Genomic DNA, 57671 nt, shown 5'->3' with positions numbered 1-57671 from the left:
TGCTGTTCTCGATCGCCTATCGGATTCTGGGCAGTGTGAGCGAGGCCGAGGACGCGGTGCAGGAGACCTGGCTGCGCTTCGACGGCTCGGCGACCCGGCCCACGTCGACGAAGGCGTTTCTGTCGGCCGCGGTGACGCGGATCTCCATCGATGTGCTGCGCTCCGCCCGGGTGCGACGGGAGGAGTACATGGGCCCGTGGTTCCCCGAGCCACTGCTCAGGGACCCGTATCAGGATCCGGCCCGCGCGGTGGAGCTGGCCGACTCGGTGTCGATGGCGGCGTTGCTGCTGCTGGAGCGGCTCAGCCCGCTGGAGCGGGCGGTGTTCGTGCTGCGGGAGGTGTTCGCCTTCGGGTTCGACGAGATCGCCACGGCGGTGGGGCGCTCGGAGGCGGCATGCCGGCAGCTGCTGGTGCGGGCGCGGCGGCATATGGAGGCCGGGCGGCCGCGGTTCGAGGCGGACCGGCGGGAGCGGCAGGAGCTGGCCACGCGGTTCTTCGACGCGCTGACGGACGGCGATGTGGGCGGGCTGCGGAATCTGCTGGCCGCCGATGTGCGGCTGGTCGGGGACGGTGGCGGCAAGGCCCCGCAGCTGGCGAAGGCCGTCGTGGGCGCGGAGAAGGTGGCCCGGTTGCTGGGCACGGCCTTCCCCTGGCTGTTCCGGGTGGATGTGTCGTTCGAGCCGCATGAGGTCAACGGCCAGCCCGGGGCGATCTTCCACGACCGGGACGGCAAGGTGCTCCACACCCTGGCCCTCGATGTGCTCGACGGGCGTATCCAGACCGTCCGCACGGTGTCCAACCCCGACAAGCTCGGCCACCTCGGCCCTGTCGGCGATGTCTGGGCCGTCGACCGCGAGGTGCGACAGGCCCGCCGACGGCCGAACTGACCTGCTCGGCCCACGATTCCACCTGCTTCCACGACCGGCCCTTGCGACCGACCCCTCTTGATAGGCTCGGGGAGCCAGTCGTGCCACATCCGAGGCCAGGGAATCCGGTGTGAATCCGGAGCTGACGCGCAGCGGTGAGGGGGACGGGCGGGGCATGTGATGCCACTGGGAGGAGTCCGTGACGGCCGCGAGGCCGCCGCGGACGAGCACCGGGAAGGCGCCCCGTCCGGACGAACCCGAGTCCGAAGACCTGCTGGCACCTCCGTGCCCCTGTGCGCGGAGGGACGTCCGTAGGCCAGGCTCCGCGTACGAGCCCCGACCCCGAGGCATGCCCGTGCTCAGCTCCGCCCGCCGCACCGCGGCCCTCCTGCTCGCCCCTGCCCTGCTGCTCACCGCATGCGGTGGCTCCGGCCGTGACACCGCCGACGCCGGAAAGCCCGCCGGTTCGGGCTATCCGCGCACGATCGACAACTGCGGCCACAGAACCACGTTGACGTCCGCCCCGAAGCGGGCCGTCTCGCTCAATCAGGGCACCACGGAGATCCTGCTCTCCCTCGGCCTCGCCGACCGCCTGGCGGGGACGGCCATGTGGACCGACCCGGTGCTGAAGGGCCTGGAGAAGGCCAACGCGACGGTGGAGCGGCTGGCGGACAACGCGCCGTCCTTCGAGAAGGCCCTGGACGCCGAACCCGACTTCGTCACCGCCTCGTTCGTCTCCACCCTCGGCAAGGGCGGTGTGGCCACCCGTGAGCAGTTCGAGAAGCTGGGTGTGCCCACCTATGTCTCGCCGTCCGACTGCTCGGCGGGCAGGGACCCCGACAGTGGTGGCGACGGCTCCCGCGGCAGGCCACTCACCTTGGGCGTGGTCTACGGCGAAATACGCGACTTGGCCCACGCCTTCGGTGTCGACGAGCGCGGCGAGAAGCTGGTCGCCGAGTTGAAGCGGCGTGTTCGTACGGCCACCGAGGGCCTGGACGCCTCCGGTGTCTCTCTCATGTACTGGTTCGCCAACTCCCAGTCGCCGTACCTCGCCGGCTGCTGCGGCGCGCCGGGCGCCATCACCCGGGCCGTCGGGGCGGAGAACGCCTTCTCCGACACCCACGACGAGTGGCCGCAGATCAACTGGGAGACCGTGGCCGACCGCGACCCGGACGTCATCGTCCTCGGCGATCTCACGCGCAAGCAGCAGACCGCGGAGACCGCCGAGGCCAAGATGCGTTTCCTGCGGACCCACCCCGCCACCCGCAACCTCACCGCGGTGAAGAAGAAGCGGTACATCCTGCTGAGCGGGCAGGCCATGAACCCGTCCCTGCGCACGGTCGAGGGGGTCGAGCAGGTCGCCGCGGGACTGCGCGACTTCGGTCTCGCCAGGTGAGCGCCCGCCTCCTGCCGCTGCTCGCGGGAGGCGTGGCCGCGCTGCTCGCGTCGGTCGCCTTCGCCGTGACCATCGGCCCCGCCGACATCTCCACGGCCGACGTATGGGCGGCGGTCAGCGCCCATCTCGGCCTGGGCGAGAGCACGTTGCCGCCACTGCGCGACGGCATCGTGTGGAACCTGCGCATGCCCCGCACACTGCTCGCCGCGGTGTGCGGGGCGGGCCTGGCCCTCTGCGGGGCCGTGATGCAGTCGCTGCTGCGCAATCCGCTGGCCGACCCGTTCGTCCTCGGGGTGTCCTCCGGCGCCTCCACCGGAGCCGTCGCCGTGGTCGTCCTCGGGGTGGGCGGCGGGGCCGTATCGCTGTCGGCGGGCGCGTTCACCGGTGCGCTGCTCTCCTTCGGCCTGGTCCTGGCGCTCAGCCACAGCCTCGGCGGCAGCACCGACCGCGTGGTGCTGTCCGGGGTGGCCGCCATGCAGCTGTTCTCCGCGCTGACCTCGTTCACCGTGCTCACCTCCGCGGACGCCGAGACCACCCGGGGCGTGCTGTTCTGGCTGCTCGGCTCGCTCACCGGCGCCGGGTGGGGCGATGTGCTGCTGTGCGCCGCCGTCCTGGCCGCCGTGCTCGCGGTCTGTCTCGGGCACGCCCGCACCCTGGACGCGTTCGCCTTCGGGGAGGAGGCCGCGGCAGCGCTCGGCGTACGGGTGGCCCGTACCCGTCTCGTCCTGCTGTGCGCGGTCGCGCTGCTCACCGCGACCCTGGTCAGCTGCGCCGGGGCCATCGGCTTCGTCGGCCTGGTCCTCCCGCACGCCACCCGCGCCCTCACCGGCCCCGGCCATGTCCGGCTGCTCCCGGTCACCGCACTGGCCGGAGCCATCTTCCTGGTGTGGGTGGACACCGCAGCCCGTACCGTCATCGACCCCCAGGAGGTCCCGGTGGGCGTGGTGACGTCCCTCATCGGCGTACCGGCCTTCGTGGCCGTGCTCCACCGCGGCCGGAGGAAGACGTGAACGACTCCACGGCGGGACGCCCCGCCACCGCCGAATCCCCCGCCACCGCCGAAGCGGCGCCCGGACTCCGCGCCGACCACGTCGGCCGCCGCACCCACGACCGGCTCATCCTCGACGGTGTCACCCTCACCCTGCGCCCCGGCGAGACGGTGGGCCTGCTCGGCCCCAACGGCTCGGGGAAGTCGACCCTGTTGCGGCTGCTCGCCGGGCTCCTCGCCCCCTCCGCCGGAGTCGTCACCCTGGACGGCCGCACACTGCCACAGGTCGGCCGCCGCGCCACGGCCCGCCGTATCGCCACCGTCGAACAGCACGCCCACACCCAGACCGAGCTGACCGTGCGCGAGGTCGTGGCCCTCGGCCGTATTCCGCACCGGCGCGCCTGGTCCGCTGCCTCCGCCGTGGACACCCGGGCCGTCGACGCGGCTTTGGAGCGCACCGGCCTGACCGACCGGGCCGGTCAGTCGTGGCACACCCTCTCCGGTGGCGAACGCCAGCGTGCCCAGATCGCCCGTGCCCTCGCCCAGGAACCGCGTGAACTCCTGCTCGACGAGCCGACCAACCACCTCGACATCCAGCACCAACTCGACCTGCTCGACCTCGTCGTGGGTCTGCCCATAGCCACCCTGATCGCCCTCCACGACCTCAACCTCGCCGCGATGTACTGCGATCGCCTGCTCGTGCTGCGCGAGGGACATGTCGTGGCCGAGGGCACCCCCGCCGATGTGCTGACCCCGTCCCTGATCAAGCGGGTCTACGGTGTCCGGGCCGATGTCACCCATGATCCGGGCCACCCGGTCATCCGCTTTCTGCGACGGCCGCCGAAACCGTGAAGCGGTGGGCGGCATGCGGCTCTCGAACCGCCGGACGCCGAGCCGTCGCGTTCACAGCCGCCCGCCGGGCCGTGTGCGGTGGGCGTAACCCCGGGTGATCGGCCGGAGAGACATGCGTGTAATCAGAGGTGTGTACGGTCCCGGAGGGTGGGACCAGGCCGAACACACGAACAGGCCGAGCACACGAAAAGGAGGCGCCCGTGGTCGCGCCGGGCTCGCGGAGCGAGGGCATGACGAGGGTCCGGACGGTCTGCTCGTACTGCGGGGTGGGCTGCGGCATGGTCCTCGACGTCGGCATGGGACCGGACGGGCGGCGTACCGTCCTGAAGGCATCCGGGGACAGGGAACACCCCGCGAACTACGGCCGGCTGTGCACCAAGGGCGCCACCACCGCCGATATGCTCGCCGCCCCCGGGCGCCTGACGGGGGCGCTGCGGCGTCCGCGGCGCGAGGAGGCGCCGGTGCCGGTGCCCGTGGACGAGGCGATCGCCCGGACGGCGCACCGGCTGCGGGCGATCGTCGACGAGCACGGGCCGGACGCGATCGCCCTCTATGTCTCCGGCCAGATGAGCCTGGAGGCGCAGTACCTCGCGAACAAGCTGGCCAAGGGGTTCATCCGGACCAATCAGATCGAGTCGAACTCCCGGCTGTGCATGGCCGGCGCCGGCACCGGCTACAAGCTCTCGCTCGGCGCCGATGGACCACCCGGTTCGTATCAGGACTTCGACAAGGCCGATGTCTTCTTCGTCATCGGCTCCAACATGGCCGACTGCCATCCGATCCTGTACCTGCGCATGAGGGACCGGATGAAGTCGGCGGGCGCGAAGCTGATCGTCGTCGATCCGCGCCGCACCGCCACCGCGGCGAAGGCCGATCTGTTCTTGCAGATCAAGCCGGGTACGGATCTGGCGTTGCTGAACGGTCTGCTGCATCTGCTGCACACCGACGGACATACGGACCCGGAGTTCATCGCCACGCACACCGTCGCGGCAGAAGCTGGAGACGTTCATCCGCGACTACCTCGTCTTCAACGCCGCCGACATACCGGACTCCGCCATCGACGAGCGGTACCGGGCCAGCATCGACCCCGAAGTGGTCGCCTCGCCACCGCTGCGCCGCCCCTCCGGGCCGCACGCCCTGCGCACGCTGGTGCGGATGGACTTCACCCGTGACCGGCGGCTGAACCGGCTGCCCGTGCCCACCCTCGTCCTGTGGGGTGCGCAGGACAAGGTCAACCGGCCCAGCGGCGGACGCATGCTCGCCGAGCGCATGCCCAACTGCGATCTGTACCTGGTGGCCAACACCGGCCACTGGGTGCAGTTCGAACGCGCCGAACTCTTCAACCGGCTCTGCGCCGACTTCCTGGCGGGCCGCCGATGACCGCCACCGCTTCCGAATCCGGCTCCGTGTTCGGCGCCGTCCACCTCGGCTACATCGTCATCGAGACAGGCCGCTTCGCCGACTGGCGCCGATTCGGCACCGACGCCATCGGCATGCACCACGACGCCCTCTCCCGCGATCTGATGCGCTTCCGCATCGACGACCAGGAGTGCCGCTTCCTCATCCGGCGCGGCCCGGCCGAGGACGTCGTCGCCACCGGCTGGCATATCGTCGACCACACCGCCTTCGAGCGGATCGAGGCCCGTATCCGCGCCCACGGTGTCCCCCTCGCCGTCGGAACCGACGAGGAAGCCGCCCTGCGCGGTGTCGAACGGCTGCTGCGCTTCCCCGGCCCCAAGGGCATCGCGCAGGAGATCTACACCACCCCCGTGACCTCGGCGGCACCCCTGCACATGCTCGCCTCGGGCTTTGTCACCGGCGACCTCGGCATGGGCCATATCGCGCTGACCTCCACCAGGCCGACGCGGGTCCGCGGCTACTTCAACGCCGTCTTCGACGCCCGTCCGACCGACTACGTCGAGGAGACGATCAGCGGCGTCAAGCTGAGGATCCGCTTTCTGCGCGTCAACGAACGCCATCACTCCGTCGCCGTCGCGGCGGTGCGCGGCCTGCCGCTCGACCCGATCCCCACCCGCGTCCAGCACCTCAACATCCAGGCGGCCACGCTGGACGACGTCGCCCGGAGCTATCAGCGCGTCCATGAACTCGGCTTCGACATGTCCCTCTCGATCGGCCGGCACACCAACGACAAGGAGCTGTCCTACTACGCCCGCACCCCCTCGGGCTTCGAATGGGAGGTCGGCTGGAACCCCATCGTCATCGACGAGACCACCTGGGAGCCCACCACCTACCGGAGCATCAGCGACTGGGGCCATCTCCCGGTCGGCCGGACCATCCTCGACCAGCTCGAACAGTTCCGCATCGGCGCCCGCTCCCTGGCCCGGCCGGAGAGGACCGTGCCCGCCCTCGGCGGCTCCGGCATCCCCGACGACTGACACGGGGCGCTCGGCACACCGGCGGAGCAGCGGGGCGGCGCAGCGGGGCGGAGGGGCGCGGCTTGTAGGGTACGTGCCATGCCGGACGCCCCGCCCCGCCCCGAGCCGTTCACCCCGCGAACCGCCCCCGTGGCGCTCGAGGACCTCCGCACACGGCTGCGCGCGACCCGCTGGCCGGACACGCCCGAGGACGCCGGGTGGTCGCTCGGAACCGACCTGGACTACCTCCGCGAACTCGTCGCCTACTGGGCGGACGGCTTCGACTGGGCGGCGGAGGAGGCGGCGCTCGCCCGGCTGCCCCGCTTCCGTGTCCGGCTCGGCGGCCTCGGGATCCACTTCGCACACGTCCGGGCCGCCGCCCCGGCCGGGTCCGCCCTGCCGCTGGTCCTCAGCCACGGCTGGCCGGACTCGTTCTGGCGCTATACGAAGGTCATCCCGCTCCTCACCGACCCCGGCGCGCACGGCGCCGACCCCGCCGACGCGTTCGACGTGGTGGTGCCCGACATGCCGGGCTACGGCTACTCCGACCGCCCCACCGGCCCGCCCCTCGACTCCATCGCCGTCGCCGGGCTGTGGGCCGAGCTGATGGACGTCCTCGGCTACGGGCGGTTCGGCGCGGCGGGCGGCGACGTCGGCAGCCATGTGAGCCGCTACCTCGGGCTCGACCACCCCGACCGGGTGGTGGCCGTGCACCGTATGGACGGCGGCCTGCCCGTCCACACCGGCGACCCGGCGGACCTCGCGCCCGAGGAGCGCGCCTGGTTCGAGACCGTCACGGCCTGGGGCCGGGCCGAGGGCGCCTACGCCGCCATGCACCGCACCAAGCCCCAGACCGCCGCCTTCGGGCTCACCGACTCACCGGTGGGGCTCGCCGCGTGGATCGTCGAGAAGCTCCGGGCGTGGAGCGACTGCGACGGCGATATCGAGCGGAGCTTCACCAAGGACGAGATCCTCACCAATGTGATGCTCTACTGGCTCACGGGCACGATCGGCTCCTCGATGCGCATGTACCACGCCAACGCCGCGATCCCGCCCGCGCAGCACGCCCGCCGGGTCGAGGTGCCGTCCGGCTTCTCGCTCTTCCGCGGCGACATCGTCCGCCCGCCGCGGGCCTGGCTGGAGCGCACGACCAACCTCGTACGGGTGACCGAGCCGGCGCGCGGCGGACACTTCGCGCCGTTCGAGGAGCCCGAGCTCTACGCGGAGGAGCTGCGCGCCTTCTTCCGCCCCTACCGGGCGACGGCGACGGGCTGAGCCGGAAGACGCGTAGCGGCCACGGCCCCGTCAGGAGACCGGGGCCGGTTCCCGGGCCGGGGTCCAGCGCTGGTGGACGGCCTGGTCGGCGGGGTCGGGCCGGAGCAGGGACAGACGGGGCCGTACGGCGTCGGTGCGCGAGGCGGGCGGTTTGCGCCCGCCCGCGCGGAACTGCACCGGCCACTCGGCGCCCGGACCCCGGTACTCCTGCTCGGCCGCCGCGTGCAGGGTCCAGTGCGGGTCGTAGAGGTGGGTGCGTCCCACGGCGCACAGATCGGCGCGGCCCGCCAGCAGCAGGGAGTTGACGTCGTCGTACGAGGCGATCGCGCCCACCGCGATGACCGCGGCGCCGGTGGCGGCGGCCACCTCGTGGCGGATGCGGTCGGCGAACGGGGTCTGGTAGGAGCGGCCGAAGGCGGGCCGCTCGTCCTTGGTGACCTGGCCGGAGGAGACGTCGATGGCGTCCGCCCCGTGTGCGATGAACGCGCGGGCGATCTCGACGGCGTCATGCTCGGTGTTGCCGTCCGGCACCCAGTCGGTGGCGGAGACGCGCACGATCAGCGGCCGCTCGGCGGGCCACGCCTCGCGCACGGCGTCGAAGACCTCCAGCGGGAACCGCAGCCGTTTCTCCAGCGGGCCGCCGTACTCGTCGGTGCGGTGGTTGGCGATCGGGGAGAGGAACGAGGACAGCAAGTAGCCGTGCGCGCAGTGCAGTTCGAGCAGGTCGAACCCGGCCTCGGCGCCCCGGCGGGCGGCGGCGGTGAAGTCCGCCGCGATCCGGTCCAGATCGGCGCGGGTGAGTTCGCGCGGCACCGCGGAGCCGGGGCCGTACGGCAGCGGGGACGGGCCGACGACCTCCCAGTTGCCCTCCGGCAGCGGGTCGTCCATGCCCTCCCACATCAGCCGGGTCGAGCCCTTGCGGCCCGAGTGGCCGAGCTGGAGGCCGATACGGGCGGTGCCGCGCTCGTGGACGAAGGAGACGATGCGCTGCCAGGACTCGCGCTGCTCGTCGTTCCACAGCCCCGTACAGCCGGGGGTGATGCGGCCCTCGGGCGAGACGCAGACCATCTCGGTCATCACCAGCCCGGCCCCGCCCATGGCCTTGGAGCCGAGGTGGACGAGGTGGAAGTCGCCGGGCACGCCGTCCACCGCGGAGTACATGTCCATCGGCGAGACGATCACCCGGTTCCTCAGCTCCAGCCCGCCCAGCCGGTACGGCTGGAACATCGCCGGTGCCACGCCGTCCAGGCCCTGTGCGGCGGCGAAGGCCATATCGACCCGGTCGGCGAACTCCGGGTCGCGGGTGCGCAGATTGTCGTAGGTGATCCGGCGTGAGCGGGTCAGCAGGTTGAAGCAGAACTGGGTCGGCTCCTGGTGGACGTACATGCCGATGTTCTCGAACCACTCCAGTGAGCCCTGCGCCGCCCGCTGGGTGGACTCCACGACCGGCCGCCGCTCGGTCTCGTACGCGGCCAACGCCCCCTCGGTGTCCGGGTGTTCATGCAGACAGGCGGCCAGGGCGAGCGCGTCCTCCATCGCCAGCTTGGTGCCCGAGCCGATGGAGAAGTGCGCGGTGTGGGCGGCATCGCCGATGAGCACGAGATTGCCGTGGTGCCAGCGCTCGTTGCGCACGGTCGTGAAGTTCAGCCACTTGGAGTTGTTGGCGAACACCTGGTGGCCGCCGAGCTCATCGGCGAAGAGCTCACGGACACGGGCCACGGCCTGCTCGTCGGAGGCGCCCGGCGGGAAACCGGCTCCCTCGGTGGCGTCGAAACCGGCCCGCCGCCACACGTCCTCGTGCATCTCGACGATGAAGGTGGAGCCGGTGTCGGAGTAGGGGTAGCCGTGCACCTGCACCACCCCCCATTCGGTCTGCTTGATGAAGAACTGGAACGCCTCGAAGACCCGGTCCGTGCCGAGCCACATGTACTTGCTGTGCCGACGGTCCAGAGAGGGGCGGAAAACGTCCGCGTGGGCCGCCCGTACGGCGGAGTTGACTCCATCGGCCCCCACCACCAGGTCGTACGACGCGCACAGCCGCGCGGTGTCCGGGGCGAGGGTCGAGAAGCGCAGGGTGACACCGAGGTCGCGGCAGCGCTCCTGGAGCAGCCGGAGCAGTTCCTCGCGGCTCATGGCGGCGAAGCCCTGACCGCCGACGGTGTGGCTCTCGCCCCGGTAGTGGATGTCGATATCGGTCCAGCGGGCGAAGCGCCTGGCCATGGCGCGGGCGACGGTGGTGTCGGCGTTCTCGATCCCACCGAGCGTCTCGTCGGAGAAGACCACGCCGAAGCCGAAGGTGTCGTCGGGGGCGTTCCGCTCCCAGACGGTGATCTCATGGGCCGGGTCGAGCTGTTTCATCAGGGCCGCGAGGTACAGTCCGCCGGGACCGCCGCCGATGATCGCGATGTTCACGGGGGTTCCTCTCAACTCTCGGCGACGGCCTTGGCCTCGGCGGCCCGCTCGTCCGCACTGACCTGCTGCACCTGTTGCACCTGGCGAAGCAGCTTGAAGCGCTGCAACTTGCCGCTGGTGTTGCGCGGCAGGGCGTCCTGGAATCGCACATCGCGCGGGTACTTATAGGGCGCCAGGACCCGTTTGACGTGGTCCTGGATCTCCTTCGCCTTGGCCTCGTCGCCCGGCACACCGTCCCGCAGCACCACGAAGGCGCAGACGATCGAGCCGCGTTCGGGGTCGGGCCGGGCGACGACGGCGGATTCCACGACGTCCGGGTGGGTGTCGATGGCGGCCTCGACCTCGGGGCCGCCGATGTTGTACCCGGAGGAGACGATCATGCTGTCGCTGCGGGCGTGGTAGTGGAAGTAGCCGTCCTCGTCCCGGTGGAAGATGTCACCGGTGATGTTCCAGCCCGCCAGGACGTAGTCCCGCTGTCGTTCGCCGTCCAGGTAGCGGCAGCCGACCGGGCCGATGACCCCGAGTCTGCCCGGTTCCCCTGGGCCGAGTTCCGCGCCGTCGGGGCCGAGAACGGTGGCGCGGTAGCCGGGGACCGCCTTCCCCGTGGCGCCTGGCCGGATGTCCGCACCGGCGGCGGAGATGAAGATGTGCAACAGCTCGGTGGCGCCGATGCCGTCGACCACCTTCAGGCCGATGTGTGTCCGCAGCTGCTCCCAGGTGGCGCGGGGTATGTGCTCGCCCGCCGAGACCCCGATCCGCAGCCCGGCCAGCCACTGTTCCTTCCCCTCGCGCAGGATCGCCCGGTAGGCGGTGGGCGCGGTGGCCAGGACGGTGACGCCGTCGCGCCGCACGATCTCCGCGAGCTGCGGGGGAGTGGCGGACTCCGTCAGCAGGGCGCAGGCCCCGGCCCGCAGCGGGAAGACGACCAGCATGCCGAGGCCGAAGGTGAAGGCCAGGGGTGCGGTGCAGGCCACCAGGTCATGCGGGACCAGACCGAGGGTGTGGCGGCCGAAGGTGTTGTCGATGGACAGGATGTCCCGGTGGAAGTGCATGGTGATCTTCGGGGCGCCGGTGGATCCGGAGGTGGGGCCGAGGAGCGCCACATCGTCGGCGGCGGTGTGTACGTCGGTGAACTCGCCGGACTTGGCCACGGCCCTGGCCACCAGGTCCTCCGGGCCGGCCCCGCCGTACTCCACCACCGCCAGGCCGGGCAGCACGGTGTCCCGGACGGTGTGCACATCGTCGGCGAACCGGTGGTCCACCAGGGCGATCGACGGCCGGGTGCGCTCGGCCACGGGGACGAGCTCCCGGGTGCGCAGCGCGGCCATCGTGGTCACCACGACACCACCGGCCTTGAGGACGCCGAGCCAGGCCGCCACGGTCCAGGGGTTGTTGGGCGAGCGCAGCAGGACGCGCTGCCCCGGCACCAGGCCCAGGTCCTCGGTGAGCACCTGGGCGATCTGCTGGGCGCGGATGCGGAGCTCGCCGTAGGACCACAGTTCGCCGGACGGGGTGCGCAGGGCGGGACGGTCGGGACCGAACAGCGAAATGGGCGTGTCGATGAGCTCGGTGGCCGCGTTGAGCCGGTCCGGGTAGCGCAGCTCCGGTGTGCTGAACTCGATCGTCGGCCACAGGTCCGCCGGGGGCAGACGGTCGCGGGTGAAGGTGTCGATATGCGCCGAGGGGGAGAGGCGGTGCGGAAGCGTCACGGAAGAGTCCTTCCGGGAGCCCGCCGGGAAGAACGGCGGGTCAGGTGGGGCGGATCAGGCCCTCTTGGACGACGGTGGCCAGGTGGCGGTGGTCGCGGGTGAAGAAGCGGCCGGTACCCAGACCGCGGCCCGCGTCGGCGGCCACGGCCTCCTGGACGTAGAGGAGCCAGCCGTCCACCGGCCCCGGACGGTGGAACCACATCGCGTGGTCCAGGCTCGCGGTGACCAGCCCGGGTTCGGCCCAGGCCAGGTCGAGCACCCGCAGGACGGGTTCGAGGATCGTGTAGTCGCAGACGTACGCGAGGGCGGCCAGGTCCCGCTGGGCGTCGGTGAGCCCGTCGACCGGGCGGAGCGGGTCGAAGGGCCTGAGCCAGACCGCCTGGTGCGGAAGGCGTTCCCCCTCCACGGTGAGGTAGACCGGGCCGGGAACGTGCCGCATGTCGAAGCCGCGACCGCCGGACCAGTACGCCCTGGACTCCTCGGTCATGGATCCGCCCGCGCGCCCCGCGAGGTAATCGGCCGAGGTGGACAGGTCCTCGGGACCGGGTACGTCTTCGTCGAACGCGGTGTGGAAGGCGGCACCGGCCTCGCCCGCCGCGAAACCGGCCAGGCAGACGTACAGCGGCTTGCCGTTCTGGTAGCCGCGCACCTGCCGGGTGCTGTAGCCGCGGCCGTCGCGCACCACCTCGACCTCGTAGCGGACCTCGGCGCCGATGTCGGCGGGGCGCAGGAAGTAGCTGTGCATCGAGTGCAGCGACTTGCCGTCGGTCACCGACCGCATGGCCGCCGCCGCGGCCTGGGCGACCAGATCGCCGCCGTACGCCTTGGGCCAGGGGCAGGGCTGGGTGGTGGCGGTGAAGGCGAGGTCGAAGTGGTCGGGCCGGGCGGGCTTCAGGGTGATGGCGTCGGTGAGGACGGCGGAGGTCGGGGGCGTCCGGGTCATCGGCGGTCCAGCCAGTCGCGCAGATCGGCGTCGGCGATATCGGGGAGGTTGACCACGATGTTCTCCGGTGTCCGGGTGGTCATCCAGGTCAGCGGTTTGCTGCGGGAGAGGTTGCACTCCACATGCGGCAGATACGGCGGTACGAAGACCCAGTCGCCCTCCTCCATGTCGACGTAGTCCTCGAGCTCCTCGCCGAAGTAGATACGGGCCCGGCCGGAGAGGACATAGCCGCCGGTCTCGGCCTCGCCGTGGTGGTGGGTCACCGAGCGATAGCCGGGTTCATTGCTGACCTTGCCGAACCAGAGGCGGGTGGCCGGGGTGTGCTGGGCGCTCACCCCCGAGACGCGGACGGCTCCGCCCGAGTCGGTGGTGTCGCCGCTCTCGAGGCCGCCGCGCGTCACCACGGGGGCGACGATGCCGCTGGGCAGCCGGTACATCGAATTGTCGCCTTCCAGGCGGTACTTGCTCAGGTCGGGCTCCATGGGGACGGCTCCCTTCGGTCGGGACCAGGATCCGATGTCTCGTGTTTCTCACGGTCGTCATTTAAAGTCAATACACCTGAGCGCTCCTGCCCGGCCTGGGCAGGACGGAACGCGACCGAGCCGGAGGCCCCATGCCCCCCGTCCCCGTGAACCCGCCCGCGCTGCCGAAGCCCAACGGCTACTCGCACGGAACACTCGCCGGAAACACGCTCCACCTGGGCGGACAGACCGCCCTCGACGCCGATATGAAGATCGTTCCGGGCGGTGTGGTCGAGCAGTTCCGGCAGGCGTTCACCAATCTGCTCCTCACGCTTCGGGAGGCCGGCGGCCGGCCCGAAGACCTGGTGAGCGTGACCCTCTACCTCACCGACATCCCCGACTACCAGGCGCACGGCAAGGAGATCGGCAGGGCCTGGCGCGAACTCGCCGGGCCCGTCTACCCGGCCATGGCGGGCATCGGCTGCACCGCGCTGTGGCAGCCCGAGGCGGTGATCGAGATCCTGGGCGTGGCCGTGATACCGGAGGAACGGCTCGTGGTGCCGAGCCCGTAGGCAGGGGTGGGACGACCGGCGCGCTCCCAGTATCCCTCCGCGCGGCCCGGCGGGAGCGGGTGATCACCTTCGCCGCGCCAGACGTTAGGGTGGCCAGGACATGACGGCGCAGACGACGACACGGGCCACCAGCGCGGCGGGCGAACGGGAATCCCGTCATGCCCCGCTCATCCTCACGGTCTTCGGCCTCTACGCACGGGGCGAGCACAACTGGCTCTCGGTCGCCTCGGTGATCAGCCTCATGGCGGACCTCGGCGTGGAGAGCCGGGCCGTGCGGTCCTCGGTCTCCCGGATGAAGCGCCGTGAGGTGCTGCGCGGTGAGCGCCATGAAGGCGTCGCCGGGTACTCGCTCGCCGACTCCACCCTCCAGACCCTCGCCGAGGGGGACGTCCGTATCTTCCGGCAGGCCAGGGCGTCCCGCGAGGACGGCTGGGTGCTCGTGGTGTTCTCCGTGCCCGAGTCCGAGCGCGAGAAGCGGCACGCGCTGCGGACGGCCCTGACCCGGCTCGGCTTCGGCACTGCCGCGTCAGGCGTCTGGATCGCCCCCGGACATCTGGCGGCCGAGACCCGGCGGACCCTGGAGCGCCGGGGACTGTCCGCGTACGTCGACATCTTCACCGGTGGCCACGTGGCCTTCGGGGAGCTGCGGGAGAAGGTCCGCTCCTGGTGGGACCTCGATGAACTCACCGCCATGTACGCGGACTTCCTGGACCGGTACCGCCCCGTCCTGGACGCGGTGACCCGGCGCGAGCCACGGCCGCTGGAGGCGTTCCGGACCTATGTGCCGATGCTCACCCAGTGGCGGCGCATGCCCTACCGCGACCCGGGGCTCCCCCTGGAGCTGCTTCCGCCGGAGTGGAACGGGGTGGCCGCCGCCGAGCTGTTCGACCGGCTCAACACCCTGCTGCGCGCCCCCGCGGAAGCGCACGCGGCGGAGCTCTTCCGCACACGGCGCTGACACCCCGGCGGGCCCGCGTGCCCGGCCGCGCCGCATCGCCTGACAGGCGGCGCGGATGCCCGCGCCGCCTGCGCGACGTTTCCTACGTTCCGTCACCCGACCGCGGGGAGGGCCGTCAGGAACGCTTCTCGATGGTGATGAACGGGTCCCACTGGAAGTACCCCACCAGCTCCTGGCCACTGTCCAGGAGCTGGAAGTAGAAGTGGTAGGTGACCTGGCCGACCTTGTTACTCAGCGCAGAGGCGATCAACAGGCTCAGCGCCCGCTGCTCAGCTCCTTACAGGCTTCGGCACTCGTGGGTCGGTCGGCCGGATCGGGGCTGAGCATGGCTTCGATGAGCTTGCCGAGTACGCCCGGCACGGTCACCGGGCGGTGTGGTCCGTCGACGATGGCTCGCCGCTGATCCCTACGGCTGGCGTCGTTGGGATACGCGACGTGGCGCAATCCGGTTGCGCTGATGAAGAGCGAGGCACCGAGGGCATAGACGTCCGCCTCCATGGTCGGCGTGGCCGTACCGGTGTGCAGCACGCTCCGGGAGATTTCCGGGCTCTCGTAGTGGACGAGACAGCCCCGATAGCTGAAGTCGTACGCGGCGGGGATGTCGCCGCCGTGAGCCAGGGCGAGATCAATGAGCGCCGTTCCCTCGGGGCTGATGATCAAGTGCGCGGGTTGGACGTCCCCGTGTGCCCACCCGGTGGCGTGCAAGGCGGCTACGGCTTCCGCGCAGGACAGCGCTTCTCCTGGGTCGGGTTCTGACGAGACCCCTTCGGCGCGGTGCGGGTGCCACAGGTCGTACAGGCTGTCGCCCTGGTGCCAGGGCTGGATGTTCCAGGTGCCGTGTTCCCATTCGCCGTAGCTGACGTTGGCCCTGTCGAGCTGTTGCAAGATCGCACCCTCGCGGGCGGGGGCCAGGGCCGTCCATTCCTGAGCCTCCCATTCGCTTGTTGCCTTGATTGGGTAGCCAAGCTTCACGGCATACCGGCCCTGCTGCGTCTCGACCTCCCAGACAGTTGACCCGCGCCGGTCGAGTACCAGCCGCCTTCCTGAAGCCACCAGCGTCTCCAAGACGCTGGTGGGGATCTCGTACGACGCTGCTTCGGCCATGGATTCTGTTCCTCTCCAGAAGAGCGGACCGCCCCTCAGCCTGTGCCGAGGGGCGGCCCTGTCTCACATCACCGGCCGGAGATTACTCCGACTGTCCGTACGGTCGTCCGCAGTCGGAATCGCACTGCGCGGCGTTCTCGCCGTTCACGGTCCACAGGTCGTCGAAGACCATGAAGCCCGCTGCCTTCATGGCGTGTGTGCTGGCTGTGACGGCTTCCAGAGTGCGCCCGCCCCACCGGGGGCGGGGTTGTGGTGCAGGAAGCGCCCGGCGTGTTCGTGGCAGAACTGCGCGTACTCCTCGGTGTGCAGGATGAAGGCGTGTAAGCCCAAGTCGACGTCATCCGACGGCACCATGGCCACGCTCGCCGTTGCCGCTGTCGCAACGAACGCAAGCGCCTGGTCGGCGATGCGCTCGGCCCGCTCCGGGGTCTGCCCGTTGTGGGTGACCACGAAGTGAGTGAGGCTGTCGAACAGCCCTCCGCTGACCAATGCCCGGCCGGTCCGATGGTCGTTCACTACTGCTGTCATCGCTGTGATCCCTTCCTGGTTGGAGTGGTGCACGGCACCTGCTACCCGCCCCGACCGCTAGCCCTTCCTGTTGCGAACGATCGGGGCGGGGGCTTGCCCACCCGACAGACGGGAATCAACACCGTCCGGCGGGTGGAGTCGTGGGATGCGTCAGGGCAACTCGTTGCCGGAGTCAGGGCGCGGCCGTGCCTCCTGAGGGAACTGGAGGTTCCTGGAGTCAGTTATCCACTCCTGCCCGCCCCTCTGGGGGCGGAGGAACGCGACAAGCGGGCCCGGCATCTGGTGATCGAAGAAAAGTTCATCGACGTCACAGATGGCTTGAAGAACTCCCACACACCCCGTGGCGGCGTCGTAAGCCTCCTCGCCCGGCTGGGGCCCGTTGTACGGCGTCGGCTCGTTCACGCGATCCACCCCCAACGGGGTCCGAACGGAGGCACCTTGTGACCGTCCGGGTGGTGCCGGACCTTCAGTTCGAGATCGGCGGCCAGCCGGTAGTCACCGGCTTCCATGGCCTTGGCCTTGTCCTGCTTCAGGCGGTTACAGGTGGCGCACAAGGTCATCGGGTCCGCCCTCCGCGCCCAAGGTGCTTGTCGATCTTCTTCTTCAGAGTCTCCGCGCGCTGGTCCAACTCCTTCTGAGTTGGGGCCTTGCGCGCCTCTTGCTGCGCTTCCTGTGGATGGTCCGGAGGCTCGATCGCGCTCACCGCGAGGCTCCCAACACTCGCTGCCGCTCGTGCCGAAGCACGTACAACGGCACGGGATCGGTGTCCCAAGCGATCGGGAAGCGGTCTTCAGCCGGGATACGCGGGAGCTGAAGCGTGGGCGGGTCCTCGTGACAAACAGGGACAGGTGTGCAGACGGGCGTGGGTACGGGCACAGCGAAGCGTGCCGGTGTGGGCTTTGAGGCATTGTTTGTCCGATGGCGCCCGGGGGCGGGGAATAACCTTCGTCCCCACCGTTCCATGGATCGGGCGATACGCTTTCTCACGTTGACGCTCCTCTTCAGCATTGACCACGCCCCCGGACCGGTCGCACGGTCGCGGGGGTCCTTCTCGCTCTAGGCAACCGCTCCGCTACGCATCGCGGTACCGTGGCAAGAGCGGCAGTTTTTAAGAGCTTTAAGCGCCTGCTTTAGCTGAGGAGTTGATCGCCGAGTGAGTGAGCGGGAGCCGAACGAGGGTCTGGAACGGCTGTTCCGAGAGACCGGGTGGACGCTGCGGCAGCTCGCACAGGAGGTCAACCGCATCGGCACGGAACGCGGAACGCCGCAGAAGTACCGGGAACCATCCGCTCATCAGTGGCTTCGGGGACACATGCCGAAGGAGGCTGCCCGACTGCTGATCTTGGAGGCGTTCGCCCGGAAGCTGGGCCGCCCGATCACGCACGTTGAGGCAGGGTTCCCCCTGCCTGCCGACGAGTCGAACGCATGCCTGGGTACCTTGAGGCGTTGATCGACTTGGGGAGGCAGGACATGGACCCCTCGCGCCGCAGTGTCCTTGGCGTGAGCCTCTTCTCTGTCGCGTTGACCGTGCCCAACTGGCCAGACGTTGTAGGCCGTCTGGAAGCCATTCAGTCAGGGCAGATGCAGCGAATTGGGTTGCCTGACGTCCATACGGTCGTGGCCATGACCGAACGGATCTCAGAGCTTGATGACCAGTTCGGTGGCCGACACGCACGCCCCATGGCCGCAGCATTCCTTGTCAATACGGTGGCTCCATACCTTCGGGCCGACGCCACAGAAGAAGTCCGTAAAGCGATGATGTCGGCTGCGTCGGATCTGTGTTACCTCACCGGATACATGGCCGTGGACGAAGGGGTTCACGGATTGGCTCAGCAGTATTACTTGAAGGCTTTGGAATTGGCTGGCACCTCAGAGGATCACCTAACTTTTTGCACCACGCTGCGAGGGATGAGCGTTCAGGCAGTTGATCTAGGGCATGGCAGGGGCGCGATGCGGCTTGCCGATGCCGCTGCTGCCGCGTCCCCCAAGGCCGGTCCCAGGATGCGGGCGTTTCTTGCTGGCCAACAGGCGCATGCTGCGGCGCAGATTGGCGAAAAGGCCAAGGCTCTCATGTACCTTCGGGAAGCAGAAATTGCTATGGACAAGGCCGAGTCTCAACAGAGAGCATTTGGATCATACGATCCGGCGGCCTTGAACTATCACACCAGCCAGGTTCGCTATGAGCTTGGTGACGTGACTGGTGCAGTCGAAGCAATGAAGCAGTCGGACCGATTGAGGTATGACGTTTATCGGCGCACCCGTGTCAAGGAGCGGGCCATTCTGGCCGAACGGCAAATCGCTATAGGGCATGTGGAAGCAGCATGTGCCACTTGGCACAGCGCACTTGATGACTATCCACTAGTCCAATCAGGGCGGGCTGATCAGCGAATGCAAAGCATGCTGAAACTGATCAAGCCACACCTGAAGAATCATTCTGCCCGCGACCTGAATGACCGCGCACGAATGGTTATTCCTGCCTCGCTGCTGGTCTGAGAAATGCGCGTGCCCCGGCTGGACAACTCCGGTCGGGCGGTCAGCCGGAGACGATGTGGAGGATCGCGGTGCCGTCCTCCCCGGCCGTCATCTGGATCACCACGGCGTTCGGCTGGGCGGCCGGTTGGTCCTTCCCCAGCCTGCCGCACGAGTTGGCGCTGCCATGGTCGCGCAGAACGGTGATGCATCCCTGGCCCGGCCCGCTCGCCTCGCCCTGGGAGCGGCCGCCCGACGACTTCACTGTGTACTCGACCTTGTTCGGGCCGACCTCGGTCACGGACAGCGTGGCCGGACCGGCCGGGCCCTTGAAGCGGACCGTCACCGGTTCGGACACCGCGATCTCGCAATTGCCGTCCGCGCAGGCGCCGACATCCCGCCCGTCCGCCGCCGACACCGAGGGTTTCGCCGAGGCCGAGGCCGAGGCGGAGGCGGAGGCGGGGGCGTCGCCGGAGGAGCCTCCCGAGGGCTGCGCGGAACGGGACGCCGACGCGGGCCCGCTGTGGGAGGGCGCCCCGTCCTCCTTGTCCGACCCACCACAACCGGCCACGGCCAGCGCGGCCAGCACCGCCAGCGCAAGCCCTGACCCGGCCTGACGCGCTCGTGCCCGTCGAGTTCCGCGTACCGATGTCGTCGTGGCCATGATGTCCCCCGTGTTCCGGCGTGCCCGGGTTCGACGTTTCAGCCGCCAGTCTTCCCCAGCGCCTCCGTCGCCGCCCCCTCGCGACACGCGCCAAACGGCGGGTACCGCCGGGCACCCGTCCATCCCGCGCTCCCACCTTCCGGCGGGGCCGGTCAGTGGGCGAGCTGACGGCTGATGATCAGCCGCTGGATCTGGTTGGTGCCTTCGAAGATCTGGCGACGCTGGCCTGACGGGTGTACGGGCTCGCGGCGCGCTGCGTCCGTACCGCCTACGCGGTGCCCGAGGTGCAGGCCGTCTTCACCATCGCCGGTGACCCCGACGCCCTGGTGAACGTCCGTGTACGGGACATCGAACATCTGCAACAGGTCATCGACGCCCTGCGCCGCGCCGGGCAGGTCACCGGCACCAAGACGCTGACGGTGCTGGGCTCGTGGACGCGTGATGCCTGACCGCCCCGGCGGGGCCGGTCCCCGGGTGGGCGGATCCCGTGCCCCGGCTCATGCGCCCGTGCCGGAGGCGAGGTTCTTCTCGACCTTCGCCAGGATGGTGGCGAAGGCGTCGCGCTCCGCGTCGTCGAGCCCGTCCAGGATGCGCTCCTCCAACCGCGCCCAGATGTGCGCGACCTCGGGCCGCAGGGTGTAGCTCTCCTCCGAGGCCCGGACGAGCATGACGCGCCGGTCCTGCGGATCGCGTGAGCGGACGACATGGCCGCCCTGCTCCAGCCGCCGCAGCATCAGGGTCACGGTCGACGGGTCCAGGTCGAGCGCCTTCGCCAGGTCCGACTGGCGGACCGATCCGGCGTCCCACAGGGTCATCATCAGGAATTCCTGGCCGGAGCAGAGGCCGGTCGGGCGCAGCAGCTTGCCCCCGGCGAGGCGGTGCAGTCGGGAAACCCGCGCCAGGGTCCGGCTGACGGGGCCGCCGTATCCGGCCTCCGTCGTATCGGCGGGCGGGAGCTGCTCTGAGGTCATGGCCGCAAGGCTATCGTGGCCGACCAATCATTGGCCAACCAATGAATCGGTTATGGTGGCTCTCCGATGAGATCGTTGGCCGCCCAATGATCTCGTTGTCGACTGTTGTGCCCCATCGACCTCGGGAGCCGTTGTGACCTCACCCTTCGATCCGATCGACCTGGCCGGGCTGCGGCTGCGCAACCGGCTGGTGATGCCCGCCATGGGGCGCGCCCGCGCCTTCGGGCCCGGCAATACGGCCACCGACTCCATGGCGACGTACTACGCGCAGCGGGCCACGGCCGGCCTGATCATCACCGAGGGGTCGCAGCCGTCAGTGGTCGGCCAGGGTTTCCCCAACACCCCGGGGTTGCACAGCGCCGAGCAGATCGCCGCCTGGCGCCGTGTCACCGACGCGGTGCACGCCGAGGGCGGCACGGTCTTCGCCCAGATCTCGCACGTCGGCCGGGTCGGCGACCCCGCGCTGCTGCCCGACGGGCTGATCCAGGTCGCCCCCTCGGCCGTCGCTGCGCCCGGGCGGCTGTTCACCCTCGACGGGATGAAGGACTTCGGCACCCCGCATGAGCTGACCTCCCAGGAGGTGCGGGAGACGATCGCGGACTTCGGCCGTGCCGCGCACAACGCCATCGAGGCGGGGTTCGACGGGGTCGAACTGCACGCCGCCTACGGTTACTTGATCCACCAGTTCCTGGCGCCCAGCGCCAATCTGCGCACCGATGAGTGGGGTGGCTCCGTGGAAGGCCGGGTCCGGTTCGCGGCCGAGGTGGTCGCGGCCGTCTCGGCGGCCATCGGCGCCCGGCGCACCGGGATCCGCATCTCGCCCGGGATCCGCTACAACGGAATCGAGGAGCCCGACCTCGAGCCCACCTACGTCCAGCTCGTCCGACGGCTGAACGAGACCGGCCCCGCCTATCTCCACCTCGTCGAGGACTCCCGCGATCTGACCGGCATCCTCCGCAAGGAGTTCTCCGGAACCCTCATCCTCAACCCGGCGACAGACGGTTTCACCGGCGCGGAGGACCTGGCGCTCATCGAGGACGGCACGGCCGACATGCTGTCCTTCGGCGCGCTGTTCCTCGCCAACCCCGATCTGCCGGCCCGGCTGCGGGCGGGCGGGCCGTACAACACACCCGATGAGACGACCTACTACGGCGGCACCGACAGGGGGTACATCGACTACCCCTCCCTGAACGCCTGAACGCGCCCGAACCTCGTATCCTGGGCACGGTGTGTGACGTTCCGGATTTCGACCTCGAACCGTATGCCGGATTCGACGCGAATCCGTATGTCGAGCGGACGTTCAGCAGCTGGGACAGGCTTGGCTGGCGGTCGCTGCTGCTCCAGCGGTTCCAGCACACCGCGCGCGTGGAGAGCGTGGCCTTGCCCGCCACCGAGGATCTGCATCTGATGCTCACCGTCGCGGGCGACGCGTCCATGGAGACCCGTACCGATGGGTGCTGGCGGCCGCGGCGGTGGATCCCCGGGCAGCTCGAGATGGCGGTTCCGGGCGTGGCCTCGGTGCGCCGCTACCGGTCGGTGGTCCCGCTGCGGACCCTTCAGGTGCACATTCCGTATGTCACCGTCGCCCGTACGGCGGAGCAGCTGGGCGGGGCGCGGATCGACTACGAGCGGATGGCCGCCGCGGTGGCCTCGGGGGATCCGCTCGTGGAACACACCCTGCGGTCGTTGGGCGCGGCCGGTGAGGGCGGCGATCTGTACGCGGAGTCCGCGGCCACGTTCCTCGCCGTGCATGTGCTGACCTGCGGCCTCCGGCCGCCGCAGGAGAGCCGGCTGGGCGCCGAGGGGCCCTGGGTGCACAAGGCCGTGGCGATGATGCGGGACCGGCTGGGCGGCCCTCTGACGGTGGCGGACGTGGCCGCCGAGGTCGGCTTCAGCGTCTACCACTTCATCCGGGTCTTCAAGGACGCCACCGGCCAGACTCCCCACCGCTACCTCACCCGGCTGCGCGTCGAGGAGGCGCAGCGGCTCCTCCGGGCGGATGGGCTGTCCGTCGCGCAGATCGCCACGCGGTGCGGATTCGGCAGCCCCGGCTCACTGTCCACGGCGTTCCTGCGGCATGCCGGCGTACGGCCGTCGGCCTACCGCAATCAGTGAGCCGTACCCCACGGGCGGAGCGGCGCCCGAGATCGAGCCCTTTGCCATCTCCGTTCCCGATGCCGCGCCACTTCCGTACGGTCTCCGCGGTCGTGGCACAAAATGGATAAAAGCAGCTATTTCTCCGGACTGGAGCAGCCCGCGTCGCTGGTGGGGGAAGTGCGGGACGCCTTCCGCGGTCCGCGGTGACGCACCGCACCCGGGGACCGACGACATAAGGGAACGACGATGTCCACTCCACCTACCCCATTGCTGTTTCTGCACGGCAATTGGCATGGCTCCTGGTGCACGGTGATCGCCCACAGCATGGGCGGCACCGTGCTGACGCGGGCCGCGCAGCAGGCACCCGAGCTGGTGGCCCGCGCGGTGTATCTCAGCGCGGCCATGCCCGCCTCGGACATCCCGGCCATCGCCTACCTCCGGATGCCGGAGAGCGCGGGCAGCCTTGTCCGGCCCTGCATGCGGGCCGATCCCGCCGCGATCGGGGCACTGAGGCTGGACCCCGGCTCGGACGACGCGGAGTATCGGCAGCGGTTGCGGAACGCGTTCTACGGCGATGTCGACCGGACCCTCGCGGACGCCGCCCTCGGACTGCTGACGCCCGACGCCCCGGCCGGTATCGCGTTCGGCACCACCACCCTCACCCGCGACGGCTGGGGATCGGTCCCCCGTACCTACATCACCTGCGCACGCGACATGGCGGTACGCCCGGCTCTCCAGCGGAAGTTCATCGCCGAGGCCGACGCGGCCTTCCCGGACGAGCCCACCGCGGTCGTGGCGCTCGACTCCTCCCACTCACCGTTCCTGTCCATGCCGGGTCGGCTGGCGGACGTGATCGCGGAGCTGGGCTGATCCGGACCCACGGGCCCGGACCGCACGCCCGGGGGACGTCCGGACCTCCGGAGCTCAGGCGGCGCGCGCCACGGCGAACCGTTCCACGGCGTCCCAGAGCTCCCGCTCGCGCCGCGGATCGTAGGACTCCCGCGACGACCGCGCCACCTCCGCGCGGTCGACATAGGAGCCGGTCGGCGCCGCGGTCGTGCCCAGGACGACATCGGCGAGGTAGCGGCCCGCGGCGCCGCGGCCGGTGGCGAACGGCGTGAGGGCCATCACCGGCAGGACGCGCCGCATGGCGAACCGGGAGAGGGGCCCGGCGTTGCGGGCGAGGCCGGTGCCGGGGACGAAACCGGGGTTGTAGGCGATGGCGTCGACCCCGGCCGGAAGCCGGCGCGCGTACTCGTGCACGAGGTAGATGGCGGCCAGCTTGCTCGTCGAGTACGCGGTGCGCCCGCCCGCCGTGCTGCCCGGCGCGGGAAAGGCGCCCGTACGGGCGAGGACGTCGGGGGCGTTCCAGACCGGGCCGGGCACCATGCCCAGGTTGTGCTTGAAGTCGCCGAAGTGGGTGTCGCTGACGGTGATCACGATCCGGGCGGGGGCGGCGAAGTGGTCCTGGAGCACGCGGACGAAGAGGTGGTTGGCCAGGACGTTGACGGCGAAGGTGGCCTCGAATCCGTCGGGGGACTCGGTCAGCGCATTGGTGTACTGCATGCCCGCGTTGCCCACGAAGCCGCGCACCGGTGGCAGGTCACCGCGGTCCAGCCGGTCACGGATCTCGACGGCGGCGGAGCGGACGCTCTCGAGCGAGCCGAGGTCCGCCGGGATATGCGAGACCGTATGCCCGCCGGTGGCGAGTTCCGCGGCGAGCCGGGCGCCGGACGAGGCGTGTGCGCCGGGGGATTCGCGGGCGACCACGAGCAGGTGCGCATCGGGCGACCGGCGCAGGATGTGCTCCGCGGCGACACGGCCGATTCCGCGGCTCGCGCCCGTCATCACGATGGTGTGCTTCGTAGCGGACATGGAAGGCTCCTTCACGGTCGGCCGTTGGCGCCCTGCTCGGGCCCGGCGGCTCCACGTTCGCCGCCTCCACGGGCGCCGGCCAGTGCCGTCCCCGTCACCAGGACTGGCAGTACCCAGGCTGATCCGGCGCCGGGCGGCGAGAATGGGCCCATGGCTTCCTCCCGCTCCGGCTTCGCCGCGCTGCTGCGCGCCTGGCGCGACCGCCTGGCCCCGGCGGACGCGGGCTTCGCCACGACGGCGGGCCGTCGGGCCCCGGGGCTGCGCCGCGAGGAGCCGGCCCAGCTGGCCGGGCTCTCCGTCGACTACATCCTGCGCCTGGAGCAGGGGCGTGCGAAGCACCCCTCCGACCAGGTCGTCGGCGCCCTCGCCCGCGCACTCCAGCTCTCCCGCGAGGAGCGTGACCAGCTGTACCGGAGCGCCGGGCTGCTGCCGCCGCGGGACGGGACGGTCAGCGCCCATGTGCCCCCGGGCATCCAGCGGCTCGCCGCGCGCCTTGGCGACGTCCCGATCGGGGTGTTCACCGCCGACTGGACCCTGGTGTGGTGGAACGCGATGTGGAGCGCCCTGCACGGCGACCCCGCGGTCCTCCCGGCCGCCGAACGCAACCTCGCCCGCGCCCTGTTCGGCGGCGGCGGTGGCGTCGGCGCCTCGATGCCGCGCATCCGCTTCGAGCACGGACAGGGCGCCTTCGAAGCCTCGATCGTCGCCGACCTCAAGGACGCCACCTCCCGCTATCCGGCCGATGGCCGGCTCGAACGCCTGGTACGGGACTTGCGGGCGGAGTCCGACGCCTTCGCACGGCACTGGGCCACCCGGCCGACCGCCGCGCAGCACACGGCCGACCGCAAGACGATCCGGCATCCGGAGGTCGGCGACATCCTGCTCGACTGCGATGTGCTCATCGTGCCCGGCGCGGATCTGCGCATGGTCACCTACACGGCGGCGACCGGAAGCAGCGACGCGGGCAAGCTGGACCTCCTCCGCGTCACCGGCGCCGGCACCGCCGCACCGCGCCCGTGACGTCCGCGTCCATGCCCGCGTCGACCGGCCGGGGCCGGAGGCGCCATGCGCTCCGGCCCCGGCCGGTCGTCCGCGTCAGGACGCGGGCAGCTCACCGCGGACGGTGCGGGCCGCGGCGACCAGGTTGCGCAGTGCGGAGCGCGTCTCCGGCCAGCCGCGGGTCTTCAGACCGCAGTCGGGGTTGACCCACAGCCGTTCGGCGGGGATGGCCTTCAAGCCGGTGCGGAGCAGTTCGGCCGCCTCCCGCACGCTGGGCACCCGAGGGGAGTGGATGTCGTACACACCGGGCCCGGCCTCGCGCGGATAGCCGTGGGTGGCGAGCTCACGGGCCACTTGCATATGGGAGCGGGCGGCCTCCAGGCTGATGACATCGGCGTCGAGGTCGTCGATCGCCCGGACGATGTCGCCGAACTCGGCGTAGCACATATGGGTGTGGATCTGGGTGCCGGGACGTACACCGCCGGTGGTGAGACGGAAGGCTTCGGTCGCCCAGGCCAGATAGGCGGGCCGGTCCCCGGCCCGCAGGGGGAGGGTCTCGCGCAGCGCGGGTTCGTCCACCTGGATGACCGAGGTCCCGGCCGCCTCCAGGTCGTTCACCTCGTCGCGCAGGGCGAGGGCGACCTGGCGTGCGGTGTCGCCGAGGGGCTGGTCGTCGCGGACGAAGGACCAGGCGAGCATGGTGACGGGGCCGGTGAGCATGCCCTTGACCGGGCGCTCGGTGAGGGACTGGGCGTAGGCCGTCCAGCGCACCGTCATCGGCTCGGGGCGTGTGATGTCACCGGCCAGGATCGGCGGGCGGACATAGCGGGTGCCGTAGGACTGGACCCAGCCGTGCCGGGTGGCGAGATAGCCGGTGAGCTGTTCGGCGAAGTACTGGACCATGTCGTTGCGCTCGGCCTCGCCGTGTACCAGCACATCCAGGCCGGTGCGCTCCTGGAAGGAGATCACCTCCCGGATCTCGGCCCTGACCCGCTCCTCGTACCCGGCCCTGTCGATCCGGCCCTCGCGCAGATCGGCGCGGGCGGTGCGCAGTTCGCCGGTCTGCGGGAAGGAGCCGATGGTGGTGGTCGGCAGCAGCGGGAGGCGGAGGTGTGCGCGCTGGACCGTGACGCGTTCGGCGTACGGCTGGGAGCGGTGGGCGTCGGCGTCGGTGACCGCGCCGGCGCGGGCGCGGACGGCCGGGTCGCGGGTGATGGGGGAGGTGGCGCGGGAGGCGAGGGCGGCCCGGTTGGCGGCGAGCTCGGCGGTGATCGCTCCGGTGCCGCGGGTCAGGCCCCTGGCGAGGGTGACGATCTCCGCGGTCTTCTGCCGGGCGAAGGCCAGCCAGCGCAGAATGGGCGGTTCGATGTCCCGCTCGGCGGCGGTGTCGAGGGGGACGTGCAGCAGTGAGCAGGAGGCGGCCACATCGACCCGGCCGGCCAGGCCCAGCAGGGTGCCGAGCGTGGCCAGGGACGTCTCCAGGTCGTTGACCCAGATGTTGCGGCCGTTGACGACACCGGCGATCAGCCGCTTACGGGGCAGGCCGCCGACGGCGGCCAGCTCCTCCAGATGGGCGGCCGCGGCCTCCGTGAAGTCCAGCGCGAGCCCCTCGACCGGGGCCTTGGCCAGTACGGGCAGGGCCTCGCCGAGACGGTCGAAGTACGAGGCGACCAGCAGCTTCGGACGGTCGGCGAGGGCGCCGAGATCGCGGTAGGCGCGGCCGGTGGCGCTCAGCTCGGCCGGTGTGCGGTCCTGGACCAGGGCGGGCTCATCGAGCTGCACCCATTCGGCACCTGCCGCCCGCAGGTCGGCCAGGACCTCGGCGTACACCGGGAGCAGCCGGTCCAGGAGGGTCAGCGGCTCGAAGTCCGCGGGGGCGCCGGGGGCGGGTTTGGCGAGGAGGAGGTAGGTGACGGGCCCGACCAGGACCGGCCGCGCCGCGAGGCCCAGGCCGAGGGCTTCCCGCAGCTCCGTGACCTGCCGGGCGGAGTCGGCCGTGAAGACCGTGTCCGGACCCAGTTCGGGTACCAGGTAGTGGTAGTTGGTGTCGAACCACTTGGTCATCTCCAGCGGTGCGACGTCCTGTGTTCCCCGCGCCATCGCGAAGTACCCGTCGAGCGGGTCGGCGGCGACGGCGTCGCGGTGGCGGTCGGGGATCGCGCCGACCATCACGGTGGTGTCCAGCACATGGTCGTAGTACGAGAAGTCCCCGGTGGGGACCTCGTCGATGCCCGCCCCGGCCAGTTGGAGCCAGTTGGCGCGGCGCAGTTCTGCGGCGGTGGCCCTCAGCGCGCCGGCGGTGACACGGCCCTTCCAGTAGCCCTCGATGGCCTTCTTCAGTTCCCGGTTCGGCCCCTGACGGGGGTAGCCGTACACGGTGGCCCGTGCTGCCGCGGCAGCGGACTCGGTGGTCACGGAGATCTCCTTCGCGAGATGAATCCCTGAGATCCCGGCGGCGGGACGAGGACGCGAAGGGTGACGGACCTGACGCCACGACCTCGCGCGGCAAACGCGCGGTCGTCCCGCCTGGTGTGTACGCCGACCCGCCCTCGAGGTCACCGGGATGTCCGCGCACGAGTCGTCCGTACGCGGGCAGATGGCAGGTCTTCGGACTCGCGGGCACATCCTCCTCGGAGGACATCTACTGGCCGTCGCTTCCCAGGTCCTCTCACCGGACCCAGTGCGTTATGACGGCGGTCGTTCCCGCTCACCGCTGCGGGGCAGTCCCGGATTCCCACCGGGTTCCCTCTTGCGACGCGTCCCGCCTGGCGGACGGGGCGAACCAGCTGCACCCGCCAGCCTACGGTGCCGTCCGGCGGTGTGCGGGTCCCGTCCGGAATACGGAAGGTGAGGTGGGACACGCGGTGCCCCGGCCGGTCCGGCCGGGGCACCGCCGCGTACGGCTCGTGCGGGCGGCGCCTCCGGGCCGGTCCGCGTCCGTCGCGCGTGATCGGTCGCGCGTGGTCAGCCGCGCGTCATCGGGGGGTCAGCACGCGCCGGAGTCCGACGCACCCACCAGATTGACCGGGACGGTGACGAAGGAGAACTGATTGCCGGCGCACACGTTGGGGCTGGGGATGGACGTGCTGCTGGAGTTGGTGACGGAGACATCGGGCGCGTCGTCCGCCATGGCGCCGGCCGCGCCGACGGCGAGGGACGCGGCGGCGAGGGTGACCGTGGAGAGGGCGGTGAGAGCGGTCCGCATACGCATGGGAACTCCTTGCTGAGGATGAGCGGCCGGATATGACCGGCTTCGCATGCATGGTGCCCTTTCGTCGGGCGGATCGCGGCTCAACGTCCCCCCAATGGGCGAAGACGATCCCGTCGGCTCGTCCGCCGACGCGCCGTCCGTCCTCCGCCGGTGGGCAGGGCGTGCGCGGTGCCGCCGGAGGTGTGGGGAACCGTCGGGTAATCGCGCGGTGACATCGGCCCGGAGGGCGATGTCACCGCAATTACCGGACATGACCCGTGACCTCGTTGGAGTCGGCCCCCAACTGCACTGCGGGCCGACCCTGCGAGGTTTACTGAGCGATGGCATATCCGAAGGCCGGGGCCGATGGCGTACCCGCGAGACCACATTCTCCGGATGTCGAGATCGACGTGCTGGACTACTGGGAGAAGAACCACATCTTCCAGGAGACCGTGACGGCGCGGAAAGCCGAGAACGCCGATGAATTCGTGTTCTACGACGGGCCGCCGTACGCCAATGGCCTGCCGCACTACGGGCATCTGCTGGCCGGCTACGCGAAGGACGTGGTGCCGCGCTATCAGACCATGCGCGGGCGCCGGGTCGAACGGCGCTTCGGCTGGACCTCGCATGGATTGCCCGCGGAACTGGACGCCGAGAAACAACTCGGCATCACCGCCAAGTCCGATATCGAGCGCATGGGTGTCGAGCGGTTCAACGAGGTGTGCCGGACGACGGTGATGCGCTACACCGGCGAGTGGCGCGACTATGTCAATCGGCAGGCCCGCTGGGTCGATTTCGACGAATCCGTCAAGACTCACGACCTCGACTACATGGAGAGCGTCATGTGGGCGTTCAAGACCATGTGGGACAAGGGGCTGATCTATCAGGGCCATTCGGTTTCCTGGTATTGCGCGCACTGCGAGACCCCGCTCGCCAACGCCGAGAGCAGCGGCCGTATCGACGGCAGCGACACCCACCGCGAGGTGCCGGGCACCACCGTGGTCGTGGGGGTCCGAATGGACGGCGGCGAGCTGCTGCTGGTGGAGTCCGAGCAGCCGTGGGCGCTGCCGGGCGCCACGGCGGTGGCGGTGCACCCCGACGCCGAGTACACCGTGGTGGACAACGGCGGGCGGCGCCTGGTGGTGGCGGCCGAGCGGCTCGACGCCCATGCCGATCTGCTGAGGGACGGACCCGTGGTCACCCGGCGCCGTGGCGCCGAGCTGGCGGGGCGCGCGTACACACCGCTGTTCGACTTCTCCGCCTCCGCCGAGGGCAGCCATGTCGTGGTGGCCGATCGCTCCGTGGACATCGGCGAGGGCACCGGCGCGGTGGCCGTGACCCCGTGTTTCGACGAGCGGCACCACGCCCTCGCCACCGAGGAGGGCATCGGCCGGAGCTACCCGGTCGACTCCGGCGGCCGGTACACCGACGAGGTGCCGCCGTGTGCGGGCGCCCCGGTGCTGGAGTCCGCGCGGGCCGTGCTCGATCTGCTGGAGGCGAGCGGCGCGCTGTGGGCCGGCCGGTCGCATACGCGTTCCCGGCCGCACTGCTGGCGCTGTGGCACCCAGCTGCTCCAGCAGGCCATCCCCACCTGGTTCGTGGCCGTCACCCGGCTGCGCACCCGGATGCTCGAACTCAACGAGCGGATCCGCTGGACACCCGAGCATGTACGCGACGGCCAGTTCGGCAACTGGGTGCGCGGCGCCAAGGACTGGAACATCTCCCGCAACCGCTACTGGGGCGCCCCCATCCCGGTGTGGGTGTCGGACGATCCGGCCCACCCCCGCGTCGATGTGTACGGCTCGCTGGACGAGATCGAGCGCGACTTCGGCGTACGGCCACGCGATCTGCACCGTCCGCACATCGACGAGCTGACCCGCCCCAACCCCGACGACCCCTCGGGCCGGGCGGTGATGCGGCGGGTGCCCGAGGTGCTGGACTGCTGGTTCGAGACCGGCTCCATGCCGTTCGCCCAGGTGCACTACCCCTTTGCTGCCGCTGTGGAACGCCTGGCACTTCCTGACCCTGTACGCGGGTGACACCGAGGGCCGTGTCCGCACGGACGCCGACCATCCGCTGGACCGCTACCTCCTCGCCAAGACCCGCGATCTGGTGGCGCTGACGACCCGCGCGATGGACGGCTACGACCTCTCCCGCGCGTGCTCCGCGCTGCGGGACCACCTCGATGTGCTGACCAACTGGTACATCCGCTGCTCCCTCGATCGCGTCGGCGCCGATGTCCTGCCCTTCCCGCTGAGCGGCGGAGCGCTCTGCCGCGTCGAGCATCCCGACCGGGAACGCCGGGCCGAGGCCCTCGAACTGCGGCTGCGCGCCGGGGAGATGGTCTACGTGCCCGCACATCATTCCTGCACGCTCTCCGAAGCCCGGACGCCCTGCCGACTGCTGCTCCTGGTGCTCCACGCCACGCCGTGATCCCCGCCGATGGGGCGGCGATGGGGCGCGGATGCCTCGCCGAGGGGGAGCCGGGCGCCCGAAGAGTTGTGTTACGCCATGTCGCCGTGGTCACGGGAGACGCCTGTCTGCTGTTCCGGCCGGAGGAGGCGGACACCGCCCCGAAGGTGATGGGGGAGGTGGCGGACCGGTGTATCCGGCTGCTTGCGCTCGCCCCGCGGGGGCAGGTGCGGGTGTGCGAGGTCACCCGCCGCGCGAGCGAGCCGGACATCGCCTACCGCGTCGGCCCGGAGCCGCCCGACGGATGGGAGGCCGTCCGGGTCCGCAGGCAACGGCACGGCGCTGAGGGCCGCCGTACGGCCGCCCCCCTGGACTGGGCCGCCCGGCCCGCTCCGGCCCCCGGGGAGATCCCCGCCCACGCCGTGCTGTGACGGCCGGGGTGCGGTATCGGCGGCATCGGGGAGTAATCGGGGAGTTGACGCCACGGGTGACGCCGGCTCCCCGGCCCGGCCTTCTGCCGGGCCCGGTACGCGGCCACGTCGCTCGTGTCGCCGCGGATGCCGTACGAGCGTCGCGACACTCGTCCACGGTGGCCGGGGCCGGTGCCCGCGGTTCAGGGGCCCGGGCCGCCGCTGATTCCATCGCCCTACCGCAGATGCGAGGGTAATCGCTCGCACTTCCTTGCATGAGCCGGATCTTTGGTCTATCGGCATGGCATGTGCGTTTGCGCGGGATGGGTGTTCGGGTAACGGTCCACCAGGAGGTGGTAGCCCGTGAGCGACTCCCTCGCAGCTGCCAGTACGGCCGCCGGTCCGATGGCGGAGGTCGCCCTCACCGGCGATGTGAGCCGCCCGGCCCGGCTGACGGTGTCCGAGTTGCTGTCCTGGCCCCAGCACCGGGCGCAGGTCAGCTTCGACTGCGCCACCAGCGGGATTCAGCGCCACCGTTTCACCGGGCCGTTCCTGCATGACGTCCTGGTCTCCGCGGGCCCCGCCTTCGATCCGGCCCGGCGCAAGGACCGGCTGCGCTTCCTGATCGCCGTGCACGGAGTGGACGGCCACCACGCCCTGTTGTCCTGGGCCGAGATCGACCCGGACTTCGGCCGTGCGCCCGTCCTGCTCGCGGTCACCATCGACGACACCCCGCTCGACCGCGCGGGCCCTCAGCTCGTCCTGCCCCAGGACCGCTGTGGCGCCCGGTACATCAGCGGTATCGACACGATCCGCGTGGACGGCGGATACACCGTCCGGAGCTGACGGCGGGTACGGCCGGGGCCCGGCGGTGTCAGACCAGCGGGCGGTACGCGGTGAGGGTGATGGACACCGTCACCTCGCAGGGCTCGGGCAGCGACGCGATGCGCTCCTCCAGCCGCTCACCGTGCTGGTGCCAGGCGTTGGGCCCCATCCCCACCAGCCGCGGCACGGCCTTGTGGTCCAGTGCCATGGTGTTCCGCGACCGCTCCCGGGCCACCTCGGTGAAGTACGCCGAGAACCGGTCCGCGAGCCGCTCGTCCTTCTGCTCGTCCACCCGCAGCAGCCCCAGGGCCTCCACCAGCTCCCGCAGATGATCGGGCCGGGGCGTCACCACCAGCAGAACGCCCTCAGGGCGCAGGATCCGCCGCAGCTCGGCCGGATTGCGCGGTGCGAAGACATTGAGGACCACCGACGCGGCCCCGTCGGCGATCGGCAGCCCGTCCCAGGCGTCGGCCACCACCGCGCTGATACGGGGATGTGCTCGCGCGGCCCGGCGGGCGGCGAACTTGGAGATGTCGAGCAGGATGCCCTCGTGGCCGGGAAACTCGGCCATCACCCGGGCGTGGTGGTACCCCGTGCCGCCGCCGATGTCCACGACACAGCCGGGGTCCCCGCCCGTCGGCGCCGGTGCCGTCGCGCGCGCCAGCGTGGCCAGGGCCTCGGCGATCGGTGCGTAGTGACCGGCGGCCAGGAAGTCCGCGCGGGCCGCCACCATGGCGGCGGTGTCCGCGCTGAACCTGGCGGCCGCGGGCAGCAGATTGACGTACCCCTGCTTCGCCACGTCGAAGCTGTGCCCCAGGGGACACCGCAGTGTGCCGTCGGTCATCGCCATGGCGCCGGAGCAGTGCGGACAGCGAAGGTACCGAACCGCCTCTTTCCGCACCGTGTCCCCCGTTGCCGCTGTTGTCCTGACAGGAGCTCACCCTATGCACCGGTCCACGGGGTGCCGCACACCACCCCCGGCGCCGCGCACCGCCCGCACGGCCGGCCTTCGGGAATTCGCCCAACCGGTTGAGGTGTGCGCCGGGGCTCAAGGCTTCCCGTGTGGCACCGCCCGGCGGCCAGCCGAGGGGGAGAGCTTTGTCCCAGGGCGTTTCCGTGCCAGGGGGAAACTCCTCCTCCGCGCGCATTCGCACGCAGGGTGTAGGCGCGAGCCTGGACGCCGCGCCACCGCAAAAGGCGAAAGAAAGTAGGAGCACGTTGAAGTTCATCACGCCCCGGCCCACCACGAAGGGCCCCGCGGACTGGTTCACCGGCGATGTGTGGTTCGACGTCGTCTACGTCGGCCAGGAACCCTCCCGGATGCGCGCCAACATGGTGCGCTTCTCCCCGGGCGCCCACACCGCCTGGCACCACCACGCCGTCGGCCAGACCCTGCACGTTGTGGAGGGCGTCGCCCTGGTCGGCACCCGCGACGGCACCGTCTTCGAGGCCCACCCCGGTGAGACCGTGACCTGCCCGCCCGGCGAGGAGCACTGGCACGGCGCCCCGCCGGACCGCTTTATGCAGCACCTGGCGATGTGGGAGGGCCCGGGTGACGACCGCCCCGAGACCACCTGGCTGGAGAAGGTCACCGACGAGCAGTACGGCGGCGCCCGCACCCGCAGCCACTGACCCTCGACGCGGTCCGTACCACCACGGCCACGGTGGCCCCGGGCCCGCCCACGGCGACCTCGAACGTACCGGTCGGCCGGCGCATGGCGCATGGCACATGGCGCGGCACATAAACGACGAAAAGCGCTTCCGCCGGAATTCGGCTTTTCGTCAATTAAATTGCGGAATCGTTAATGCGATATTACGCTCCGCCGCAGCGAGCACCCCACACAAGCCGCTCACTGCCGGAAAGGCAGGCCCCATGGGTATTTCACGCCGCCATCTCATCGGTTCCGCACTCGGCGCCACGGCGCTCGGCGCGCTGGGCACCGCCAGGCTGACGACGGGCACCGCCACCGCGGCCAGTCCGCCCGGAGACGTCGTCGGCAAGATCACCGTCGGCTATCAGGGCTGGTTCGCCTGCGCGGGCGATGGCGCCCCGATCAACGGCTGGTGGCACTGGGCCGCCAATATGTCCCAGCCGCCGTCGCCGAGCAACACGGGTATCCACAGCTGGCCGGATATGCGCGATTACACCAAGGGCTACAAAACCGATTACAACAACCTCGACAATGGCCAGCCGGCCAACCTGTTCTCCTCCTACGACCAGCAGACCGTGGACACCCACTTCCGCTGGATGCAGCAGTACAACATCGACACCGCCGCCCTCCAGCGCTTCAACCCCTTCAGCCCGGAGGGGCCGACGCGCGACGCCATGGCCACCAAGGTCCGCTCGGCGGCGGAGAAGTACGGCCGGAAGTTCTACATCATGTACGACGCCACCGGCTGGCTCGACATGAAGAGCCAGATGAAGCAGGACTGGACCGACAAGATGAAGGCCCACACCTCGTCCTCCGCCTACGCCAGCCAGAACGGCAAGCCGGTGGTGGGCATCTGGGGCTTCGGCTTCAACGAGGGCAACAAGCCCTGGTCGGCCGCGGACTGCCTGGACGTCGTCAACTGGTTCAAGTCGCAAGGCTGTTATGTGATGGGCGGGGTCCCCACCCACTGGCGGTCCGGCAACGAGGACTCACGCCCCGGCTACATCGGCGTCTACCACGCCTTCAACATGCTGTCGCCGTGGATGGTGGGACGGATCGGCAACATCGCCGACACCGACCGCTTCTTCACCAATGTCAACACCCCGGACCAGGCCGACTGCAATGCCAACGGGGTCGACTACCAGCCCTGTGTGCTCCCCGGGGACACCCAGTCGCGGCAGCGCGCGCACGGCGACTTCATGTGGCGGCAGTTCTACAACATGGTGCGGGTGGGCGCACAAGGCATCTACATCTCCATGTTCGACGAGTACAACGAGGGCAATCAGATAGCCAAGACGGCGGAGAACGCCTCGATGGTCCCGGCCGGTTCGGGGATCTGGGCGCTGGACGAGGACGGGACCGTCTGCTCCTCGGACTACTACCTCCGCCTCACCGGTGACGGCGGCCGGATGCTCAAGAAGGAGATCGCGCTGACCCCCAACCGGCCCACCAGGCCGGTCGCCTAGCGGATGTGCCGGGCGGACCCGCCGACCGGGTCCGCCCGGCGGGTCCGCCCGCGCAGCGAGCGCCCGGGGGCGACCCCCGGGCACGACGGCCCGACGACGGCTCAACGGAGGCCCGACGACGGCTCAGCGGCGGCGCGCGGTCTCGAAGCGGCCCACCCAGTACGCGGTGCGGTCGACATACGCCGTCTCGGCCTCGCGGCCCGTCCTCCCGTACGCCCCGCCATAGGTCCGGTAGCTCAGCGCCGTGGGCGGGGTGGCGGTGGCGGGCTCGATCTGGCTGCCCTCGTGCCACTCGTTGAACGAGGTGATCGAGACCCAGGTGGGCGGGCCCCCGTTGGCCGGGGGAGAGGGCGTTGTTCCACTCCAGGTCGTAGGTGGCGCCGTTGTCGCGCTCCAGGGTGGGGGTGGTGTTGCCGGGCACGGCGCGGTCGTCGATGTAGCCGGGGCCGATGGACGGTGCCCAGGCCATGCCGTGGTCGCGGCAGTACGCGGCCGGGCCGGCCCACTGCGGATTGTTGCCGGCCGCGATGGCGTCGTAGGTGTACATGCCGCCGAAGTGCGCGACCTTCGACACATCCGTGGTCTGGGCGAGCACGATGGCGCGGTCGGCCACCTGGTCCAGCGGGGTCCAGTCGACGATGCGCAGGGATTCGAAGGCGTAGTACAACCTCTTCGACCTGGACGACTTCACCTTCACCACCGGCTGAGCCGGGACGAGCCGGGCCGCGCCGGAGGACCCGAGGGGACCCTCCGGACGGCCCGCGCGGCGGGGAGGAGAACGCCGACTCCTCCCCGCCGCATTTCTGTCCCCGATGTCAATTCTCTTTGTTGACACAGTCGATGGAAAGCCGCTTATTTTCCTCCTGGCAGAGCGTCGAACCGCTTCTTTTGCCGAGTAAAACAGCAGGTCGAAGGGGCGGTTCAAAGCCGTGCTCCGGTATTTCAGCCGAAGCGTTGACGTGATAACACACATGGTTTTACATAAACGTCACGCGCACTTTCCCGGAGGTAAGCAGGAGGAACGGCCGACCATGCACGACGACCGCCACACCGTGGAAGAGCGCATCGCGAAGTTCATCGCCGAGCGCCTGCGCCCGGCGCTCCACAGCGACCGCGTCCCCCTGGAGGTCGCCGCCTGGCACATCCCCGGGGAGCCGGTGCCGGTGGCCGACGCGCTGCGCGCCGAGTACCGGCCGTTCATCACCGGCGGCAGCTGGGGCGGCCCCTGGTCGACCACCTGGTTCCGGACCACCGCGACCATTCCCGAGCGCTGGGCGGGCCGCCGGGTGGAGGCCCTGTTCGACCTCGGCTTCGACCTCTCCCACGGCCCCGGTGGCCAGGCCGAGGGCCTGGTCCACACCGCCGACGGCACCCCGCTCCAGGGCCTGCACCCCCACAACCGCTCGGTGCCGCTGACCCCCCGCGCCGTCGGCGGCGAGAGCGTGTGCCTCCTGGTCGAGGCCGCCGCCAACCCGCCCATCGCGGGAGCCACCGGCATCGGCACCCACTACGGCCACCGGCTCACCGCGGGCGAGGAGGAGCTGTACCGGCTGCGCCGCGCCGACCTCGTGGTCCGCGAGGAGGACGTCTGGCAGCTCCTCCACGACATGGAGGTGCTGGACGAGCTGATGCGCGAACTGCCCCTCGGGCTGCCGCGCAGACACGAGATCCTGCGCGCCCTCCAGCGGGCCGTGGACAGCGTGCCCCCGCGCCGTATCGCCGCGGGCGCCGCGGCCGCCCGCGAGATCCTGCGCCCGCTCCTGGACCGGCGGGCCCATGACTCCGCGCACACCATCGCCGCCGTCGGACACGCCCGCATCGGCTCCGGGTGGCTGTGGCCGCCGCGCGAGAGCGTGCGCAAGTGCGCCCGGACGTTCTCCAGCGTGGCCGCGCTGGCCGAGGAGTATCCCGAGCTGGTCTTCGCATGCTCCTCCGCGCAGAGTTACGCGTGGATGCGCGACCACCAGCCGTATGTCTTCGAGCGGATCAAGAAGGCCGTCGCCGACGGCAACTGGGCGCCGGTGGGCGGCATGTGGGTCGAGGCCGACGGCAATCTGCCCGGCGGCGAGGCACTGGCGCGCCAGCTGGTCCACGGCCGCCGCTTCTTCTCCCAGGAGCTCGGCGTGGAGACCGACGGCGTCTGGCTGCCCGGCGCCTTCGGCTGCACCGCGGCCTACCCGCAGCTGGCCGCGCTCGCGGGCGCCCGCTGGTTCCTCACCCGGAAGCCGTCGTGGCACGAGACCGGCCGGCCGCCCCACCACACCTTCTGGTGGGAGGGGATCGACGGCACCCGGATCTTCACCCACTCCCCGCCCGTGGACGACAACGCCGCCCTGTCCGGCGCCGAACTGGCCCACGCCGTCGCCCGTTACGCCGACAAGGGCGGCTCCACCCGCTCGCTGGCCCCCTTCGGCTTCGGCGACGGCGGGGGAGGGCCCACCCGCGAGATGCTGGAGAAGGCCCGTCGCCTGGCCGACCTCGAAGGCTCCCCGCGGGTCCGGGTCCGGACGCCGTCGGACTTCTTCCGCGAGGCCCGCGGGGAGTACCCCGACGCGCCGGTGTGGCGCGGTGAGCTGCACTTGGAGCCCCACCGCGGCACCTACACCAGCCAGGCCCGCACCAAGCGCGGCAACCGGCGCGGCGAGGCCCTGCTGCGCGAGGCCGAGCTGTGGGCGGCCACCGCCGCCGTCCGCACCGGCGAGCCCTATCCGTACGAGACGCTCGACGCGCTGTGGAAGCAGGTGCTGCTCCACCAGATCCACGACATCCTCCCCGGCATCTCCATCTCCTGGGTCCACCAGCAGGCCGAGCAGACCTACCGCGCCATCCACCGAAGCCTGGAGCGGATCGTGGCCGCGGCCGCCGGCCACCCGGACCCCGCGGAACCGCTCGCCGTCCTCAACGCAGCCCCCCACGCCCGGCGCGAGGTCGTACCCCTCGATGAGCCGCCCGCCGCGGGCGGCCCGGTGCAGAAGCTCTCCGACGGCCGGTACGCCGTACTCGCCCAGGCCCCCGCGCTCGGCGCCGCCGCGCTCGGCACCGGAAGCGCCGACACCGCCGACCGGCCGACCGTCACCGCCCGTCCCGCAGACGGTGGCGGATACGTCCTGGACAACGGCGCGCTGACGGTGCGTATCGACGCCGACGGGCTGGTCCGGTCCGCCTACGACCACGCCTGCCGCAGAGAGGCCATCGCACCCGGTGGCGCCGGAAACCTGCTCCAGCTCCACCCCGACGATCCGGTGCGCTTCAGCGCCCGGAACCTGGACGCCCAGTACCGCGACGCCCACCGCGACCTGGACACCGCCACCGCCGTCCGGCTCGAGGACGAGGGTCCGCTGCTGGCCCGGGTCCGCGTGGAGCGCACCACCGGCCGGTCCGTGGTCGTGCAGCGCCTCGGCCCGGCCGCGGGCAGCCGGATCCTGGAGGTGGACACGGACATCGACTGGCGGGAGGAGGACGCCGTCCTCAAGGCCGCCTGGCCCCTGGACGTACACGCCGAACGCGCCGCGTCCGAGATCCAGTTCGGCCATGTCGAGCGGCCCACCCACGAGAACACCAGCTGGGACGCCGCCCGCTTCGAGGCATGGGCGCACCGCTGGATCCACGTCGGCGAACACGGCTGGGGCGCGGCCCTGCTCACCGACTCCACCTACGGGCACGACTTCGGCCGCCGCACCCGCGAGGACGGCGGAACGACCACGACCCTCCGGCTCACCCTGCTGCGCGGCCCCCACAGCCCCGACCCGCACGCCGACCGGGGCCGCCACCGCTTCCGCTACGCGCTGTGCCCCGGCGCCGACATCGGCGACGCCGTGGCCGGGGGCTACGCGTTCGGCCTCCCGCTGCGCCCGGCCACCACCCGGCTCACCGGACCGCCGCTGGTCGCGGTGGGCGATCCGGCCGTCGTGGTGGAGGCGGTCAAGCTCGCCGACGACCGCTCCGGCGATGTCGTGGTCCGGCTCTACGAGTCGAGGGGCGGCCGGGTCCGCACCTCCCTCGCCGCCGGTTTCGCCGTCGCACGCGCCCAGGTGACCGACCTCCTGGAGAACCCCACGGGCGAACTGCCGCACACCGACGGCGTGCTGGACCTCGAGCTGCGCCCGTTCCAGATCCTGACCCTCCGGCTGGCGCGCGGGGCGTCGTGAACCCGCCCCGCCAGGACACCGCGGGCCTGCCCGAGGAGGACCACAGGCTGCTCCGGAACTGGGTGGCGGAGGGCGGCCCGCGCGCCACCCGCGCCGCCGTCGTCCTCCTCGCCTCCCAGGGGCTGCGCAACGCCGAGATCGCCCGGCGGCTGGAGGTCTCCCGGCAGACCGTGGGCCACTGGCGGCAGCGCTTCGACACCTCCGGCATGGAGGGCCTGCGCGAGCGCCCCCGCCCCGGGCGGCCCAGCATCATCGACGAGGCCGAGGTCATCACCCGTACCGTCCTGGCGCCCGACGGCAGCGGCGCCTCCCGCGCGGTCGCCCGCGAACTCGGCTACAGCCACGCGGCCGTCGCCGCCATCCGCCAGCGCTGGCGGGTCACCCCCGGCAACGCCACCGTCCCCGTCGTGCCCACCCGGCCCCCGCTCCCGGAGGCCGAGGTGTGGGTCCTCGGCCTGTACCTCGACACCCATCGGGCACTGCTGCTCGTCGGCACCAGCCCGGCCGCCGACGAGCGGCACCGCGCCGCCTCGCCCGGCGCCGATGTCATCGCCGCGGTGGACGCCGCCGTGGAGGCCGCGCTGAAGGCCTTGTCCATCACCGCGATCCGGTCCGCGAGGGTGAGCGCCTCGATCTGGTCGTGGGTGACGTACAGGATCGACACCTCGGGCAACTCGCGGTGCAGCCGGGCGAGTTCGGCGAGCATGCCGGAGCGCAGCCGGGCGTCGAGCGCGGACAGCGGCTCATCGAGGAGGAGGACGTCCGGGCGGATGGCGAGCGCGCGGGCGATGGCCACGCGCTGCTGCCGGCCGCCGGACAGCTCCCGCGGATGGCGGCGGGCGTAGGCCGCCATGCCGGTCATCTCCAGCGCCTCCGCCACCCGCGCCCGCAGCTCGGCCTTGGGGACCTTGCGGGCCTTGAGGCCGAACGCCACGTTGTCCTCGACCCGCAGATGCGGGAAGAGCGCGTAACTCTGGACGACCATCCCGATGCCCCGCCGGTGCGGCGGCAGATCGGTGACGTCGCGGTCGCCGAGGAAGACCCGCCCGGAGGCGGGCCGTACGAACCCGGCGACCGCCCGCAGCGCGGTGGTCTTGCCGGATCCGGACGGCCCGAGGAGCGCCATGACCTCGCCGGTCGCCACGGTGAGGTCGAGGGCGTCCAGTACGACATTGCCGTCGTAGGCGACGGTGACCGCGTCGAAGCGGATGCCCATCAGCCGACTCCCCGCAGCAGGGCGGGCAGTTCGGCGACCGAGTCCAGCACATGGGTGGCCCCGGCCGCGCGGAACGCCTCGTCGCCGTGGGCCCCGGTGCGCACACCGGCCACCAGCCCCGCCCCGGCCCGTACCCCGCTGACCATGTCGTAGGAGGTGTCGCCGACGACGGCGACCTGAGCCACACTCTCGGTGGCCTTGGTCCGCAGGAACGCCTCCAGCACCATGTCCGGGTACGGCCGCCCGCGCCCGCCCGCGTCGGCGGGGCACAGGGTGAGCGGCACCAGGTCGCGCCAGCCGAGCGCGTCCAGGATCGCGTCCTGGGTGACACGGGCGAAGCCGGTGGTCAGGACGACGGTGCGGCCGTCGGCGGCCAGCGCCTCGATCGCCTCGCGGGCGCCGGGCACTGGGGCGATCAGACCGCCGTCGACGAGTTCGCCGTACGACCTCTCGAAGGCGGCGTTGGCGCGCCGGGCCAGATCCTCCGTGTCGAACAGATGGCGGAAGACGGAGATCTTGGACTCGCCCATGGTGGCGCGGACATGGGCCAGCTTCTCGGCGTGGTCGGGGGTGCCGGGCTCGACGCCCAGCTCACCGGCGGCCGCGTCGAAGGCGCGCTCGACCAGGCCGCCGTCGGCGACGGTCGTACCGGCCATGTCGAGGGCCACCAGGCGGATGTCGGGGGTGGGGGTGGTCATGTGTGTCACCAGCCCACTTCGTTCGCGGTGGTTTCGGCTATCGCGGGCGAGCAGGTCATACCGCGCCCGCCGGGCCCGGTGACCAGCCAGACGCCATGGCGCACCCGCTGGCGGTGCACGACCCGCCCGGTGTCGGTGCACTGGGCGTACACCCCGGCCCAGCGGCGCCGGACCTTCGGCAGTGGCCGGCCGAGCAGGGCCTCCACGACACCGGTGAGGTGGTCGTAGGGGTCCTCGAGGGTGTCGAAGGCGAAGGGGTGCTCGTACTCGTGGGTGACGCCGATGGTCAGTCCGCCGTCGGCGCGCTGCACCATCAGCAGCTGCATACGGTGCTCCGCCGCGGTACCGGCCTGCGGCCGCCGCCCGTTCAGCTCGTCCAGGGCGGGGGAGGCGTACGCCGGGTAGTAGCGGAAGCTGTCGGCGTCGGCGACCGAGGTGGTCAGCGGCTCGCCGAGCGGGCCGGTCTGCATCATCTGGAGCCGGACGCGGCGCACCGGCAGGTCGGGACCGGCCAGTTCGCGCACCAGACCGCCGAGCCAGGCGCCGGTGCACGGCACGACGGCGTCACCGGTGTGCACCTCGCCGTGGTCGTCGCGGACGGCCCGCTCGCCGATCACCTCCCGCACCTCGCGGCCGGGCAGGAAGGTGTAGCGCGGGGACCTCAGCAGCTCGGCGCGCAGCGCCACCTGGGCGGTGCGCGGCTCGACGGCCGCGTCCCGCTCGCAGTACAGGGCGGCGTCGAACTTCCCGCGCAGGGCGGGGTTGAGGGCCCGGGCCTCGCCCGGGGTCAGCAGCTCGTAGCCACGGGCGGCGGCGTCCGCACGGACCACGGCGGCCTCCGCGACGGCCACCTCCAGCTCGCCGCGCACCGGGGTCAGGGAGCCGTTCGGGCGGAAGCCCAGCGCCGGGACGCGGCCGCCGATCTTCTCCCACAGCTCCCGGGCCCGCAGCGCGGTGTCCAGCTCCTCGCCGCTCGCCCGGCCGCTCACCCAGATCTGGCCGAAATTGCGTAGCGAGGCGCCGCGAGCCTCCGTCTCGCGCTCGATCTGTACGACCTCGTGGCCGCGTTCCACTGCGTGCCAGGCGTGCATGGTGCCCACCACGCCGGCTCCGACGACTATCACTCTCACGTCCGTCACGCTCCATGGGTTCGGGGAACCGGAGGAATCCGGCTGACAACGAGAGCGTGAACCGGGCATCACATTTGGGCTAGACCCGTTATCTTTTTGTGATCTCACAAGAGGTGCTAAAGGTGGGCTAAAGGGTCATTTTTCAGCCGCGCAGATGTGTCGTGAAGGAGAACCGGTCACCCCGGTACAGCGTCCGCACCCGCTCCAGCGGACGGCCTTCGGTGTCCCGTGAGACCCGGTGGATGAGCAGCATCGGCAGGGCCGGCGGGGTGCCGATGAGCAGGGCCTCGCGCGGTGTGGCCAGGACGGTCTCGATCCGCTCGTCGGCGTCGCCGAAGCCGATGCCCCGCTCGGCGAGATGGGCGTAGAAGGAGGAGTCCGGATCGAAGGCGGTGTCCAGATCGGGCACGCGGGCCTCGGCGACGTATGTGCTCTCCAGCCCGACCCGCTCATCGTCCGCGAGCAGCACCCGCTCCAGATGCCAGACGGGCTCCCCGCGCGTCAGACCCGTCTCGGCGGCGAGCGCGTCGGGGCAGGGGAAGCGGTCGAGGGTGACGAGCGAACGCCCGGGGGTGCGCCCCTGGCGCCGTACGCCCTCGGTGTAGCTGGCCAGCGACAGCGGCTGCGCCAGCTTGGGCCCCGCGACCACCGTGCCCCGGCCCTGCCGGCGCAGCTTGCCCTCCAGCACCAGCTCGCGCAGCGCCTGGCGCACCGTCTCCCGGGCGACCTCGAACCGCTCGGAGAGATCGCGCTCGGTGGGAATGGGGGTGCCCTCGCCCAACTCGTCGACGAGCCGGGCGATATGCGCCTTGACGGCGTAGTACTTGGGCACACGGCCGTGCTCCGGGATGCCGGAGCGGACGGGGGCGCCGGGGGCCTGGTCGTTCGGGTAGTCCACGCAGAGATCGTCGCAGACGGAGGTGCGCGCCCCGGCGGCGGTCGCGAACAGTGCCGACCTCGGCGGCGGTCGCCGCCGTCGCGTGGACCGGCACGCCGTGGCGGGAGTGCTCGTTCCGGCGGTACGTCACCGACTGGGAGTTCCGCGAGTACGCCCGGCTCAGCCGAGGCGGCCGGGGCGCTGCTTCGGGGCGGCCAGGGCGGGGATCTCGGGGTGGTCGCGCAGGGCGGTGACGACCGCGTTCACCGCGGCGCGCTGTGTCGTGCCGCGGCGCACCGCGATGGTGACGTTGCGGTGCACCGGTGTGCTGAGCTCCCGGGTGGTGACGGCGTGGTCCGGTGTGATGGCGAGGGCGGGCAGCAGTGTGATCGAACGGCCCGACTCGACGTGTCGCAGCACCATCAGATAGTTGCTGAACCGGCATGCCACCCGGGGTTCGAACCCCGCCTCGCGGCACAGCCGTACGGTCAGATCCGCCATGTACGACTGCGGTCGGTCACACGCCCAGGTCTCCTCCGCGCAGGCCGCGAGGTTCACCGTCGTACGGCCGGTGAGCGGGTGGTCGCGCGGCAGCACCAGCACGATCGGGTCGGTGCCCAGGGGGATGATCTCGAGGTCCGCGCCCCATGACAGGCCGACGTAGTCGGTGGTGGTGACGATGACGTCGGCCTCTCCCGAGCGGAGGGCCGGGCCGCTCTCATGCGGCTCCAGCTCGATCAGTTCCAGGCGGAGCCGCGGATGGCTGGTGGCCAGCCGGGTCGCCGCCGGTACCGCCAGGGCGTAGATCGCGCTCTGGAACGCCCCGAGCCGGACGGTGCCGATGGGCTCGTCGTTCAGGGCGTGCAACTCGGCCTCGGCCTCGGCCATCTGGTCCAGGATCTCCCGGCCCCGGCGGGCCAGCAGCAGTCCTGCCGGGGTCAGCCGCACCTTCCGCCCGGTCCGCTCCAGCAGCTGGCACCGGGTCTCGGTCTCGAGGACCGCCAGCTGCTGGGACACCGTCGACGCGCTCAGATGCAGCGTCTCGGCGACCGCGCGCACGGTGCCCAGGGTTTCCAGCAGGCTGAGCAGCCGCAGCCGGCCCGAGTTGAGCATGCCCCGATTGTAGATCGAGCTGTACGGTTTCGCCGAACAGATCGGTCGGATCTGTGCGATGGACGCGCGCAGCGACGCATCCCTACCGTCGGTCATATGGATCCCGAGACTGCCGGTGGCGCCGCCGAGCGCCACCTCATCCGCTATTCCGGCAAAGCCGCGTTCACCTCCGAGGTCATCGCCCGCGCCGCGGGCACATCGGTGTTCACCGAGAGCGGTCGTGAGCTGCTCGACTTCACCTCCGGCCAGATGAGCGCGATCCTCGGCCACTCCCACCCGGCGATCGTGGCGACGGTGCGCGAGCAGGTGGCCCACCTCGACCATCTGCACAGCGGCATGCTCAGCCGCCCGGTCATCGACCTCACCCGCCGGCTCGCCGAGTCCCTGCCCGATCCCCTGGAGAAGGCGCTGCTCCTGACCACCGGGGCGGAGGCGAACGAGGCCGCGGTGCGGATGGCCAAACTCGTCACCGGCCGCCATGAGATCGTCTCGTTCGCCCGGTCCTGGCACGGGATGACCCAGGCCGCCGCGAACGCCACCTACAGCGCCGGGCGCAAGGGCTACGGACCCGCCGCGCCGGGCAACTTCGCGCTGCCCGTCCCGGACCGCTTCCACCCCGAGATCGTGGACGCCGACGGCTCGCTCGACTGGCGCCGCCAGCTCGACATGGGCTTCGACCTGATCGACGCCCAGTCGGTCGGCAGTCTCGCCGCCTGTCTGGTCGAGCCGATCCTCAGCTCCGGTGGCGTCATCGAACTCCCACCGGGCTATCTCGCCGCCCTGGCCCGGAAGTGCCGGGAGCGGGACATGCTGCTGATCCTCGACGAGGCCCAGACCGGGCTGTGCCGTACCGGCGACTGGTACGCCTTCGAGTACGAGGGCGTCGTCCCGGACATCCTCACGCTGTCCAAGACGCTCGGCGCGGGGTTGCCGCTGGCCGCCGTGCTGACCAGCGCGGAGATCGAGCAGCGGGCGCACGACCTGGGGTTCCTGTTCTTCACCACCCATGTCAGCGACCCGCTGCCGGCCGCCGTCGGCAACGCCGTCCTGGATGTCCTGGTCCGCGACCACCTCGACAAGCGTGCGCGCGACCTCGGCGCGGCACTGCGCGGTGGGCTCGATGAGCTCGCCACCCGCCACGAGGTCGTCGGGGACGTCCGCGGCCGTGGCCTGCTGCTGGGCGTGGAGCTGGCGGGCGATCAGGTGCTGGGCGAAGGTGGCGCCGACCGGCTCGGCGCGGCCGTCACCCGGCGCTGCTTCGACCTCGGGCTGCATATGAACATCGTCCAGTTGCCCGGTATGGGCGGCACCTTCCGGATCGCGCCCCCGCTGACCGCGAGCGATGACGAAATCGCCCGCGGTGTCGCCATCCTCGACCAGGCGCTCACCGACGCCGTCCGGGGGCTCTGAAGCCCGGGACCCCGGAGGGTCCGGGCCTCCGACGCCCGGGCCCTCCGAGGGCGTTCGGCGGTGTCCGCATGACAGATGTCATGCGGACTCATGACACACCGCACTCCAACCGGCCCCGCCGCGCGGGAAACCTGGAACCCATGGACACCGTTATCGAAACCGCCGATCTGCGTCGGCACTACAAGGGCTTCGAGGCCGTACGCGGTATCGACCTCACGGTCGCCCGCGGTGAGCTCTTCGCGCTCCTGGGGACCAACGGGGCGGGTAAGACCTCCACCCTGGAGGTCCTGGAGGGCCAGGCCACCCCGACCGCCGGGACCGTCCGGGTGCTCGGCCGCGACCCGTACCGCGAACGCGCCGCCGTCCGCCCCCGTATCGGGGTGATGCTCCAGGAGGGCGGCTTCCCGACGGAGCTGACGGTCACCGAGACCGCACGCATGTGGGCGGGGTGCACCAGCGGCGCCCGCCCCGTGGCCGAGTCCCTGGAGATGACCAGGCTGTCCAAGCGGGGGACGGTGCGGGTCAAGCAGCTCTCCGGTGGCGAACGCCGTCGCCTCGACCTCGCCCTGGCCCTGCTCGGGCGGCCCGAGGTGCTGTTCCTCGACGAGCCGACGACCGGCCTGGACGCGCAGTCCCGCCGCGACACCTGGGAGCTGATCCGCGAGCTGAAGGAGCAGGGCACGACGGTGGTGCTCACCACGCACTACCTGGAGGAGGCGGAGCAGCTGGCCGACCGGCTGGCGATCATGCACGAGGGGCGGATCGCCACCTCGGGGCGGGTGGCCGACGTGGTCGCCGAGCGGCCCTCGCGGATGACCTTCGAGCTGCCCGAGGACTACTTCCTGGGCGATCTGCCACCGCTGGCACCGCTGGGTGTGATCAAACAGGAGGCGGCCGGGCGGACGGTCCTGCTGGAGACCGGCGATTTGCAGCGTACGGCCACGGCGCTGCTGCTGTGGGCCCGGGACAAGGACGTGTCACTGCGCGGCCTCGACGCCCGGTCGGCCACGTTGGAGGAGGCGTTCATGGAGATAGCGAAGGGCCTGGAGCAGGAGGGGGCACGATGATGACATCAGCAGCCGGTACGGCACAGGCGCCGACGGCCACACGTGCGCGGCGCACCGCGGCCGACCGTATGTCCGCCCTCGGCCGAGCCGAGTTGACGCTGCTGGTGCGCAGCAAGGCGTCCCTGGTCACCGCGGTGATCCTGCCCAGCACGATGGCGTTCGCGATGCGTGGCATGGTCGAGGAGCTGGACCTGGGCGGCACCGGCCTTTCGGTGGCCACCGTCATGCTGCCCGCCGCGCTGGCCACGGCGCTGCTCTTCTCCGTCTACACCTATCTGGTCGGCGTGTACGTGCTGCGCCGCGAGAGCCTCGTGCTCAAGCGGCTGCGCAGCGGCGAGCTGCACGATTCGGAGATCCTCGTCGGCAGCGCGCTCCCGGCGTTCCTGCTGGCGGTCGTGCAGTCCCTGCTGCTGGCCGGTGGGATGACCGCGTTCCTCGACGCGGATGCCCCGGCCGCCCCGCATCTGGCGGTGCTCGGCCTGCTCATCGGGGTGGCGATGCTGGTCGCCGGGGCGGCGCTGACGGCCGCGTTCACCAGGACGGCGGAGAGCGCACAGCTGACGTTCCTGCCGTTCCTGCTGGTCACCCTGGGAGCCTCCGGGGTCTTCGCACCGCGTGAGGTGATGCCGGACACCATGGCCGACATAGCCTCCTGGCTGCCGTTCTCGCCGGTGATGGATCTGCTGCGGGGCGGCTGGACGGGTGAGCTGGCCGGTACGGATCAGATCCGGGCGACCCTCCTCGCGCTGGCGTGGACGGGCCTGGCAGTGTTCGCCGTGCGGCGGTGGTTCCGCTGGGGGCAGCGGGGTTGAGAACGATGGAGCCCGAGGTGACGTGGTCGGCGACCATGAGCGTGGAGACCTGGGTGGAGCGGCTCGGGGGCCCGGACGGCCCCGAGCGCTACCGCCGCTACACCCTCTTCACCATCACCTTCTTCGCCGTCGCCGAGGCCGCGCTATGGGTGTTCTGGGGCAAGACGTCGGACGCCGGCACGCCCGAGTCGGCCCTGGTGGTGGCGCTGGGCGCGGCACACGTCGGTGTCCAGGCGCTGCTCTCCCGGGCCGCCCTGCGCCACTACCTCGGGGCCGGACCGCGCCCGGTCCGGCTGGTCGCGCTGTACATCGTCGCCACCGTGGCCATGGCCGCCCTGGGCTGTGCGCTGCTGGCCACCGGCCGCATCGGGGACCCCGACCTGGCGTCGTACCTGATCTGGCTGCACATGTTCTACGCCGGTCCGCCGATGCTGGCGCTGCCGCGCGGCCCCGGGGCGGTGCTGGTGGGTGCGGTGCCGGTGGCGGCGCTCGGTGCGGCGGCGGCGAGCGGGCTGTCGGGCGAGCGGCTGGCGATCACGGTGGGCACCACCCTGCTCATGGTGCCGTTCATGGCCATGGCGATCCGGGTCTCCGGCTGGAGCGTGCGGCTGATCGAGGAGCTGGCAAGGGCCCGCGAGACACAGGCGCGGCTGGCCGTGGCGGAGGAGCGGCTGCGCTTCGGCCGCGATCTGCACGATGTGCTGGGCCGCAACCTCGCGGTGGTGGCGCTGAAGAGCGAGCTCGCGGTGCAACTCGCGCGGCGCGGCCGGGAGGAGGCGGTGGGCCAGATGGAGGAGGTGCAGCGCATCGCACAGGAGTCACAGCGGGAGATCCGCGCGGTGATACGCGGCTACCGCACCGCCGATCTGTACACCGAACTGGCCGGGGCCCGGTCCGTGCTCGAAGCGGCCGGGATCGACTGCCGGATCGAGAACGGCCCGGCGGCGCGGCTGCCCGCGCAGACGCAGGCGGCGCTCGGCTGGGTGGTCCGCGAGGGAACGACGAATGTGCTCCGCCATGCGCAGGGCGCCTCGCGCTGTGAGGTGACGGTGCGCGCGACCGTCTCGGACGCGGTGCTGCTGGTGATGGAGAACGACGGGGCGGGCACGGCCCCCGTACCGGGCACCGGAAGCGGGCTGCCGGGGCTGCGCGAGCGCCTGGCCGAAGTGGACGGCACGCTGGACGCCGAACCGGGCCCGGACGGGACCTTCCGGCTGACCGCGAGGATTCCCTGGAAGGCGGCCGACGAATGATCAGGGTTCTGCTGGCGGACGACGAACACCTCATCCGGGGCGCCCTCGCCTCACTGCTGGCGCTGGAGGACGACATCCTCGTGGTGGCGGAGGCCGGTACGGGCGACGAGGCGCTGGCCATGGCCCGGGCGCACCGCCCCGATGTGGCCGTCCTGGACCTCCAGATGCCCGGATATGACGGGGTGTCGGTGGCGGCCCGGCTGCGCGACACGGTGCCGGAGTGCACTTCGATGATCGTCACCAGCCATGCCGGGGCCGGGGCGCTGAAGCGGGCGCTGGGCGCGGGTGTGCGCGGCTTCGTGCCCAAGACGGTGTCCGCGCGGCGACTGGCGGAGATCATCCGTACGGTGCACACGGACGGCCGCTACGTCGACCACGAACTGGCGGCCGACGCGATCGCGGCGGGTGAGTCGCCCCTCACACCGCGCGAGGCGGAGATGCTGTCGCTGGCCGAGGGCGGAGTACCGGTGGCGGAGATCGCGTCCCGCGCCGCGCTGTCCCCCGGGACGGTGCGCAACTACCTGTCGGCCGCCGCCGCGAAACTCGGTGCGGAGAACCGCCATATGGCGGCTCGGGTCGCCCGCGAGCGCGGATGGCTCTAGGAGCGCTGTGTCCGGTGGCGTCGGCTCCCTGACGCCACGTCTGCCGCTCGCGTGGCGGCCTTCCACAGGGCCGCGCCCCTCGGCCCGCGGAGGCATTCAGCGGACCCATCAGCGTGTCGGGGCGTGGTGGCCGGGGCGTCGGGGTGGGATGGGCACGGCGCACAACGGCCAACGGTTCGGTGCCGGCCGAGGTGTTCCGGGCATCGAGTTCCGGCCCCGGCGGCGCCGCGACACCGATTCTCCCCGGCTCACCTCCGGAGACAGCGATGGGATCCCGACTGATCCGCCGTGCCGTCCTGGACATCGTGAAGTGACCGATCCGGGGCAAGTGACCGATCCGGTGGGAGCCCCACGATCCTCGCGCGTCGCCCTTGTACTGCCTTTGCCTCGAGTTCGCTGAGCATTGGCCTGAGCTTGTTTGCATACAGGAATGGACCACATCACCTTCCTGGTGGCGGTCGTCATCGTCACGGCCCTCGCTTTCGACTTCACCAACGGATTCCATGAGCCGGTACGGGCCCTCCACCCCGCCCTCGCTCACCAGCAGGAACGATCCGACCTCGCGGGAGTGGTCGCCCATGCACGCCACGATGTACCACCTGCCGCGGAAGTGGTGCAGCTCCGGGGCCCACACCTGGCCGCGCTTGCCGAACCGGTCGTCGTACCAGTACCGCTGCCACGGCGCGACGACCGTGCGCCCCGGCCGGTTCTCACCGGCGAACCCGGGCGACCACACCTTGCCCTTCTCGGCGCCGGGCCGGATACGCGTCGTGTCGGCCGGCCGCCATGGCCCCCGCAGGGACGGGGACACCCAGACGAAGATGCCGTCGTTCCACGGGGCGGCCGCGTCGAGCCCGGGTACACGGGTGGTGCCGGTGGCCACGTACACCGGACGGCCGTGCACCACGAAGCAGTCGACGTAGGTGTCCCGCATCCAGACCACGCCGCGCTCCCGGTCGCGGGGGCGCGGTTCGAGCGGGAGGATGAAGGAGTTGTCCTCGCGCGGCCACAGGTCCGGCCGGGTGTCCGCGATGCCGTAGGGCCGGGGTTCGGGCCAGTTCGGCGGGTGGCGACAAAAATACCGTGCCGCGCCGGTGTGCTGATGGGACGTACCGGAACGTATACCGCGAAAGTCCCTGGCCTTCGCGTACGGTGAGTGCCGTGAAACTGAGGGATATGAGCTATCGCCTTGGCCCGCCGAGCGGGCGACTGCTGATCAGGACCAGCCGTACCGGGCTCGGCCGGAGGGCGGGGCACGATCTGACGATCGAGGCCACCCGATGGTCCGGGGGCGCGACGGTGGTCGGCGGCGCCCCCGAGGAGTCGTCGGTGAGCGTGACGGTCGAGACGGACTCGCTGGAGGTCCGGGAGGGCAGCGGCGGGCTGAAGCCGCTCACCGATGGCGACCGGGCGGATATCAAACGGCTGCTGGAGGGCGAGGGGCTGCTGCACACCGCGGCGCACCCCGTGATCACCTTCCGCTCCACCCGCGTCATCGGGACGCCCCAGTCCTTCGAGATCACGGGTGACCTCACCATCAAGGGCCGTACCCATCCGGTGACGGTGCACGGGAGCGGCGACCCCGACGGGACGCTGCGCGGCTGGGCGTCGGTCACCCAATCCGCCTGGGGGATCAAGCCGTACACCGCGTTCCTGGGCGCGTTGAAGCTGGCCGACGAGGTCCGTGTGGAGTTCGAGGTGACCGCCCTCGAACCGGCGCCCGGCCCCGGACAGAGCTGACCGGCGTGGCGGACCGAAGCGATCCGCCACGCCGGGCCGCGGGCCGTGGCTATGAGGTGTGGGTCCGGGCCGCGGCTTGGCAGCTCTCCGCGCCCTTGCAGCGCTGGAGCTCGGTGAGGGTGCGGTGCAGGGCGTCCCGTTGCACGGGCGACAGGGCCGCCGCCCGGTTGGTGAGCTGCTCGGGGTCGGAGTCCAGTGCGTAGAACTCGCGCTGTCCGTCGACGTACTCGACGTAGAGCGAGTCCTCGGTGCGGATCGCCCCATAGGTCGGCGGGTCGCCGCTGTCCTCGGGCGCCGCGTCGGGATCGTCCTTCTTGACCGTGGAGTGATGGTGCTCGACCAGGACGGCCTCGCGCCACTCCTCCTCCGTCCGGCCGTGCATCAGATCGCTCAGGCTGCGTCCGTCCACGGTGGACGGCGGCGCCACGCCCGCGAGGTCCAGGAAGGTCGGGTTGAGATCGACGTTCTCCGCGAGCCGCGACACCTTCTCACCGGCCGGAACGTCGGGTCCGGTGACCATCATCGGCACCTTGACGTCGGTGTCGTAGGCGGTCTGCTTGCCGGGGCGGAGCCGGTGTTCGCCCATGTGGAAGCCGTTGTCCGACCCGAACATGAGGTAGGTGTCGTCCGCCAGGCCCTTCTCCTCCAGTGTCTTCTCCAGCTGGCCGATCATGGCGTCGACGGCCTGGACGGAGCGCACTCGCTTGGCGAACTTCCGGTCGATCCCCTGCTTCTCCTCCGCCGTCAGCGGCGACAGGGTGCTCTGCCACTTCGGCGCGTCACCGGTCGCCTTGTCGTAGGCGTCCGTCCGGGGAGCCTCGAGCCCGGGGAACTTGTCCTTGTCACGCGGCGCGGGGGTGTACGGGCCGTGCGGTGCGAACGTGGCCACCTCCAGCATGAACGGCTTCTTCTCCGCCGCCGAGGAGCCGATGAAGGAGGTCGCCTTCTTCGACAGCACATCCGTCAGATAGTCCTCGGGGGCCTTCCCGTAGGGCACGACCTTGCCGTTCTCGTTCAGGTCGTAGTCGTACTCGTTGTAACCGGCCCCGGCGACGTCCCATTCGTCCCGGCCGGAGGGGACATAGGGCTTGGAGGTGCCGTTCTTGTCCTCCGGCTGATACCCGTTGAGGTACTTGCCCATGAACCCGGTGCGGTAGCCGGCGCGTTGCAGCGCGGGCCCGAAGGTCTTCTCCTCGTTGCGGTTCTTCATGAACGCGCGGTAGCCGCCGTCATCGCCGCCGTTGGTGAAGACCCCGGTGTTGTGCGGGTACTGACCGGTGAGGAGCGATGTACGCGACGGGCAGCACAGCGAGTCGGTGGCGAAGAAGTTGGTGAAGGTCGTCCCCTTCTCCCGCATCCGCTGTACGTGCGGCATGTACTCCACGAGGTTCCACGCCAGGTCGTCGGTGAGGACGTACACGATGTTGGGCTTCTTGCCCGAACGCGAGGCGTCGGCGTCGGCGGAGCCACCTTCATCCGCCGTGTTCATCACTCTGGCGCATGAGGCCAGCAACGCGATCGCCAGGGCCGCACACAGGGCGGCGAGGACACGTGGACGGCGACTGCCGAACATGGCGCAACCTCCTACGAGTTGTGCGTCTTCGTCGCCGGGACCGTAGGAGAAGGCTTTGTGTGATTCTTGTGAGGCGGCCGCCCAGGGCCATGGGCGGCCCGGGGCGCCTGCCGTGGGTTCGCGGGCTCAGGGCCGCGGTGCCGCCGCCGAGGGCCTCGCGGCGTGTTCTTTGACGAGTTCGTACGAGCGCAGGCGGGCGGCCAGCTCGTAGACCGGTGTGACCAGCATCAGCTCGTCCGCGCCGGTCGCGTCCGCCACCTCCGCCAGGCGCCGTACGACGGTCTCGGGTGTGCCGTACGCCTGATGGGCCCCGAAAGCCGCCAGCCCCGCCCGCTCCTCCGCGGTGAACGGGTGCGCGGCCGCTTCGGAGGGCGAGGGGAACGGCACCTCGCTGTGCCCCTTGAGGAGCCCGGCCTTGACGACGTTCATCGGGCCCGCCAGCCGCCTGGCCTCCTCCTCCGTCTCGGCGCAGATGGCTTCCACGCACACCAGCACACGAGGGCTCCCGCACCACCGGGACGGTGAGAAGCACGCACGGTAGTGGCCGAGCGCGGCCTGGGTGTTGTCGGGGCGGATGTGGTGGGCGAAGGCGATCGGCAGGCCGAGCTCCGCGGCGAGCTGGGCGCCCGCGGTGCTGGAGGCCAGCAGCCACGGCTCCGGGAGCGGGCCGAGCGCGACCTCCTCGACCAGGAAGCGGAGCGTGGAGGCCACGTCGTCCCGGTACTCCTCGTCCGTCGTCGGCCCGGCGCCGCGCCGCAGCGCCCGGGCCGTGGACTCGTCGAAGGTGCCGGGGCCGCGGCCGATGCCCAGATCGATCCGGTCGGGGTGCAGCGCGGCGAGGGTGCCGAACTGCTCCGCCAGCATGATGGGGGCGTGGTTGGGGGCGAGTACGCCTCCGGAGCCCAGCCGGATGGCCGATGTCGACGCGGCCGCGTGGGCGGTCAGGACGACGGGCGGGAAGGCGCCGATGGCGGGGGAGTGGTGGTGCTCGGCGTACCAGAGTCGGAGATAGCCGAGGGCGTCGAGACGCTGGGCGAAGGCGGTGGTGTCACGGAGCGTGTCCACGGCCCGCGTACCAGTCTGGACCATGGCGACTTCCAGCGCGGAGAGCGGCACATCGATCATGCGGCGAGCATACGGAGTACCGGTCGCCGCGGGCAGCCGTTCCCCCGATGAGCCCGGGTCTTCGCGACCCCGGTGGCCGGGGAGGCGCGCCGGGCGGCCACCGGCGGTCCGCGTCGAGCCGCACACCGTGCCGTCCGGGTGGGGCTGCCCGCCGCCGCCCCGTGGCACGCTGGTCATCAGGGCATGTGTCCGGACACGGGGGAGCACGAAGTGGACGAGGAACCGCGCCGGGACGGCGGTGAGGACGGCGCGCGGGCGCTGCGGGTGTGGGCCGCAACCGCCGCCCGCCAGGCCGGCGGTGTATTACGCCGAGCGGCGGACGACCCGGTGCGGCCCGCAGCGCTGGCCCAGACGATCGAGCATCTCGCTGCCATCGAGCGGCTGTTGCCCGTGGACGATCCGCTCCGGGACGAGTTCGTGCCCCTGCTGGGCGTGATGATGTGCGTCCGGCTGGGCACCCGTGGGGCGGCCGATACGCCCGAGGACGCCCGGCTCGAACGGGAGCGCGCACTGCGCCATCTGCGCTGGGCCGACCGCACCAGGCCGCTCACCGACCCGTTCGCGGTGAAGGCCCGGAGCGCGCTGCTCCAACTGCTCGTCCCGGAGCACTGCGCACGGGCCACGCACGCGTGGAGCCGGGCCCGCCGCCAAAAGCCGCCGCTCCGGGCCACCGGCCCGCGGCCGCCGACCGCGTCCACGCCGACCGCGTCCACGCCGACCGCGTCCACGCCGACCGCGTCCACGCCGGCCGATCTGGCGGAGGCCAGGGAGGTTCTGGAGCGCCTCGTGGCCGGTCCCGAGGAAGCGGACCTGCGCGGGATCCTCGGGTTCCTCGGGCCGGAGATCGGGCTGACGCCGTCCCGCTCCTCCGGCTTCTCCGCCCCGTCCGCAGGGAGTTCCCCGGCCAGTTCCCCGGCCGCCGCGGAGCGGCCCGCCGAGGTGGCGACCGGGGAGCCCGCCGAGGACCCGCTGGCCGACGCCGTCCGCGGCGTGCTGGGCTGGGCCGCCGAGGACGTGGCGCGGTTCACGGAGCTCATGGTGTGGCTGTACAGGACCGCGGACCGGCTCACCATCTCCCCCGAGGAGGCCGAGGGGGAGGTGGCGGCCCTGGGCCTGGACCGGCCGGTGTTCGCACCGCTGCGCGAGCTGCTGACCGGGCTCAGGTCGGGCCAGGGCGACCGTCAGGTCCTGGCCGAGCGTGTCCGCCGCGGCGCGGAGGTCGCCCGGCGGGCGCTGCGGGAGCTGCCGGCCCACACACCCGAACGGGCCCGCATCGCCAGGCTGCACGCCGTCCTGCTGGTGTGGGCCAACCTCCTGGTGCCCGGCACGATGGACTTCGGCGAGCTGGACGAGGCCATGTCGGAGCCGGGGCCGGCCCCCGAGGACCGCCCCGGCGGCCCGGGGCGTCTCGGTTTCGAGCAGCAGCTCGGCACCCTCGTCGATGCCGTACGGGTATCCCAGACCGGTGATCTGACGCATCTGGAGACGAGCGCCGGCCGGATCCGGGCGATGGCCGACGCCCTGTCCGAGGGCCGCGAGGAGGCCACGCTCGCCCGTCGCGCCCTGTCCTTCGGCATGGCCGGGCGCCTCCACGAGGCGGTGACGCTCGGGGGCGGCCTCGACGCCGCCGACGCCGCCCTGACCGTGGCCAGAGAACTGCGCGCCGCCCACGACGACGAGGGCGCGGTGCCGTCCACGAGCAGGCTCACCGCGGTGGTGTTCGTCGCCCAGCACGAGCTGGCCCTGGCCCGCCGCAGCGGGGACCTCACCGGGCTGCCCCGTCTGATCGAGGAGCTGACCGGCCTGTACGACACCCTGCCGCCCGACCAGGAGAACCGCTTCGCCCTCGCCGCCACCCTGGCCGAGGTCCATCGGGAGCAGGCCGCCCGGGACCAGGACCCGGCCGGATTCCGCGCCGCGGCCCGGTATCTGAGGGAGGTGGTGGCGACCGACGTACGGGAGCTCGCGCCCATGCTCGCACCGTACTTCCCGGCGGTGCGCGTCTCCGCGCTGCTCCAGCTGACCATGATCGAACCCAGCCGGGACGCGGCCGACCGGGCCGTCGCGGAGGTCCACCGGACCCTCGAAGGACCGCAGCCCACCCCCCATGAGGAACTCCGGCTGCGCTACCAGCTCGGCCGGGCCCTGCTGCACACGGCCCGCCACCTCGACGACCCGGACCTGCTCGATCTGAGCATCACCGAGCTGTCCCGGGCCCGCGAGCTGATCGTCGGAGGGGACGGCCTGCCGCACACCGCCGACGCCCTGACCCAGCTGTCCGAGGCCCACTGGCTGCGCCGCCGGCGCGGCGGGCCGAGCGCCGGCGAGGACCGGGCGGCGGGCCTCGCCGCCAGAGGCGAGGCGCTGACCAGGATCTCCTCGGACGTCCTCCTCCAGCCCGGCTCCGAACACGGCCTGGCCGTGGCCCGCTTCGGTTCGGCACAGGCGCTGTGGCTGGCCTACTGGAGCACCGTGTGCGGCCGTCCGGCCGACGCCGTGCACGCGCTGGAGCTGGGCCGGGCCCTGGTGTTGCGGTCCGGCGCCGCGTCCCGTGGCATTCCCGAGATCCTCGAAGCCCGGGGCCATCCGGACCTGGCCCGGCAGTGGCGCGCCGAGGTCGCCGCGAACCCGCTCCGGCCCGGCAGCGAGTCCGACCTGGGCCGGGCCACCGGCCCGCAGATCCCGGGCAGCCTGCGCCGCAGGGCACTCGAAGCGCTGGGCGCGGGCAGCGGCGCGGACGCCCGGAAACTGCTCGGCCCCCCGGACCTGCCGGCGCTGCGGGCCGGGCTCACCGCCGCCGGTGCCGATGCGCTCGTCCACCTCGTCCCCGGGCAGAGCCCCGGCATGCCGGGCTTCGCCCTGATTCTGCGCCCCGGCACCGGCGACGCACCGCCCGCCGTTCTGAAGCTGCCGCTGCTGACCCCCGGCAGCCCGCCACTCGAGCGCTACCTCGACGCCACCGCCCGGCGTTCCCGGACGGACGCCGACGCCACCGACGAGGCGGGGCGGCAGGCGGAGCGGGACGGGGAGTGGGAAGCGGCGCTGCGCGAGCTGTGCGACTGGGCCTGGCCCGCCGCGATGGGTCCCGTCCTGGCGGCCGTGGGCCCGCTCCACCGGCCGTCGCGGATCGTGCTGGTGCCGTGCGGGCCACTCGGCGCGGTCGCCTGGCACGCGGCCCGCACCCCGTACGGGACCGACGGGCGCGAGTACCGTTACGCATGCGAGGACGCGGTGTTCAGCTACGCCCCCTCCGGCGCGGAGTTCCTGCGGGCCACTGCCCGGGACCGGCTGCCCACCACCGCCGGGCAGGTCCTGGTCGCCGACCCCGAACTCAGCCTGGTCTGGGCGGAGATCGAGGCGGAGGCGGTGCGCGTGGCCTGCTACCCCGACGGCCTCCGCTACGGAGAGTTCCCCACGGCCGATGTCAGCGACGCGCCG

48 protein-coding genes, 8 pseudogenes and 2 riboswitches (2 of these 58 cut by a window edge) are annotated in these 57671 nt (G+C 71.5%); of the genes and pseudogenes, 31 read left to right on the top strand and 25 right to left on the bottom strand.

Going from position 1 to position 57671, the window contains the following annotated elements:
• From NQU54_RS06320 to NQU54_RS06285, 8 genes and pseudogenes are all read left to right on the top strand, one after another.
• On the top strand, positions 1–887 hold the 3' portion of the coding sequence (locus NQU54_RS06320) for an RNA polymerase sigma-70 factor (RefSeq protein WP_257630177.1). 37 nt of this gene lie to the left of the window's left edge; only the last 887 of its 924 coding nucleotides appear in the window; its start codon lies beyond the left edge, outside the window; it ends in the stop codon at positions 885–887.
• A 58-nt stretch (positions 888–945) separates the two neighbouring features.
• A riboswitch (cobalamin riboswitch) is annotated at positions 946–1159 on the top strand.
• Positions 1160–1221: 62 nt separating this feature from the next.
• The gene (locus tag NQU54_RS06315; protein ID WP_502362192.1) at positions 1222–2262 is read left to right on the top strand and encodes an ABC transporter substrate-binding protein; all 1041 of its coding nucleotides are present in this window, start codon (positions 1222–1224) and stop codon (positions 2260–2262) included.
• A complete protein-coding gene (locus tag NQU54_RS06310; RefSeq protein WP_257630175.1) occupies positions 2259–3272 on the top strand; it encodes a FecCD family ABC transporter permease in 1014 nt (337 codons plus the stop codon). Before NQU54_RS06315 ends, NQU54_RS06310 begins: the two co-directional genes overlap by 4 nt.
• Positions 3273–3379: 107 nt before the next feature.
• The gene (locus NQU54_RS06305) at positions 3380–4102 is read left to right on the top strand and encodes an ABC transporter ATP-binding protein (protein WP_257630296.1); all 723 of its coding nucleotides are present in this window, start codon (positions 3380–3382) and stop codon (positions 4100–4102) included.
• A gap of 230 nt (positions 4103–4332) precedes the next feature.
• Positions 4333–5100, top strand: a pseudogene (locus tag NQU54_RS06300) (molybdopterin-dependent oxidoreductase); the annotation flags it as partial.
• Positions 5084–5482 (top strand): annotated as a pseudogene (locus tag NQU54_RS06295) (alpha/beta fold hydrolase); the annotation flags it as partial. The pseudogenes NQU54_RS06300 and NQU54_RS06295, both read left to right, overlap by 17 nt.
• On the top strand, positions 5479–6498 hold the full coding sequence (locus NQU54_RS06290; protein WP_257630174.1) for a VOC family protein: 1020 nt from the start codon (positions 5479–5481) through the stop codon (positions 6496–6498). The pseudogene NQU54_RS06295 and the gene NQU54_RS06290, both read left to right, overlap by 4 nt.
• A gap of 78 nt (positions 6499–6576) precedes the next feature.
• Entirely contained in the window at positions 6577–7752 is a 1176-nt protein-coding gene (locus NQU54_RS06285) for an epoxide hydrolase family protein (protein WP_257630173.1), read from the top strand.
• Between the two features lie 30 nt (positions 7753–7782).
• Here NQU54_RS06285 and NQU54_RS06280 read toward each other — a convergent pair whose 3' ends face one another.
• Genes NQU54_RS06280 through NQU54_RS06265 form a run of 4 tightly spaced genes read right to left on the bottom strand, consistent with a single transcriptional unit; the run spans position 7783 to position 13298 of the window.
• Positions 7783–10164 carry a bifunctional salicylyl-CoA 5-hydroxylase/oxidoreductase gene (locus NQU54_RS06280; RefSeq protein ID WP_257630172.1) on the bottom strand — a complete coding sequence of 794 codons (2382 nt, stop codon included), beginning with the start codon at positions 10162–10164 and terminating at the stop codon, positions 7783–7785.
• Between the two features lie 11 nt (positions 10165–10175).
• Positions 10176–11873, bottom strand: coding sequence for an AMP-binding protein (locus NQU54_RS06275; protein ID WP_257630171.1), 1698 nt, complete (start codon positions 11871–11873; stop codon positions 10176–10178).
• Positions 11874–11913: 40 nt separating this feature from the next.
• The gene (locus NQU54_RS06270) at positions 11914–12816 is read right to left on the bottom strand and encodes an acyl-CoA thioesterase (protein ID WP_257630170.1); all 903 of its coding nucleotides are present in this window, start codon (positions 12814–12816) and stop codon (positions 11914–11916) included.
• Complete coding sequence (locus tag NQU54_RS06265; RefSeq protein WP_257630169.1) at positions 12813–13298, bottom strand: cupin domain-containing protein; 486 nt, start codon at positions 13296–13298, stop codon at positions 12813–12815. Before NQU54_RS06265 ends, NQU54_RS06270 begins: the two co-directional genes overlap by 4 nt.
• Positions 13299–13429: 131 nt before the next feature.
• Between NQU54_RS06265 and NQU54_RS06260 the strand changes: the two genes are divergently transcribed.
• Positions 13430–13849, top strand: coding sequence for a RidA family protein (locus NQU54_RS06260; protein WP_257630168.1), 420 nt, complete (start codon positions 13430–13432; stop codon positions 13847–13849).
• Positions 13850–13949: 100 nt separating this feature from the next.
• A complete protein-coding gene (locus tag NQU54_RS06255) occupies positions 13950–14807 on the top strand; it encodes a PaaX family transcriptional regulator (RefSeq protein WP_257630167.1) in 858 nt (285 codons plus the stop codon).
• Between the two features lie 115 nt (positions 14808–14922).
• Here NQU54_RS06255 and NQU54_RS06250 read toward each other — a convergent pair whose 3' ends face one another.
• The 5 genes and pseudogenes from NQU54_RS06250 to NQU54_RS06230 all read right to left on the bottom strand — a co-directional run bounded on the left by NQU54_RS06250 (position 14923) and on the right by NQU54_RS06230 (position 16999).
• Positions 14923–15057: an AidA/PixA family protein gene (locus tag NQU54_RS06250; protein ID WP_257630166.1), complete on the bottom strand. Its 135-nt coding sequence runs from the start codon at positions 15055–15057 to the stop codon at positions 14923–14925.
• 5 nt (positions 15058–15062) lie between these two features.
• The gene (locus NQU54_RS06245; protein WP_257630165.1) at positions 15063–15911 is read right to left on the bottom strand and encodes a protein kinase domain-containing protein; all 849 of its coding nucleotides are present in this window, start codon (positions 15909–15911) and stop codon (positions 15063–15065) included.
• 82 nt (positions 15912–15993) lie between these two features.
• Positions 15994–16439, bottom strand: a pseudogene (locus tag NQU54_RS06240) (glycine-rich domain-containing protein).
• A 150-nt stretch (positions 16440–16589) separates the two neighbouring features.
• On the bottom strand, positions 16590–16841 hold the full coding sequence (locus NQU54_RS06235; RefSeq protein WP_257630164.1) for a hypothetical protein: 252 nt from the start codon (positions 16839–16841) through the stop codon (positions 16590–16592).
• Entirely contained in the window at positions 16838–16999 is a 162-nt protein-coding gene (locus tag NQU54_RS06230) for a hypothetical protein (RefSeq protein ID WP_257630163.1), read from the bottom strand. Before NQU54_RS06230 ends, NQU54_RS06235 begins: the two co-directional genes overlap by 4 nt.
• Positions 17000–17592: 593 nt before the next feature.
• Between NQU54_RS06230 and NQU54_RS06225 the strand changes: the two are divergent.
• Positions 17593–18932 (top strand): annotated as a pseudogene (locus NQU54_RS06225) (NsdA family TPR-like regulatory protein).
• A gap of 40 nt (positions 18933–18972) precedes the next feature.
• Here NQU54_RS06225 and NQU54_RS06220 read toward each other — a convergent pair.
• Positions 18973–19572: a hypothetical protein gene (locus NQU54_RS06220; RefSeq protein ID WP_257630162.1), complete on the bottom strand. Its 600-nt coding sequence runs from the start codon at positions 19570–19572 to the stop codon at positions 18973–18975.
• A 233-nt stretch (positions 19573–19805) separates the two neighbouring features.
• Here NQU54_RS06220 and NQU54_RS06215 point away from each other — a divergent pair, with 233 nt between their 5' ends.
• Positions 19806–20021 carry an Lrp/AsnC ligand binding domain-containing protein gene (locus NQU54_RS06215; RefSeq protein ID WP_257630161.1) on the top strand — a complete coding sequence of 72 codons (216 nt, stop codon included), beginning with the start codon at positions 19806–19808 and terminating at the stop codon, positions 20019–20021.
• A gap of 48 nt (positions 20022–20069) precedes the next feature.
• Here NQU54_RS06215 and NQU54_RS06210 read toward each other — a convergent pair whose 3' ends face one another.
• Positions 20070–20543 (bottom strand): MarR family winged helix-turn-helix transcriptional regulator, encoded by a 474-nt coding sequence (locus tag NQU54_RS06210; protein ID WP_257630160.1) that lies wholly within the window; start codon positions 20541–20543, stop codon positions 20070–20072.
• A 133-nt stretch (positions 20544–20676) separates the two neighbouring features.
• On the opposite strand from NQU54_RS06210, the gene NQU54_RS06205 reads away from it, so the two are divergent.
• From NQU54_RS06205 to NQU54_RS06195, 3 genes are all read left to right on the top strand, one after another.
• Entirely contained in the window at positions 20677–21741 is a 1065-nt protein-coding gene (locus NQU54_RS06205; RefSeq protein WP_257630159.1) for an alkene reductase, read from the top strand.
• A gap of 29 nt (positions 21742–21770) precedes the next feature.
• Complete coding sequence (locus NQU54_RS06200) at positions 21771–22658, top strand: AraC family transcriptional regulator (RefSeq protein ID WP_257630158.1); 888 nt, start codon at positions 21771–21773, stop codon at positions 22656–22658.
• Between the two features lie 228 nt (positions 22659–22886).
• Positions 22887–23510 (top strand): alpha/beta fold hydrolase, encoded by a 624-nt coding sequence (locus NQU54_RS06195; RefSeq protein WP_257630157.1) that lies wholly within the window; start codon positions 22887–22889, stop codon positions 23508–23510.
• 54 nt (positions 23511–23564) lie between these two features.
• Here the strand turns inward: NQU54_RS06195 and NQU54_RS06190 are convergent, their stop codons facing one another.
• Positions 23565–24515, bottom strand: a complete 951-nt coding sequence (locus NQU54_RS06190) for an SDR family NAD(P)-dependent oxidoreductase (RefSeq protein WP_257630156.1) — start codon at positions 24513–24515, stop codon at positions 23565–23567.
• Positions 24516–24665: 150 nt separating this feature from the next.
• Between NQU54_RS06190 and NQU54_RS06185 the strand changes: the two genes are divergently transcribed.
• Positions 24666–25535, top strand: coding sequence for a helix-turn-helix transcriptional regulator (locus NQU54_RS06185; RefSeq protein WP_257630155.1), 870 nt, complete (start codon positions 24666–24668; stop codon positions 25533–25535).
• 75 nt (positions 25536–25610) lie between these two features.
• On the opposite strand, the gene metE is transcribed toward NQU54_RS06185, so the two are convergent.
• Entirely contained in the window at positions 25611–27929 is a 2319-nt protein-coding gene (gene metE, locus NQU54_RS06180) for a 5-methyltetrahydropteroyltriglutamate--homocysteine S-methyltransferase (RefSeq protein WP_257630154.1), read from the bottom strand.
• A gap of 166 nt (positions 27930–28095) precedes the next feature.
• Positions 28096–28316: riboswitch (cobalamin riboswitch) on the bottom strand.
• Between the two features lie 184 nt (positions 28317–28500).
• Entirely contained in the window at positions 28501–28725 is a 225-nt protein-coding gene (locus tag NQU54_RS06175; RefSeq protein ID WP_257630153.1) for a hypothetical protein, read from the bottom strand.
• A gap of 320 nt (positions 28726–29045) precedes the next feature.
• On the opposite strand from NQU54_RS06175, the gene NQU54_RS06170 reads away from it, so the two are divergent.
• The 4 genes from NQU54_RS06170 to NQU54_RS06155 all read left to right on the top strand — a co-directional run bounded on the left by NQU54_RS06170 (position 29046) and on the right by NQU54_RS06155 (position 32372).
• Positions 29046–30743 (top strand): class I tRNA ligase family protein, encoded by a 1698-nt coding sequence (locus NQU54_RS06170; protein ID WP_257630152.1) that lies wholly within the window; start codon positions 29046–29048, stop codon positions 30741–30743.
• Complete coding sequence (locus NQU54_RS06165) at positions 30694–31137, top strand: class I tRNA ligase family protein (RefSeq protein WP_257630151.1); 444 nt, start codon at positions 30694–30696, stop codon at positions 31135–31137. The genes NQU54_RS06170 and NQU54_RS06165 overlap by 50 nt, the downstream gene beginning before the upstream one ends.
• Positions 31138–31223: 86 nt before the next feature.
• The gene (locus NQU54_RS06160) at positions 31224–31547 is read left to right on the top strand and encodes a hypothetical protein (RefSeq protein ID WP_257630150.1); all 324 of its coding nucleotides are present in this window, start codon (positions 31224–31226) and stop codon (positions 31545–31547) included.
• Between the two features lie 342 nt (positions 31548–31889).
• Positions 31890–32372 carry a molybdopterin-dependent oxidoreductase gene (locus tag NQU54_RS06155; RefSeq protein WP_257630149.1) on the top strand — a complete coding sequence of 161 codons (483 nt, stop codon included), beginning with the start codon at positions 31890–31892 and terminating at the stop codon, positions 32370–32372.
• A gap of 28 nt (positions 32373–32400) precedes the next feature.
• On the opposite strand, the gene NQU54_RS06150 is transcribed toward NQU54_RS06155, so the two are convergent.
• Positions 32401–33252 (bottom strand): putative RNA methyltransferase, encoded by an 852-nt coding sequence (locus NQU54_RS06150; RefSeq protein ID WP_257630148.1) that lies wholly within the window; start codon positions 33250–33252, stop codon positions 32401–32403.
• A gap of 317 nt (positions 33253–33569) precedes the next feature.
• Between NQU54_RS06150 and NQU54_RS06145 the strand changes: the two genes are divergently transcribed.
• Positions 33570–33983 carry a (R)-mandelonitrile lyase gene (locus tag NQU54_RS06145; RefSeq protein ID WP_069861971.1) on the top strand — a complete coding sequence of 138 codons (414 nt, stop codon included), beginning with the start codon at positions 33570–33572 and terminating at the stop codon, positions 33981–33983.
• 241 nt (positions 33984–34224) lie between these two features.
• Positions 34225–35469 (top strand): glycoside hydrolase family 99 protein, encoded by a 1245-nt coding sequence (locus NQU54_RS06140; RefSeq protein ID WP_372505805.1) that lies wholly within the window; start codon positions 34225–34227, stop codon positions 35467–35469.
• 123 nt (positions 35470–35592) lie between these two features.
• Here NQU54_RS06140 and NQU54_RS49150 read toward each other — a convergent pair whose 3' ends face one another.
• Both NQU54_RS49150 and NQU54_RS49145 read right to left on the bottom strand, forming a co-directional pair.
• Entirely contained in the window at positions 35593–35742 is a 150-nt protein-coding gene (locus NQU54_RS49150; RefSeq protein ID WP_308408469.1) for a hypothetical protein, read from the bottom strand.
• A gap of 130 nt (positions 35743–35872) precedes the next feature.
• A pseudogene (locus NQU54_RS49145) lies at positions 35873–36016 on the bottom strand (alpha-mannosidase); the annotation flags it as partial.
• 484 nt (positions 36017–36500) lie between these two features.
• Here NQU54_RS49145 and NQU54_RS06130 point away from each other — a divergent pair.
• Together NQU54_RS06130 and NQU54_RS06125 are read left to right on the top strand one after the other, a co-directional pair.
• Positions 36501–39617 (top strand): alpha-mannosidase, encoded by a 3117-nt coding sequence (locus tag NQU54_RS06130; protein ID WP_257630147.1) that lies wholly within the window; start codon positions 36501–36503, stop codon positions 39615–39617.
• Positions 39614–39871: pseudogene (locus NQU54_RS06125) on the top strand (helix-turn-helix domain-containing protein); the annotation flags it as partial. The gene NQU54_RS06130 and the pseudogene NQU54_RS06125, both read left to right, overlap by 4 nt.
• A 332-nt stretch (positions 39872–40203) precedes the next feature.
• Here NQU54_RS06125 and NQU54_RS06120 read toward each other — a convergent pair.
• The 5 genes and pseudogenes from NQU54_RS06120 to NQU54_RS06100 all read right to left on the bottom strand — a co-directional run.
• Positions 40204–40833: pseudogene (locus tag NQU54_RS06120) on the bottom strand (ABC transporter ATP-binding protein); the annotation flags it as partial.
• A complete protein-coding gene (locus NQU54_RS06115; RefSeq protein ID WP_257630145.1) occupies positions 40833–41531 on the bottom strand; it encodes an HAD family hydrolase in 699 nt (232 codons plus the stop codon). The pseudogene NQU54_RS06120 and the gene NQU54_RS06115, both read right to left, overlap by 1 nt.
• 5 nt (positions 41532–41536) lie before the next feature.
• On the bottom strand, positions 41537–42661 hold the full coding sequence (locus NQU54_RS06110) for a TIGR03364 family FAD-dependent oxidoreductase (RefSeq protein ID WP_257630144.1): 1125 nt from the start codon (positions 42659–42661) through the stop codon (positions 41537–41539).
• A gap of 142 nt (positions 42662–42803) precedes the next feature.
• Positions 42804–43559 carry a GntR family transcriptional regulator gene (locus tag NQU54_RS06105; RefSeq protein ID WP_257630143.1) on the bottom strand — a complete coding sequence of 252 codons (756 nt, stop codon included), beginning with the start codon at positions 43557–43559 and terminating at the stop codon, positions 42804–42806.
• A gap of 159 nt (positions 43560–43718) precedes the next feature.
• Complete coding sequence (locus tag NQU54_RS06100) at positions 43719–44651, bottom strand: LysR family transcriptional regulator (RefSeq protein WP_257630142.1); 933 nt, start codon at positions 44649–44651, stop codon at positions 43719–43721.
• A 96-nt stretch (positions 44652–44747) separates the two neighbouring features.
• On the opposite strand from NQU54_RS06100, the gene NQU54_RS06095 reads away from it, so the two are divergent.
• The 5 genes from NQU54_RS06095 (at position 44748) to NQU54_RS06075 (ending at position 49795) form a co-directional block, all read left to right on the top strand.
• Entirely contained in the window at positions 44748–46061 is a 1314-nt protein-coding gene (locus NQU54_RS06095; protein WP_257630141.1) for an aspartate aminotransferase family protein, read from the top strand.
• Positions 46062–46201: 140 nt separating this feature from the next.
• A complete protein-coding gene (locus tag NQU54_RS06090) occupies positions 46202–47128 on the top strand; it encodes an ABC transporter ATP-binding protein (RefSeq protein WP_257630140.1) in 927 nt (308 codons plus the stop codon).
• Positions 47128–47940, top strand: a complete 813-nt coding sequence (locus NQU54_RS06085; RefSeq protein ID WP_372505812.1) for an ABC transporter permease — start codon at positions 47128–47130, stop codon at positions 47938–47940. Before NQU54_RS06090 ends, NQU54_RS06085 begins: the two co-directional genes overlap by 1 nt.
• Positions 47941–47957: 17 nt before the next feature.
• Entirely contained in the window at positions 47958–49193 is a 1236-nt protein-coding gene (locus NQU54_RS06080) for a sensor histidine kinase (protein WP_257630138.1), read from the top strand.
• The gene (locus NQU54_RS06075; RefSeq protein ID WP_257630137.1) at positions 49190–49795 is read left to right on the top strand and encodes a response regulator transcription factor; all 606 of its coding nucleotides are present in this window, start codon (positions 49190–49192) and stop codon (positions 49793–49795) included. Before NQU54_RS06080 ends, NQU54_RS06075 begins: the two co-directional genes overlap by 4 nt.
• Positions 49796–50294: 499 nt before the next feature.
• Here NQU54_RS06075 and NQU54_RS06070 read toward each other — a convergent pair.
• A pseudogene (locus NQU54_RS06070) lies at positions 50295–50867 on the bottom strand (glycoside hydrolase family protein); the annotation flags it as partial.
• Between the two features lie 89 nt (positions 50868–50956).
• Here NQU54_RS06070 and NQU54_RS06065 point away from each other — a divergent pair.
• On the top strand, positions 50957–51535 hold the full coding sequence (locus tag NQU54_RS06065) for a YceI family protein (protein ID WP_257630136.1): 579 nt from the start codon (positions 50957–50959) through the stop codon (positions 51533–51535).
• A gap of 49 nt (positions 51536–51584) precedes the next feature.
• Here the strand turns inward: NQU54_RS06065 and NQU54_RS06060 are convergent, their stop codons facing one another.
• Positions 51585–53108, bottom strand: a complete 1524-nt coding sequence (locus NQU54_RS06060) for a sulfatase family protein (protein WP_257630135.1) — start codon at positions 53106–53108, stop codon at positions 51585–51587.
• A 126-nt stretch (positions 53109–53234) separates the two neighbouring features.
• On the bottom strand, positions 53235–54233 hold the full coding sequence (locus NQU54_RS06055) for an LLM class flavin-dependent oxidoreductase (protein ID WP_257630134.1): 999 nt from the start codon (positions 54231–54233) through the stop codon (positions 53235–53237).
• Positions 54234–54443: 210 nt separating this feature from the next.
• On the opposite strand from NQU54_RS06055, the gene NQU54_RS06050 reads away from it, so the two are divergent.
• On the top strand, positions 54444–57671 hold the 5' portion of the coding sequence (locus NQU54_RS06050; protein ID WP_257630133.1) for a CHAT domain-containing protein. 594 nt of this gene lie beyond the right edge of the window; only the first 3228 of its 3822 coding nucleotides appear in the window; the start codon lies at positions 54444–54446; the stop codon falls past the right edge of the window.

The sequence above is a fragment of the Streptomyces malaysiensis subsp. samsunensis genome, from assembly GCF_024519315.1.
Taxonomy (GTDB): domain Bacteria; phylum Actinomycetota; class Actinomycetes; order Streptomycetales; family Streptomycetaceae; genus Streptomyces; species Streptomyces malaysiensis.
Note: the sequence above shows the minus strand (reverse complement) of the source record. Positions and strands in the feature narration are given on the sequence as shown.

Bases quoted from the DNA above. Each gene is read 5' to 3' on its own strand.
- NQU54_RS06140 (WP_372505805.1), top strand. From the start codon at position 34,225: ATGGGTATTTCACGCCGCCATCTCATCGGTTCCGCACTCGGCGCCACG.
- NQU54_RS06100 (WP_257630142.1), bottom strand. From the start codon at position 44,651: ATGCTCAACTCGGGCCGGCTGCGGCTGCTCAGCCTGCTGGAAACCCTG.
- NQU54_RS06190 (WP_257630156.1), bottom strand. From the start codon at position 24,515: ATGTCCGCTACGAAGCACACCATCGTGATGACGGGCGCGAGCCGCGGA.
- NQU54_RS06055 (WP_257630134.1), bottom strand. From the start codon at position 54,233: ATGATCGATGTGCCGCTCTCCGCGCTGGAAGTCGCCATGGTCCAGACT.
- NQU54_RS06170 (WP_257630152.1), top strand. From the start codon at position 29,046: ATGGCATATCCGAAGGCCGGGGCCGATGGCGTACCCGCGAGACCACAT.
- NQU54_RS06230 (WP_257630163.1), bottom strand. From the start codon at position 16,999: ATGACCTTGTGCGCCACCTGTAACCGCCTGAAGCAGGACAAGGCCAAG.
- NQU54_RS06255 (WP_257630167.1), top strand. From the start codon at position 13,950: ATGACGGCGCAGACGACGACACGGGCCACCAGCGCGGCGGGCGAACGG.
- NQU54_RS06210 (WP_257630160.1), bottom strand. From the start codon at position 20,543: ATGACCTCAGAGCAGCTCCCGCCCGCCGATACGACGGAGGCCGGATAC.
- NQU54_RS06220 (WP_257630162.1), bottom strand. From the start codon at position 19,572: ATGGCCACGACGACATCGGTACGCGGAACTCGACGGGCACGAGCGCGT.
- NQU54_RS06090 (WP_257630140.1), top strand. From the start codon at position 46,202: ATGGACACCGTTATCGAAACCGCCGATCTGCGTCGGCACTACAAGGGC.
- NQU54_RS06095 (WP_257630141.1), top strand. From the start codon at position 44,748: ATGGATCCCGAGACTGCCGGTGGCGCCGCCGAGCGCCACCTCATCCGC.
- NQU54_RS06175 (WP_257630153.1), bottom strand. From the start codon at position 28,725: ATGCGTATGCGGACCGCTCTCACCGCCCTCTCCACGGTCACCCTCGCC.
- NQU54_RS06130 (WP_257630147.1), top strand. From the start codon at position 36,501: ATGCACGACGACCGCCACACCGTGGAAGAGCGCATCGCGAAGTTCATC.
- NQU54_RS06085 (WP_372505812.1), top strand. From the start codon at position 47,128: ATGACATCAGCAGCCGGTACGGCACAGGCGCCGACGGCCACACGTGCG.
- NQU54_RS06260 (WP_257630168.1), top strand. From the start codon at position 13,430: ATGCCCCCCGTCCCCGTGAACCCGCCCGCGCTGCCGAAGCCCAACGGC.
- NQU54_RS06075 (WP_257630137.1), top strand. From the start codon at position 49,190: ATGATCAGGGTTCTGCTGGCGGACGACGAACACCTCATCCGGGGCGCC.
- NQU54_RS06285 (WP_257630173.1), top strand. From the start codon at position 6,577: ATGCCGGACGCCCCGCCCCGCCCCGAGCCGTTCACCCCGCGAACCGCC.
- NQU54_RS06185 (WP_257630155.1), top strand. From the start codon at position 24,666: ATGGCTTCCTCCCGCTCCGGCTTCGCCGCGCTGCTGCGCGCCTGGCGC.
- NQU54_RS06195 (WP_257630157.1), top strand. From the start codon at position 22,887: ATGTCCACTCCACCTACCCCATTGCTGTTTCTGCACGGCAATTGGCAT.
- NQU54_RS06245 (WP_257630165.1), bottom strand. From the start codon at position 15,911: ATGGCCGAAGCAGCGTCGTACGAGATCCCCACCAGCGTCTTGGAGACG.
- NQU54_RS06060 (WP_257630135.1), bottom strand. From the start codon at position 53,108: ATGTTCGGCAGTCGCCGTCCACGTGTCCTCGCCGCCCTGTGTGCGGCC.
- NQU54_RS06265 (WP_257630169.1), bottom strand. From the start codon at position 13,298: ATGGAGCCCGACCTGAGCAAGTACCGCCTGGAAGGCGACAATTCGATG.
- NQU54_RS06290 (WP_257630174.1), top strand. From the start codon at position 5,479: ATGACCGCCACCGCTTCCGAATCCGGCTCCGTGTTCGGCGCCGTCCAC.
- NQU54_RS06115 (WP_257630145.1), bottom strand. From the start codon at position 41,531: ATGACCACCCCCACCCCCGACATCCGCCTGGTGGCCCTCGACATGGCC.
- NQU54_RS06270 (WP_257630170.1), bottom strand. From the start codon at position 12,816: ATGACCCGGACGCCCCCGACCTCCGCCGTCCTCACCGACGCCATCACC.